This is a genomic window from Pseudomonas sp. URIL14HWK12:I6, from assembly GCF_000514195.1.
Classification (GTDB): domain Bacteria; phylum Pseudomonadota; class Gammaproteobacteria; order Pseudomonadales; family Pseudomonadaceae; genus Aquipseudomonas; species Aquipseudomonas putida_A.
Map to the genome: position 1 here is coordinate 54646 of NZ_AZVL01000013.1, position 57671 is coordinate 112316.

Below are 57671 nucleotides of genomic sequence, written 5' to 3' on the forward strand. Positions count from 1 at the left end.
GTAAGTTTGTTGCTTCAGACCTTAAAAAATATATGCCGCGTGTAATGCGTAGCTCCGGTATGTTCAGGCTTCACTCTGTCCTGGATTTACACAGTTTTGTGGTGAGGGGATTTATCCCCGATGGGCTGCGAAGCGGCCCCTCTTTTGACTTTAGAAACAGGGGCCGCTTCGCGCCCCATCGTGGATAAATCCCCTCACCACAGAGCCTCCTAACTACAGATAAATGTCCTGACAACAGATAAATCTCCTCACCACAAAAGCGTTGTCTCACTTGCAGAGGTTTTTATATGGCCGCCTACAACCTGCGCCAGCTCAAATACTTCGTCACCACCGCCGACTGTGGCAGCGTCGCCGAAGCCTCGCGCAAGCTCTATATCGCCCAGCCGTCGGTCTCCACCGCGATCAAGCATCTGGAAGAAAGCTTCGGCGTGCAGCTGTTCATCCGCCATCACGCCCAGGGCGTGTCGCTGACGCCCAGTGGTTCGCGTTTCTATCGCAAGGCGCTGGAATTGCTGCGAGTGGCGCATGAGTTCGAGCAGAACGCGCTGGCGGACAACGACGTGGTTTCCGGACAGATCGATATCGGCTGTTTCGAAACCGTCGCGCCGTTGTACCTGCCGCGCCTGATCGCCGGGTTCAAGCAGCGCTGGCCGGGGGTGGAAATCCGTATTCGCGATGGCGAACAGCAGGAACTGGTGCAGGCGCTGACCGCCGGCAGCATCGATGTGGCGATGCTCTTTGAACATGACCTCGACACCACCATCGACACCATGCCGCTGATGCCGCCGCAGCAGCCCTATGCGTTGCTGCCGGCCGACCATCGCTTTGCACAACAGGCTAAAGTCTCGCTGCACGATCTGGTGCTGGAGCCGATGATCCTGCTCGACGTGGTGCCCAGCCGCACCTACTTCGTGAGCATTTTCGAGGAGCGCGGACTGACCCCGCACATCGTCTTCAGCTCACCGTCGATCGAGATGGTGCGCGGCATGGTCGGGCGCGGTTTCGGTTTTTCGATTCTGGTGACCCGACCGTTCGGCGAGTACACGTACGACGGGCAGAAAGTGGTGTGCGTGCCGCTGGCGGAAACCGTGACTGGCTCGGGCTTATCGGCAGCCTGGCTGCGCCGGGTGCAACTGACCAAACCGGTGCAGTTGTTCGTTGATCATTGCCGCGAGGAATTGGCCCGACTGCACGCTTGAAGGCAGTCAGGCCGAAAGGATCAGGCGCGAATCGAGGCCAGCATCCGTTGCAGCATCGCATCGCAGGCATCGAGTTGCGCACGACTGACAAACTCATCCGGTTTGTGCCCCTGATCCATGCTGCCGGGGCCGCAGACCACCGTGGGAATACCCGCCGCATCGAACAGCCCGCCCTCGGTGCCGAACGCCACGGTGGTGAATTCCCGTGAACCGCAGAACGCCGCGATCAACTCCGCCGCCTGACTCTGCGCATCGGTAGCCAGGCCGGGATAAGCCGACAGCTCACTGAAACGAATCGCACTGTGCTCACTCACTGCCCGCATGCGCGGCAGCACTTGCTGCTCGGCGTAAGCTTGCAACTGTTGTGCGACCTGGGTTGGATCCTGCGAGGGCAGGGCGCGGATCTCGAAGTCGAAGCGACAATCGGCGGGGACGATGTTCAGCGCCTTGCCGCCGCTGATCACTCCGGTCTGCACCGTGCTGTAGGGCGGCTCGAAACGTGCGTCGTGATGCTCGGGTGCTTTCAGTTGCTGGCCGATGCGCCCAAGCTCACCGATCAGCTCGGCGGCGTACTCGATGGCGTTGACCCCCAGCGGTGCGTAGGCCGAATGACACGGATGGCCGTGCACGTCGCAGCGCATCGCCAGTTTGCCTTTATGGCCGAGCACCGGTTTCAACTCGGTCGGTTCACCGATGATACACAGCAGCGGTTTGACCGGCCGCTGCTCCAGCTCGGCGAGCAACGAGCGCACCCCGAGGCAACCGACTTCTTCGTCGTAAGACAGGGCGATGTGCACCGGCATGCGCAGCTCTGCAGCGACCAACGCCGGCACCAGGGCCAACACGCAGGCGATGTAGCCCTTCATGTCGGCGGTGCCGCGCCCGAACAGCTTGCCGTCGTGTTCGCTGAGTTCGAACGGCACAACAGTCCACGGCTGACCGTCGACCGGCACCACATCGGTGTGACCCGAGAGCACAATGCCCGATTGCCCGGCCGGGCCAATCGTGGCGAACAGATTGGCCTTGCTGCGCTCGGCGTTGTAGATCAGCTCGCACGGCACGCCGAAGCCAGCGAGGTAGTCGCGCACGAACTCGATCAGTTGCAGATTGGATTCGCGGCTGGTGGTGTCGAAGCCCACCAGCGTCCTGAGCAACCCGACGCTGTTCATCGATCATCCCCGGCAACGCCATAACCCGGCGCCTTGGCCGGGTCGAGTGCGCGGTCGATGTAGTCCTGCAACTGCGGCTGATAGGCGTCCCAGAGTTTTTGCAACTGGCCGATCGGGTCTTCGTCGGCCCAATCAACGCGCAAATTGACGATCGGCCAGGTCTGTTCGCCGACCACCACCACGGCCGCCGAATGCACCGGCCCGGCTTCGCCACCGAGGGCTTGTGCGGCGTGCAAGGCCTTGAGCAAGCGGTCGGCCAACTGGCCTTCGCCGTCCTCAAAGGCACTCACCATCGCTTCGATTACCGAGCGCCCGGCGAGCATGTTGCCGGCGGCCACGCATTGTTCGCCGCACACTGCGTTGTGCACGCCAAGGGTTTGGGCACCGCTGAAATGCGCGGTCTGGCCGAGGTGGTTGATCGCGGTGATCTGTCGGTACTGGCTGTAGCCGTTGCGGGTCAGCACCTGGTCCAGCGCCGCGTCGGGCGCCTGACCTTGTTCCATCAATGCGAGGACTTCCGGGCCGAGGGAGGGCAGAGTGATGTTCTGGCTCGACACCGCGCCGACACCCGGCAACAGCCACGGGCAACGCGCGCCGACGGCGATACTGGAGGAACTGATGGCGACACCGAACTGGCCGGTTTCGGGGCAACGGGCTGCGATTGAAAAGGTCATGGTCTAACTCCTTGTGTGTCTGGGCCGGCCTCTTCGCGAGCAGGCTCACTCCTACCTTGAAATGCGTTCCCTTGTAGGAGTGAGCCTGCTCGCGATAGCCGCGACTCGGTCTTCCGACTTACTCGGGAATCACCGCCACCACATCAATCTCCATCAGCCATTGCGGCTGCCCCAGTGCCGACACCACCAGCCCGGTGGAAATCGGGAACACGCCTTTGAGCCACTTGCCGACTTCCTGATACACCGGCTCGCGGTAGCGCGGGTCGATCAGGTAGGTGGTGGTCTTGACGATGTGGCTCATGTCACTGCCGGCTTCTTCCAGCAGTTGCTTGACGTTGCGCATCGCCTGTTCGGCCTGCGCACGCGGATCCCCGAGACCCACCAGATTACCGTCGAAATCGGTGCCGACCTGACCCCGGACATACACGGTGTTGCCGGCGCGCACGGCCTGGCACAGGTCGTTGTCCAGGGTCTGGTTAGGGTAGGTGTCCTTGGTGTTGAACATACGGATGCGGGTGTGGGTTGGCTTGCTCATGTACAGCTCCAGACTGAGTGTTCAGCGGCGCACCGGGCACCGCCGCGGAAGAGGGCAATCAAGCGTCGACGGTATCGGCGGCTTTGGTGCTGGCGGTCGAATGCAGGGCGGCTTCACGCTGCTCGGCATCCTTGTAATCGAGGTATTTACGCTGGGTGGCGATGTGGTCGGCCACGTGTTTGGCGTCATGCCACACGCCCCAGATGAACGACGAACCACGGCGCGACTGCCATGGCAGCCCGAGGAAATACACCCCCGGCTCACTGGACACTCCGCGCTGGTGCTGCGGTTTGCCCTTGTCGTCAAACGCTGCGACCTGCAGCCAGGAATAGTCCACGGCGAACCCGGTGGCCCAGATGATCGAAGTGATCCCGGCCTTGGCCAGATCCAGATCGAGCAGCGGATTTTTCACGCACTCGGGATCCGGATAGGTTTCGCGCGCCTCGGGTTCTTCGGGAAGATCCAGGCCATTGCGTTCGATGTAGGCATCGGCGGCATCCAGCAGGGCGAGGTAGTTGTCATCGCCACGCTTGAGGTTGTCCACCAGGTCCTGCTTGAAGGTCACCACGCCGTTATTGAACGACTCGGTCACGCCGACCAGCGTCATGCCGCGATGGGCCAGACCACGGAAGTCGATGGTGCGCCCGCCATGCGCGCCGCTGACCGCGATGGTCACGTGCTCACGGCCGGGTTTCATCGCCGCCTGATCCCACTCGCCGAGCACCCCCAGCCACCAGCAGAAATCACGGTTGCGATAGGCACGCGGCGGACGGTCATGCGCACCGACCGACAGATAGACCTGCTTGCCGGAACGCTGCAATTCATCGGCAATCTGCACGCCCGACGAACCAGCGCCAACCACCAGCACTGCGCCTGCGGGCAGTTGCTGCGGGTTGCGATAATCAGCGGAGTGGATCTGCAACAGACGTGGGTCTTGCGGCGCGATCGGCGGGATCACCGGGCGCTGGAACGGGCCGGTTGCCGCGACCACGCGGCTGGCCTCGATCACGCCTTCGGAGGTCTCGACGGTGAAGCCCGGACGCCCGACATTGCGCACCACGCTTTTGACCTCGACCCCGGTGCGGATCGGCGCGTTGAATTTCTTCGCATAGGCTTCGAAATAGTCCGCGACGCGCTCCTTGGGGGCGAAACCGTCGGGGTCGACATCATCGAATTCCAGCCCCGGAAAACGGTCGTGCCACGCCGGACCGTTGGCCACCAACGAGTCCCAGCGCCCGCTGCGCCAGCGTTCGGCAATGCGGCTGCGTTCCAGCACCAGATGCGGCACGCCGAGTTTGCTCAGGTGCTCGCTCATCGCCACACCCGCCTGTCCGGCGCCCACGACAAGTGTGTCTGTTTTTATTATTTCAGTGGTCATTTCTACATCCTTCCTGGCAAGGCAAGTGGATTCGGATCGCTTCAGGCTTGTCCGTTTTGCTTGCGGTCAGACTAGGCAGGAGGGGGGTATCGGTAAAATATTATTAAGCTGGGCTGTGAATACAAATTGCTGAAGCAGAGGGGGGGAAGCCAGTAAAAACGCGGCTTGCAGGGCAGGGGCGGGTTGTCCCGGGCGGGAAAACCCGGGACAGACAAGGAAAATTTCTCCTTTAAGGAGGGGGAGTGTCGCGTCAGTTGCCGTCGGCAACCTTGCGTTCGATCGCATCGGTCTTGCGCTTGAGTTCCTCGGCCTCCTGTTCCTTGGTGCGGATCGAGGTTGGCGTCAGCACCTCGTCTACTGCTTTGGTGTCGTCGTCACTGTCCTGCAGATCCCGGCGAACCACATCCACCGGTTTACCCGCCGCATCGAGCGGTGGTGCGTTATGAGGGGTTGCAGGCTTGCGGTCATCGGTGTTTTTCATTTTTCATACCTCCATTGGCTTACAACGTTGGATGCGACGACATGACGCGAGTTCGAGAAATTTCACGGGTAACCGCTGCCGCCCTCGGTTGTGCGCTGCTGATCGCTGCCAATTCGGCACACGCCGCCAGTTTCGATTGCGCCAAGGCCCAAGCGGCAGACGAAAAAGCGGTCTGCGCCAACCGCTCGCTGAACGATCTGGACGTCACTATGGGCGAGCTGTTCAGCCTCGATAAACGCCTGCTGCCGATGGGCGGGCGCGATGCTCTGATCGGTGAGCAGCAGGCCTTCCTCAAAAGCCGCAAGGCCTGTGGTGCGAAGGTCGATTGTTTGACTGATCTGTATCAGAAGCGCGTCGTTGCGTTGCGCAACATCATCGAGACGCGGGTGATGACGCAGGGGCCGTTTTGACCCGCTGCGTTTTTCTGCTGCTGGTCAGGTCATGCCGTCAAAGCAAACTCCACGACACCCCGACATAGACCCCCAACCCTTCACCCGGCGTAGACCGCGCCGCATCCTGGCCTTTGTCGTCATACCCCGGTGTGACCGTCGCGGCGTAGTGCTTATTGGTCAGGTTGCGCAGGTCGAGCCAGGTTTGCCAGTCGTTTTTCGGCGCGTTGTAGCCGACGGTGGCGCCGAACAGTGCGTAGGGATCGGCGTAGTAGCTGTTGGCGTAATCCACCGCGACTTTGGACACCAGCTGCGTGTTGACTGCCGCGAAGAAACCCTGCGGCCAGTCGTGGCGCAGTTCGCCCTGGTAGTAGTGCATCGGCAGGCCGGGCAGGCGGTTGTCGCCGAAGCGCTGGTCGTCGCGGTAGTGGAAATCGCTGAAGGTGTAAGCCTGACGCAGGCTCAATTTACGTCCGTCGGCGGCCGACCACAGCGTGCTTTGCAGACTGGCTTCCACGCCTTGGTGCACGGTGGGGCTGGCGTTGAGTTCGTACGGGGTGACGGCGTTGGCGTCCGGCAGTACCGACAGCAATTCGTGGCGCACTTGGGCGTAGTACCACGCCAGGCTCCACTGGCCGAGCGCGCTGTCGCCGCGACCGCCGAGTTCGAGGGTGGTCGCGGTCTGGTTCTGCAGTTTGATCGGGTCGCTCTGAGTGCCGGTCGCCGCACCGTTGCCGGCCGGGAAGCGGATGTTCGAGCTGTAGATCAGCGACCATGGGTGCGGTGCTTCGACCGAACGGCTGAGGTTGCCGAACACTTGCAGGTCCGGCGTGACCTGATAGCGCAGGCCCAGACGTGGCGCGTAATCCCAGTCGTTCAGGCTGGTCTTGCCGCCGCTTTGCGGGTAGGTGACGGCGCTTTCGCGGCGGGTGTAAATGGCGGCGAGGCCCGTGGTCAGCCACAGGTCGTCGGCGATTTCCAGGTCGTTGCCCACGTGCAGAACGGTGTCCGAACCCTGATAGGTGAAGTTGCGCATGCGGGTGCCCGGCGCATACGCGGCGGTGTTGCCGGACGGGATGCGCACGAACTCACTGGCGCCGTCGTTCGGCAGGTGTTTGGTGGTGCGCAGGCCTACAGTGCTGCGGCTTTCCATGCCGAACAGGGTGTCGCGGCGCTTGTAATCGAAGGTGCCGCTGACATCGGTGTAGGCCACTTTCAGACGGTTCGGGCCTTCGCGCAGGTCCATCGGGTAGTCGTGATAGACCAGCCCGGTCTGGATGCTCGAATCGTCGTCGATGTAGTAGGTGGTCTTGTTGCCGATGAAGGCGCTGCCCGGTTGTTTGCGGCTGTCATCGCGCGCCACGTAGGCAGGGTTGGCCGCCCGTGGAGTGTGCTCGATCGAGTGCTTGGTCACGCGGCCGGCGAGGTCGTTGTCGGTTTCGCGATAGCGGAAGTAGAAGCGGGTTTCCAGGTTCGGATTGAAGCGATAACCGAAGTTGGCGATCACGCCTTTGCTCTCGCTGGCGGTGTGATCCTGATAGCCGTCGGCGTTCGAGTCGGTCAGCGACACGTAGTAATCGAAGTCGCCCAGCACCTGCCCGGAACTCACCTGACGCTGCTGATAACCGTGGCTGCCGGTGGCATAGCGCACCTGCAATTTCGGCGCGTCGTAGCCGGTGTGGCTGACGTAATCGATGGCGCCACCCAGCGCCAGTGCACCGCGATCAAAGCCGTTGGCGCCGCGCAGCACCTCCACATGGTCGAGCCACAGCGGTTCGAGCAATTCGTAAGGCGTGCCGCCGGGGCCGGTCAGCGGCAGGCCGTCGAGCATCGTGTACAGCCCCGAAGCGTGGGCGCCCGGTGCGCGGTTGATCCCCGAACTACGGATCGAGATTTTCACCCCTTCATTACCCGCCGACTGCGCGTAGACCCCGGGCTGATACGCCAGTACATCCTGGTTGCTCGCCACCCGGCCCTGCAACGGCTGGCGCATGTCGACCACATTGCTGCCGCCGGGCACCTGCGCCAGACGCGCTTGGGCCTCGGCGACGGAGGCATCGGCGCCGCTTTGTTCTTCAGCCGAAATCAGCACCTGTCCCAACTCCATGCTCTTGGGTTCCTCGGCCATGACCGGGCAGGCGAGGGCCAGGCCCAGCAGGGCAGAGGGCAGGGATTTGGGTGACGGCATCGAAGAAACTCCAGGCAGACAGGAACGGGCAATGAACAGTGCGACGCAAGAAGGAACGACGGAAACACATGGCAATTTTGCTTTTTGAACGGGGTGCTGCGTGGCAGGCGGGGGCAGGATTGCTCAGGAGGCGGCAGTCAGGGCCATACACGCAGACGACTGGCCGGGCTCTATCGCGGCCAGTCGTCCGGCGTATATCTGGATCAAGCAATCTTCAGCGCCATGAGAATGTCCAGCGGTGTCTGGGCAAATGCCCGGGCCTGTTCGGTCATCTCGGCAAGGTTTTCTTCGGCCGTGAGCAGCGGCTGGTCACCCTTGTGCAGCACTTCGCCCTGATCACCGATCACGGCCCACGCCAACTGCGCCCAGTCTTGCGGGTCGGTCATGCCTTGCTTGATCGAAATCAGGAACAACTGCTGCACGCGGCTGATCGGTACGCCACCGCCGGTGACCGGACTGGCCAGCACCTGAATGTTGTTGTTGAACAGCGCGCGTTTGCACAGTTGCAGGTTGAGAGTGTCGCAACGTTCCTGCACCTGCCTTTCGGCGGCTTCGCTCTGGCACGGGGCGGCGACGCCCATGCCGATCAGCACGGTGACAGCCTGCACCAGGTCGTCATAAGACACGGCGCCGACGGCTATCGACAACTGCTGCAAGGTTTTCGCTTCGTAGGCATTGGCGGCGAGCGCTGCGAGCACCGGGCGGTAAATGTCCGCTTGTAAAGACGCCTCGCCCGCAGGGCCTGTGACCGTGCCGGGAATGCTTTCGATGGCTTGCAGCAGGACAAAACGGCTTCTCAGCAGCCCATCGCGCTGCTCGGCGGCAGACAGCCGATTGGCGCCGCGTACGTACAGATCCCGGCGAAAGTTCTGATTGATGAAGTAGTCGCGCGCCTGTTCGCGCATGATCGGGTGCTCGATACCTTGCAGAAAGTCCATGCCCTCTGCACTCAGATTCAGCGCAGCCACGGTGTCCAGCGGTACGGCCGTAGTGGCGTAGTCGAGTTTGGCTGCGGTCATGGCATCGACCACGTCGATGAAATACTTGCAGTCCCAGTCGCGGTTGAAATACTCGTGGGCCACGTACTGACGGTTCTGGCCCTTGATGCTCTGCAACTGGGCACCGAGGGCCGGCGCCGCTCTGGCGTACTTCGGATTGGCCGCCAGCAGCGTTTCGGAAAACTCCATCGCGGCATCGATGCGTTTGGCCGGGCTGGTCGAGGCCTGGCTGGCAAAGCGGTTGTGCAGGCTGAACAGATTGCGCAGTGGCGCCGAAGGCGACCAGCCCGGGAAGCAGTTGTAGCTCACGTACAACATGCCGCCGGGCTTGAGGTGGCGACGGGCGAACTCGACGATCAGTTGTTGATTGTCGCGGCTGACCCAGGACCAGATGCCATGCAGGCTGATGCTGTCGAACGCCGGCAGATCATTGCGGGCCAGCAGTTGCTCGAAGCTGTCGTCATACAGACGGGCCTGGCTGTTCCAGTCGTTCGCCAATGCGATGGCATGCGCGGCCTGAGATGGCGTGAAGTCGGTGCCAACGTAGTTGCCCGGGTTGGCGGCGGCGTGGATGTTGATTGAAACACCCTGGCCGAAGCCCAGTTCGCAGTGGTAACCGCCGGTGTCTTCGAGGGTGGCAAAGCCGCGCAACAACAAACAAAAACGCTGGAACACCGGGTTGATTTCCCGGCTGTACGAATAGGTGTAACCCTCGTCGGTGAAATACCCTTCGTTCCAGGCATTGCTCATGGGTGCATCCTTCAATTCGCGAGTGAGAGCCGCTCTTATAAGGGTTGGCAATGTGCACCACAAGCGGAAAAACATGTAAGTGAATCTTACGATTGCCGAGGCGTTTAGACGTCTGTCTGCCATCGCTGCTGTGGGCCGCAAATCGGTCATGCAGTCTTTCGGGCCAGCGCCCGGGTTAATTCGAGCACCATGCCCTGTAGGAGTCAGCGCCCGTGCGCCGCGTCCGCCAGTTGCCCGGTATCGACCCGCACGAATACCGAATCGCCCACCGCCGTCAGCACTTCCCCGGCATACACCTCGCAAATCACCCGCGTCTTGCGCCCGACGTCGCCTTCGACCCTGGCGCGCAAGGTCAGGGTGACGCCCATCGGTGTGGGTTTGATGAACTTGAGGCCGAGGTTGCCAGTGACGCAGTCGATGCGCGGCAGGCTGCCCGGCTCGCGATGTTCGTGGCGGTAGTGGTAAGCCATCGCGGTCCAGTTGGAGTGGCAGTCGACCAGCATCGCCAGCAAGCCGCCGTACACCAGGTCCGGCCAGCCGCAGTATTTGTCTTCCGGCAGTTGTTCGGCCATGACGTGCACGCCGTCCTCGTGCCAGTAGCTTTTGACGTGCAGGCCATGGGGGTTGCGGCTGCCGCAGCCGTAGCAGACGCCTTCGGGGGCGGCGAGGTCTTGCAGAGGCGTTTCGGAACGGGTCATGGGTCTGATCATCCTGAAGTGGTGAGTCCGGTCAGGCGCAGGCGGTTGCGCCCACCGCGCTTGGATTCATACAGCGCGGCGTCGCCTTGTTCGATCAATGCCGCGAGGCTGGCCGGTGGCTGGTTGAACAGGGTGGCACCGATGCTCAGTGTCACCGGCTCTGGTGTCGGGAAGGCTTGCGCGGCGCTGCGCTGAAATTGATCGCGCAGGGCGTCGCCCAGTCTGACGATGTGATCACTCGGCGCGTTGCTCAGCAAAATCACGAACTCGTCGCCGCCCAAACGGGCGGCCAGCGCCTCATCGGTGGTCTCGGCGCGGATCATTTCGCTCAACGCCACCAGCAAACGGTCGCCGGCGCTGTGGCCGTACTGATCGTTGACCGATTTGAAGTTGTCGATATCGATCAATAGCAGGGCGCCGGGATGCGCCGCAGACACGCCCCGCAGCAGGCCCGGCGCGCGCATGTCGAGGGCGCGGCGGTTGTAGAGCGCGGTCAGTGGATCGCGGGCGGCCAGTCGGGCGATCTGCTCCTCGCGCCGGTAGCGTTCGGTGCCGGTCATCGACAGTGCGATCAGCATGATCGCCATCGCGCCCTCGACCAGCGAGATCTGGATGATGACGCCACGGAACGCAGCCAGGTCGATCAGCGTGCCGGGGATCACCACGGTCAGGGCCTTGGCCACATAGAAGATGCCGTGACCGAGCAGCACATAGCGCAATTGCACCGCACCGACGCTCAGCGATTTGCCATGCGGGCGCAACAGCAAACTGGCCTTGAGCGTCGAGGCGGCGACCAGCAGCGAGTTGGCGGCCAGCATGACTTTCGACCACAACGGCCCTTCCGGCAGCAACAGCATCACCAGCCAGCAGACGAAGATCAGGTACCAGGCCGGTGACAGGCGGATCTGCGTAAAGCGCGCCACCCCCAGCAGAAACAGGAAGTGCGCGGTCACCAGCAAGCCGTTGGCGAACCAGATGCCGATCAGCAAAAAGCCGTTGCTGCGCAGCAGGGCCAGGGTGGAACCGATGGTGATGGTGGCGAAACCGGCGCTCCAGAACAGCAGCGAAGGCTCACGAATGCTGCGCCACTCGACCGCCAGATACAGCGCGGCGGCGGCTGCGAGAGCGATCGAGATGGTCAGCATCGTTGGTGGGTCGAGCGGCATTTCCGGGGGAGCCTGTCAGAAGGTCGGTAAGGCCGCCGATTGTAAGCGTTCGGGGCCGTTTTGGCAGGCGCCGCATACGATCATCACCGACCGGCGTCCACGCTCATTCGTGAGGCGTGAGCCAGGTGTCGACGACCCGTCGATCCAGTTCTTCCCAGTACGCCATGCCCAGCACCCGGGTGGTGTTCAACCCGCGCAAATAGCCACGCAACTGATTGGCGGTATCGCGCTTGAGCTGCGCATCGGTGATGTCCTTGTCCAGCAACACGTTTTCGTACTGCACCAGGTATTCCGCCACCCGCTCGCGAAAGTCGGGCAGAACCGCGTCGCGGATCAGGTCAAAGGTTCTCAAATCGGCTTCCTCACTGTTGTTTTAGTCATTGGGGATGAGTGTGTACCCGTCTTTATCGTGCGCAACTATCGCTAGAAGTAATAGTGACCATCACGAAACGCAAGTTCAGCTTTGCTGGCAATAGGCGGAAAATTCCCCTCATTGAAAACGCAGCTCAAGGAAATTGCGCGATGAAGACACTGACCCGACTGGCGCTGACCGCTCTGCTGATGAGCGGCATGGTAGCCACGGCACCGTCTTACGCCGACGACGCCTGTGCGTGTCATCTTCAGCCAATCGCCGGCAGCAGCGCGACTTTGCAGCATTCACAAACCGTGGGTGTGTTGTACAGCGAAAACACCCGGGAAAACCTGCAATACCTGACGCGCTACCACGATATGGCGCTGCACGGGGCCAAGGATGCACTGGATCCGCGAATCCGCGCCGCGTTTGTCAGCAGCTCCGACCCGGAACTGGCGATCGACTGGTTGCTCAGCTCGCTGCAACGCCAGTTCATGTCGGTGACCGTTTACGACAACCTCGATGCACTGATTCTGGCGCATCCGGACATCGTGGTGAAACTGGACACCTTCAACCGCTTGCTGACTCAGCAGAACAGCCTGTACGAGGCGCATTTCATCGCGCGTTTCTACGATGCCGACCTGCAGTACATCGGCAAAGCCGAGGGCTCGGTGGAGAAACAGATTTCGTCGGTGTGGGTACACGACAAAGCGGCGCACGAGATTGCCGCGCAGATCGAGCAGCAACGTGACCTGCAACTCAATGCCTTGAAGCAGTTCGATGCCTCGCTCAAGGCGCTGGTGGCTTCCAGCTGAACACTCAAAACCAAAAGGGCAGCGGCGGCGCCGTGACGCTGAACCGCTGCCAGTTGAACCGAACCTTTATTTTCAGGATTACCCCGATGCGTGCTTTGTTTGCCCCGACCCTGGCCGTTGCCTCCTTGCTGCTCGCCGGTTGCGCCTCCGCACCGAACGACCCGACGCTGACCTTGCAGACCCGCAAGACCCCGGCGCAATACGCCGATTGCGTGGTGCCGAAGCTGCAGGGCAGTGCACTGAACCCGACCGTCTCGCAGACCCAGCGCAGCTACCGGATCGTGGTGCCAAGCAAAGTGTCGGCAGACAACGTGCTGGAAGCCTACAAGGCCGGCAACGGCGGCAAGGTGTTCATCTACGAGCGCCACTTGCTGGCTTCGAACTTCCTGCCTTCCAGTTTTGAACGCGCCGCCCAGGACTGCATCTGACCCGGCTGCGCAACCCGTTTTAACCGAGCTCCTTTGGTTGGCCGCAACCAACCAATACTTTGCCCCGCACCTCATTCGGTTGCGGGGCTTTTTTTGTCTGACGTTTGCTGCTGTGACGACGCCGACAATCGACCGCTCGCCCGGAGTCGTCGGCTTCTTGCGCCGTCATATTGAAATATGGTTGTATTGTACAACTAAATTTCAGCGGTGATGTGTCATGAGTATCCCTTCAGCCTTGATCGAAGAAATCCGTACAGCGTCGCGCACGATGGTGCGTGAGTTCGGTTTCCTGCGCGCCACCTTGGCGGCGACCGATTATTCAGCCTCCGGCGTGCACGCATTGCTGGAAATCGAGGCCGGGGACGGCGTCAGCGCTGCGCAACTGGCGCAAAGCCTTGGCCTGGAAAAATCCAGTGTCAGCCGCATGGTCGGCAAACTGATCAAGGCCGGGGAGATCGAGGAGCGTGCCGCCGAGGACGCGCGGGTCAAGCATCTGCACTTGACGCCGCAGGGCCGGCAGACCGTCGCCGACATTAATGCCTATGGCCAGGCCCAGGTCAGCAAGGCACTGGACACGCTCAATCCGTCGCAACAACAGAGCGTGGCGCAGGGCCTGTCAACCTACGCGCATGCGCTCAAGACCATCCGTCTGGGCGCCGACCGGCCACTTACGCCGAACCTGCACATCAGCGCCGGCTATCGCCCCGGGCTGATCGGCCGCGTGGCGCAAATGCATGCGGATTATTATTCGCGGCATTCCGGTTTCGGCGCGATCTTTGAAAGCCGCGTCGCCCGTGAAACGGCGGAGTTTGTCGGGCGCCTCGATCAGCCCTGCAACCAGATCTGGGTAGCCACGCTTGATGAGCGCATCGTCGGCTCGATCGCAATCGACGGCCAGGATCTGGGCAACAATCAGGCGCATTTGCGCTGGTTTATCCTCGACGACGGCTGCCGCGGCAGTGGCGTGGGCCGGCAGCTGCTGAGCGCGGCGGTGGAGTTTTGCGATCAGCAGGGTTTTGATGCGATTCAGCTCTGGACCTTCAAGGGCCTAGACGCCGCGCGCCGACTGTACGAAGCGGCCGGGTTCGAATTGACCATGGAAGAGCAGGGCAGTCAGTGGGGCAGTGTGGTGACGGAACAGCAGTTCACCCGCCACCGGACGTGATCGCTATTGTTCCAGCCAGTCAGGATAGATCTGCACAAAGTGCTGCTGCAGCCATTCGACAAATACCTGAACTTGCGCAGCCAGATGCGTGCGGCTGGGGTACAGCAGTGATACCGGGCGCGGGGTGGGCCGATAGGCGCTGAGGATTTCCACCAGGGTGCCGCTGGCCAGATATTCGGCCACGGTGATGCCTGGCGCCTGAATGATTCCAAAGCCCGCTACGCCGCACTGCACGTAGGCATTCGACTCGGTGACGGTGATGCCGGCGTTGCTGATGAACGCGCGGTCTTTGCCTTTGACCGAGAAGTGCCAGGGCAATGTCCTGTTGTTTTGGCCGGAAAGAAAATTCACCCCGTGATGGGCATTCAGATCGTCGAGTGTCCGCGGTTCGCCGTGTTCCTGCAGATACTCGGGGGCTGCGCACGTGACCATGGTTGCCATGGCGATCGGGCGAGCGATCAAGGTCGAGTCCGGTAACTCGCCAATTCGTAACGCGCAGTCGATGCCTTCACCGATCAGGTCGACCGCCCGATCAGTCACGCCCAGCACCATGTCGATCCCGGGGAAGGCGCTGGTGAAGGTTTTCAGGTTTTTGATGAAGTCCAGTTGCGCGAACGCGGTCGGGATATCGACCCGAAGCCGGCCTTCGAGCGTTGCTCCGCTGCGGTCGAACATCGAAGTGGCGGCCGAGATATCCGCGAGAATCTCCTGCACTCGCTCATAGAACAGTTGGCCTTCGGTGGTGAGCGCGACTTTTCTGGTGGTGCGCTGAAACAGACGCACACCCAGGGATGTTTCCAGCTCCTGGATGTAACGGGTGACCTGGGGGCGCCCGATGTCCAGCGATTCGGCGGCTTTGGTGAAGCTGCCGAGCTCGGCAAGCCGAGCGAACAGTCGCATCGATTGCAGCAATTCCATGATCGGGACCTGAGGGAATTCAATTGTTGCTTGAGGATAGAATAATCATGTGCCTTTTTGCGTATTTATTGCGCGAGCCCAACAGCGAAAGATGTGCCCAGGCAAACCCTTGGTGGTTTGCAGCCATTGACCCGTTTTTGGAGATTCGCAATGAAAGCCTGGTTACTGAAAGATTTCGGCCTCGACAATCTGCACCTGGAAGAGACAGCGACCCCGCAGCCAAAGGCCGGCGAATTGCTGGTAAAGGTCGGCGCCGTGTCCCTCAATTTTCGCGACAAGGCGATTGTTGACGGCATCTACGAGCCGCACATGGTGCCCAAACCGTTGATTCCGGTGAGCGACGCAGCGGGCACCGTGGTCGCGGTGGGTGACGGCGTCAGCCGCTTCAAGGTCGGCGATCGGGTCAACTCGCATCTGTATTCCCGCTGGCTGGATGGCGAGCCGGGGCCGAATGAACCGGACTACTGCTTTGGTTCGCCGTTGCCCGGCGGATTGGCCGAATACATGATCATCCACGAAGACAGCGCCGTTGCCGCACCGGACAACATGAGCGACGAAGAGGCGGCGACGCTGCCGATTGCTGCGCTCACGGCGTGGTACTCACTGGTCGACTTTGGACAGATCCAGCCCGGCCAGACCGTGCTGGTACAAGGCACGGGCGGGGTGTCGATTTTTGCCGTGCAGATCGCCACGGCGCTGGGCGCCAAAGTGATCGCCACATCGAGTAGCGAGCACAATCTGCAAGCCGTGAAGGAACTGGGAGCGGTCGCGGGCGTGAACTACAGAACGACACCGAACTGGGCCGATGAAGTGTTGCGGCTGACTGACGGCAAAGGCGTGGATCTGCTGCTCGACGTGGCCGGTGGCAACGGCATCAATCAGTCGGTTGCAGCGACCAAGGCTTCCGGGCGCATTGCACAAATCGGCTTTTTGACCGGGCAGACCGTTGCACTCAATCTGATGCCGCTGATTTTCCGCCAGACCACCATTCGCGGTATCGCCGTGGCACCGCGCTCATCCTTCGACCGAATGAACGTCTTCCTCAACCAGCACAAGATTCGCCCGGTGATCGATCAGGTGTATCCGTTCGAGAAAGCGCGCGAGGCGTACGAGCATCTGGCGAAGGGCGCGTTTGGCAAAGTGGTGATCAAAGTCGCCTGATATAGGCACAGGGCCAGGCAACGGGGCTCAATGCGATTGCGCCAGACCCTGTTGCGCCTTGGCTCTGGCAATCGAAAACGCCTTCGGCAGGCTGGCGCCATTCTTCGCGGCCAGGATCTCGGCCATCACGCTGACCGCGATCTCCGCCGGTGTCTTGCTGCCAATGTAGATGCCGATTGGCCCGTGCAGCCGCTCGAGTGATGCCTGGGTCTCACCAAAATGCTCGATCAGACGTTCGCGGCGCAGTTGGCTATTGCGCCGCGAGCCGATGGCGCCGATGTAAAACGCCGGGCTGTGGAGGGCCTCGAGCAGTGCCAGATCGTCGAGTCGCGGATCATGGCTCAAGGCGACGATGCAGGTGCGCAGATCAACCGCGAAGTCGCGCACCACGTCATCCGGCATGCCGATGATCCGCTCCACACCGTTCACCGCCCAGGTTTCGATGTATTCGGCACGCGGGTCGCACACCGCGACCTTGAAGCCGTTGAACAGCGCCATGGTCGCCAGATACTCGGCCAGCGCGCCGGCACCGATCATCAGCAGCCGATACCCCGGCCCGAGGGTATTGAGCATCCGGTGGCCGTCGAAACTGAATTGCTCAGGAGTTGCCGTGGTTTCCAGCGTGACGCGACCGCTATCCAGTGCCAGGCAGCGGCGCACCAGTTGCCCGGCATCCAGTTGCACCAGCAGTTCGTCGAGCACCTGCCAGGACGGGTTGAACTCCAGAATCAGCTCAAGCGTGCCGCCACAGGGCAAACCGAAACGATGCGCTTCGTCGGCACTGACGCCGTAGCGCACCACCTCGGGCGCACTGTCCTTGAGGCCGCTGCCGCCATGCGCGGTGGTGTAGCGCTGGATCAGGTCGTCCTCGATGCAGCCGCCGGACACGCTGCCCACCACGCGACCGTCGTTACGCAAGGCCATCATCGACCCTGTCGGGCGCGGCGAAGAGCCCCATGTGCGCGCCACCGTGGCGAGCAACACTTGCTCGCCGGCGGCGAGCCAGTCCCGCGCGGTGCGCAGGACCAGCAAGTCGATGCTTTCCATCAAACGTTCCTCTAACGCATTTGCAGGATGATCGGGCTGCTGCTGGCCGGATCCGTGCGTTCACGCAGTTTGTTGACCGCCTGCGCTTCAACGGCACCACCCTGATTGCCCCAGGTGCTGCGCATGAAGCTCAGCACTTCGGCGATCTCTTGATCCGATAACTGTTCACGGAATGCCGGCATGCGATAGGCGTCCGGTACTCCGGCGGCCACCACCCGCTGCGAACCGTTGAGGGTGATGTTGATCGCGGAGGCACTTTCCTTGGCCAGTGCCGAGGTGGCGCCGGCCAGCGGCGGCATCCATTCCGACTGGCCCTTGCCGTCCAAACCGTGGCACGAAGCACAGCGCGTGACGTAGGTATGAGCACCGGGCGCGTCCAGACGTTCCGTCGCCGAAACCGTTTGGTACTGCCATGGCTGGCCGTCGCGCTGACGGTCCCCGGGCAATGACTTGAGATAACGGGCAATTGCGCTCAGATCGTCATCGCTCATGAACTGCGTGGAGTTGTTGAACGCCTCGGTCATCGAGCCATAAACCACTGCATGTTTGTTACGCCCGGTCTTGAGGAACTGCACGATCTCCGGTTCGCTCCAGCGGCCCAGACCGGTGTTGTGGTCGTCACGCAGACTTGGCGCGTACCAGCCATCGAGCAAGGCGCCGGCGAGGTACGGCGTGGCGGATTCATCCAGAGCCTTCTCGTTGAACGCCAGACCGCGCGGCGTATGGCAACTGCCGCAGTGCCCGGCGCCTTGCACGAGATAAGCGCCGCGATTCCACACGGCATCCTGCGACGGTTTGGCCACGTAAGGTTCGGTATCGGCAAACACACCGTTCCACAGCGCAATCGGCCAGCGCAGGTTCAACGGGAAAGGAATCGCACTCGGGATATTCGCCTGCTTGACCGGTGCCACGCCTTTCATGAAAAACGCGTACAGCGCTCGCACATCGTCGTCACTGAGCTTGGCGTAGGACGGGTAGGGCATCGCCGGGTACAGACGACGGCTTTCAGGTGCCACGCCGTGGCGCACCGCACGGTCAAAGTCCGCCAGGCTGTAGCGACCGATGCCGGTTTCCGGCTCCGGGGTGATGTTGGTCGCGTGGATCGCGCCCAGTGGTGTGGCCATTTCCAGGCCGCCAGCGAACGGCGCACCGCCCGGCACGCTGTGGCATGCCACGCAATCGCTGAGTCGGGCGACGTATTCGCCACGAGCGACCAGCGCCGGGTCGATATCGGCCACGGCGGTGTGGTTGTTTTCAAGGCGCGAGACAGGCTCGCGGGTGACATACCAGGCCAGCAGGCCTGCCGCGACCAGGCACGGCACTGCCAGCCAGCCAGCGGTTCTTGCGAATCGGCTGTTATTCATGGACGCTCCGGCGCTGATCAAGTGAAGGTGTGTCGGCTCATGGGCAGGCTGCGCACCCGTTGCCCGGTCAGCGTTGCCACCGCATTGGCGACGGCGGGCGCGACAGCGGGCAACGGTGGTTCGCCGATGCCGCCCATTTTTTCCCCGCTCTCGACAACACGCACGTGGACCCGGGCCATCCGCGCAGGCGGCAGGATCGGATACAAGTCGTAGTTGCGCGCGCGCGGTTTGCCATCAATCCACACGGCTTCCTCCACCAGGGTCTGCGACAGGCCCAGCGCCACCGCGCCATTGACCTGCGCTTCGACAATCGCCGGATTGACGATGCTGCCGGGGTCGATCGCCTGCCAGATGTCGTGCACCTTGACCTGACCGTTCTCGATGGAGACCTCGGCGATCACGGCGGTCTGGGTACCGAACGGCGACGCCATCGCCACGCCTCGCGCACGTTTGCTGCCGTCCGCCGCGGTGAACGGCCCACGCTTCCAGCCACCCGACAGCTCGCCCACTGCTTGCAGCAGCGTGGTCAGTCGCGGGTTGTCGCGCAGCAGATGCAGGCGCAATTCGAACGGGTCCTTGCCACCCTTGTCGGCCAGTTCGTCAAGGAACGATTCGTAGAAGAAGTCGTTGAGCGAATTGCCCACCGAACGCCAGTAACCAAGCATCGCCGGGCCTTTGGCGTAGATCTGCGCGATGCGCTTGTTGGGGATCGCATAGGACTTGCCCGACAAGCCTTCAAGCGCCGTCGGGTCGAGTTTTTCACCCTGTTTGCCGGCCAGCGCCTCGGTCGGGCCTTCGGTGGCGCTGATTGCTTCGATTGCCAGCGGCCAGCCGTCGTTGTCCAGCGCGGCGCGGAAATTCACGGCGGCCACGGGACGCAGCACATCGCGCAGGAACTCTTCCTCGCGGCTCCAGATCAGTTTGACCGGGCGACCAACCGCTTTCGATAACTCGATTGCCTGCGGGTAGGGACTGGCGGCATCGTAGAGGAAGTGCCGACCGAAGAAGCCCCCGAGCAATGGCGAATGCAAGGTGATGCGCGACGGATCCAGCCCGGTGCGTTTGGCGATGTCGGCACGAAACATGTCCGGCGCCTGATTCGGCAGCCAGACTTCCAGCGAACCGTCGGGATTGAAGCGGGCCAGCGCCGACGGCGGCTCCAACTGACCGTGGTTCAGGTACTGGTTGTGGTAGGTGGCGTCGATCCGCGTTTTGGCGTTCGCCAGAGCTGCAGCCACGTCGCCCTCATTTTCATCATCCTTGGCCGGGCCTTTGTCTTCAGCCAGGCGCTTGAGCCAGGCATCGCTGGAAAAGTCGGCGGGCATCGGCCGTACCTTGCTGTCGGCCGTGGGTTCCTGCCAGTCGACCTGAATCGCTTCCACTGCACGTTTGGCGTGCCACCAGCGTTCGGCGACCACCGCCACGGCACCCGGCAGACGATGCACGGAATGCACGCCTTTCATTGCTTTGACCTGCTCTTCGTTGCGCAGGTTGCCCACGGTCATCCCCAAACGCGGGGCATGCTGAACGGCGGCGTGGAGCATGTCGTCGACCTTCAGGTCGATGCTGTACAGCGCTTTGCCCGTGGACTTGTCGTAGGCATCGACGCGCTTCACCGGTTTGCCGATCCAGCGGAACTGGCTCGGATCACGCAGTTGCACCGAGGCCGGATCGGGAACCGGCAGATCCATGGCATGTTCGGCCAGTTCGCCGTAGGCCAGCGAGCGGCCCGACTTGGCGTGCACGACTTTGCCGGGTTCGGTACTCAGTTCGCTCACCGGCACCCCAAGTTTCTGCGCGCCCGCCTGCAGCAGCATGGCGCGGGCGAGGGCGCCGAGGCGGCGCATCACCGGGTAACTCATGCGCACCGACATGCTGCCGCCGGTGATGCGCATACCGTTTTCCATCACCACATAGGCTTCGCCGGGCGGCGCGGCTTCGACCAGGAATGTCGACGGGTCGGCATCCAGTTCTTCACCGACGATCTGCGCCATCGCGGTGAACGTACCTTGTCCGCCTTCCATGAACGGGCAGAGCAGGCGCACGCGGTTGTCCGGGCGAATTTCCAGAAACGCCGGCACCTGCGTGCCGCGCTCGGCAGTCGCGGCCGCCACGGCAGCTTGCACCCGAGTCGTGCCCAGCGGCAGGCCGAAACCGAGCACCAGTGCGCCGACAGCGGTGCCGGCCAGGAAACGTCTGCGCGACACGTTGATTGGTTCGTGCAGAGCCAGTGCTGATGCTTCCTGAGCAGGATCGATACGCACGTTCATCAGGCGTCTCCCTTGCCGGCCAGCTCATGCACGGCGGCATGAATGGCGTTGTACGTGCCGCAGCGGCACAGGTTGACCATCGCCGCCTCGATCTGCGCGTCACTTGGCTTGGGGTTTTGCTTGAGCAGCGCCGTGGCCGCCATCACCTGCCCGGACTGGCAGTAGCCACACTGGGCGACCTGCAGATCAACCCAGGTCGAGACCACCCGTTTGCCCACGTCATCGGCCTCGATCGCCTCAATGGTGGTGACCTCGCGGCCGACCACACCGGCCACTGGCGTGACGCAAGAGCGCACCACGTTGCCGTCCACCAGCACGGAGCAGGCGCCGCACTGCGCCAATCCACAGCCGTACTTGGTGCCGGTCATGCCCAGATCATCGCGGATCACCCACAGCAGGGGCGTATCGGCGTCGGCATCGACCTGATAGGTTTTCTGGTTGATTCGTAGTTCCATGGTTCACCCGCTCGATCATCGGTTGACGTGCATTTTTATAAGCGGTGAAACGCTGCGTGGCGCCTCACCGGTAAAGCGTGTTCTTTGCTCAACTGGCCGCGTTGCCCAGTGCTTCTGCGGCGAAGGGGTCGCCACGCAGTAGCGCGATGTCACGACTGGGTGCGGTGCCGTACAGGCGTGCGTATTCACGGCTGAACTGCGAGGGACTTTCATAGCCGACCGCAAACGCCGCTCGCGAAACGTCCAGACGCTCCATCAACATCAGCCGACGGGCCTCGTTCAGTCGCAGCCATTTCTGGTACTGCAGCGGGCTCATGCCGGTGAGCTGGCGGAAGTGATGGTGAAAGGTCGGTGCGCTCATCTGCACCCGCGCCGCCAGTTCATCGATGCGCAGCGCCTCGGTGTAGTTGACCTTGAGCCAGTCGATGGCTTTGGCAATGCGATAACCCTGGCCATCGACGGCCGTGATCTGCCGCAGCCGCGCGCCTTGGTCGGTATGGAGCAGCCGATAGTGGATTTCCCGCAGCACCAGCGGCGCCAGCACCGGGATCGCCTCAGGCTCGTCGAGCAATGCCAGCAGGCGCTCAAGCGCGCCTTCCAGCGCGCACGACAGGTTGCCAATGCCAGCGCCGGTGTTCGTCGACGGCTGCCGTTTCGCAGGCAAGCCACCTTTGCTGAGGATCTCGGCGAGCATGCCGACATCCAGCTTCAGCACCAGCCCGACACAGGGCTGTTCGGGGCTGGCTGCAAGCACTTCGGAATTGGCGGGCAGATCCAGCGAGGTGACCAGAAACCGCGAAGGGTCGTAGCTGTAGCCCTCACCGCCGACCCACAAGCGCTTTTCCCCACGGCCCACCAGAATCAGGCTCGGCTCGATCATGCACACGGTCGGTGGCGCCGGCTGATCGCGACGAAACAGCGACAGGCCGGGTATCGACGTGGCGAAGTCGCCCGCTACGCTCACGCGCGAGTCAATGTTCAACGCCAAAGGTGATTGGTGGCGCAGCGGGGTAGGGATCATGTCGGGCAACTCCTGTTGAACGAACTCTAATCCGCTGCACAGGCGATTCCTATACACCACCCTGCATCCTCAGAGGATCAGGCAAGCATTCAAGAGGAATGCACTAGGGCAGAGGTGAATCGACCGGGAGAATGTGTCAAACCATTACAGGAGAGCCGCGATTCGACAACGCGATCCTGACGCCTCTCGCAATACAGGTAATTCCAATGACTTCCCTTTCTACAGAACAACGCGGCTGGAGCGCCGTGCTGGCCATGTCGCTGGCCGCCTTCGCCCTGGTCGCTTCAGAATTCATGCCGGTCAGTCTGCTGACGCCGATTGCCGCCGAACTGCACATCAGCGAAGGTCAGGCCGGGCAGGGGATTTCCGTGTCCGGTGCATTCGCCCTGATGACCAGCCTGGTGATTGCAGCGGTCGCTGCTCGTGTCGAGCGCAAGAAGCTGCTGTTGGGTCTGACCTTGCTGATGATCGTCTCGGGGACGGTGGTCGCATTCGCGCCGGGCTATCCGTCGTTCATGTTCGGGCGGGCCCTGATCGGTATCGCCATTGGCGGTTTCTGGTCGTTGTCGGCGGCAACCGCGATGCGTCTGGTGCAGCCTGACCAAGTGTCCCGGGCACTGGCCATTGTCAACGGCGGCAACGCGCTGGCGACGGTAATCGCCGCTCCGGCAGGGAGTTTTCTCGGCGCGTTGATAGGCTGGCGCGGCGCGTTCTTCTGTGTGGTGCCGGTCGCCGCGCTGGCGGCCGTGTGGCTGCTGATCAGTCTGCCGTCCTTCAAGCTTGAGCGTCAGGCCGGTAGCGGCAACGCCCTGCGGCTGATGAAGCAATGGCCGGTCGCCTTGGGGATGGTCGCTGTCAGCGTCTTTTTCATGGGGCAGTTCATGCTGTTCACCTACCTGCGGCCCTTTCTGGAGGGGGTCACCGGAGTCAGCGTTGCAACCCTGTCGTTGATGCTGCTGGGGCTGGGGCTTGCCGGTTTTATCGGGACCTTTGTGATCGAAAGATTCCTCGGCACCGGCCTGTACCGCACGCTGACAGTTATCCCGCTGATAATGGCGGTCATTGCACTGGCGCTGGTCAACTTCGGTGCTTCGCCGTTGCTGACTGCGGTGCTGCTCGGACTCTGGGGGCTGGTCGCCACGGCGGCCCCCGTGGGCTGGTGGACATGGCTGGCGCAGACGCTGCCGGAGGATGCCGAAGCCGGCGGAGGCTTGCTCGTGGCCATCGTGCAACTGGCAATCGCCGCAGGGGCCATCGTCGGTGGACTGGCGTTTGATCTGAGCGGTTATAAAGCCACCTTCGAACTCAGCGCGGCGGTGTTGGTGATTGCGTCGGTGCTCGCCTGGTGCGCCGGTCGCAGTGCGACTGAAGTTCATCTGGTCGAGTCGAACGCGGCCGGCTGACGAGGGACACGTTGTCATTTGAGCGTAACGACGACCTTGCCCTTGGCGCGCCCCTGCTCGACGTACTTCAACGCCTCTGCCGTCGAGGCAAACGAGAAGCTGCGGTCAATCACCGGTCGGATGATTGCCTCCTCGACCAGCGTGGCAATTTTTTGCAGTTGTGCACCATTGGCCCGCATGAAGACGAACGTGTAGTTGACCGCCTGCTTGCGCGCCTTGCGCCGGATACCGAAGCTCAACAGGCGCATGACCTGTTGCAATGGCCAGGACAAGCCTTGTTCTTGGGCGAACTGTGCAGTGGGCGGGCCCGAGATGGAAATGAGCTGGCCGCCGGGCTTCAGGACCTTGAGTGATTTTTGCAAAACGTCCGGGCCAAGGCTGTTCAACACCACGTCGTAGTCGTGCAGGACGCTTTCGAAGTCTTGCTGTTTGTAGTCGATGACCAGATCGGCCCCCAGTGCCTTGACCCATTCGACATTCGCGGTGCTGGTGGTCGTGGCGACGAAGGCGCCGAGGTGTCTGGCCAGTTGGATAGCAATGCTGCCAACACCACCGGAGCCTGCGTGAATCAGTACTTTCTGACCTTTTTTCAGTTGTGCGGTTTCGACCAGTACTTGCCACGCTGTCAACGCGACCAAAGGCAGGGACGCGGCTTGTGCCATGCTGGTATTGGCGGGTTTTCGGGCGACCGCGTTTTCGTCCACGGCGATCCATTCGGCGAACGTTCCGATCCGCGTTTCCGGCGGGCGAGCGTAAACCTCGTCCCCCGGTTTGAACTGCGTCACCTGTGAGCCAACCTCAACCACCACACCCGCCAGATCATTGCCCAGTATCAGCGGTAATGCATAGGGCAGAATCAGCTTGAACTCGCCACTGCTGATCTTCGAATCCAGCACATTGACGCTGCTGGCGTGTACCTCAATCAAGACATCACGGGCACCCACCACAGGGGCAGACGCTTCGCCAATGCGCCCGGTGTTCTTTCCATAGCGATCAATCAGAAATGCTTTCATCGTAGTGCGGCTCTTGGCGGTTGTAAGGAGGGTAGCTGGCGCGTTGCGGTGTTGCTGCGCCGTGTCGTCAGGCGTCGAGGAATGCCTGCGCCTTGGCGACAAAATCAACGCAGTGCTGGAAAATCCCGCCGTGGCCGGCATCCTCATAAATCACCAGTTGTGCGTTGGGAATACGCTTGGCCAGCGCCATCGAGTTGACGCTGGGCACCATGATGTCGCTGTCGCCGTTAACGATCAGTGTGGGTATGCGCAAGCGTCCGAGGTCTTGCGGCGGTTGTTGGCCCCACGCGGTGATCGCTTTCAACTGGCGCAGAAAAGCGCTCGGTGTCGGGCCTTTGTCGCGATTGTTTTTGCGTGCTTTCAGGCGTTGCAGATACTGCGACGCAGATCGACGGCCATTGGCTGACGAGGTGAAGAACAGGTAGACCTTGGGATCGCGCAAGGTCAGCAAGCCTTTGAGGATCAATGGCCACGTCACCGAACCGACCTTGTCGATACCGCTGCCGCCGGCCGGACCGGTACCGGTCAGAATCAAGCGACGCACCCGATCAGGCGCCTTCAGGGCAATGTCCTGAGCAACGAAGCCGCCGAGCGAGAATCCCAGTACATCAACGGTTTCCAAGCTCAGCGCCCGGATCAACTGAATGGCATCGTCTGCCATTTCACCGACAGTCAGTGGCGCGGTTCCACCAGAGCCGCCAATACCGCGATAGTCAGTGGTAATGACCCGTCGGGTTCGTGCCAGGCCATCAATGATCGCGGGATCGAAGTTGTCCAGCACGGCGCCCCAATGGTTGAACAGCACCAGAGGCACGCCGATAGCAGGGCCGATGTCGCGGTAAGCGAAGCGAACGCCGTTGACCGTGATCGACTGGTTCGCCGCGTTGCTGAATGGCGTCGACGCGCCAGTGTGGTTATTTGCCAGGATTTGATTCATTTCTGCTCCGGATCGCAGGCCGGATTCGATGCAGTGACTTGCGCCTGCATCGAATCCGCCGCGCGTGCTCGCTACCAGACAATCACTGTGGGTCCAGGTAGCGCTGGGCAACCGCAGACTGACGGATTTGCCCGATCAGGCCCTGACGTGCGCCTTGCAGATCATCCCAGCGTTGCGCTTCGTGCAGTGGCGGGATGGTCACCGGTTCGCGGCGATCGAAACCGACCAGAGCGGCGTCCACCAGATCACCTACTTCCATGATGTCGCTCAAGGTGTTGATGTCGATGCCGGAGCGATCCCAGATCTCCGTACGGGTGGCGGCGGGGAGTACGGCTTGCACGTAGACGCCCTGAGGTGACAGTTCCAGGCTCAGTCCCTGGGACAGGAACAGGACGAAGGCCTTGGTCGCGCCGTAGACGGTCATGCCGAACTCCGGTGCCAGGCCCACCACCGAACCGACGTTGATGATCGCGCCGTCACCAGCCTTGACCAGACGTGGAGCGATGGCGCTGGCCAGGCGCACCAGTGCGGTGGTGTTGAGGGCGACCAGTTGCGCAACGCTGTCGGTGCTTTGGTCGATGAAGTTACCGGAGAGGGCGGCGCCGGCGTTATTGACGAGGATGCCGATACGGGCGTCCTCGCGCAGGCGGTTTTCAACGGTGCTCAGATCAGCGAGTTGGGTCAGGTCCGCCGGGATCACATCGACGGTGACATCGTGTTCGCTGCGCAAGCGGGCTGCAAGTGCGTCCAGGCGTGCCTGGTCGCGGGCGACCAGAACCAGGTCATGGCCGCGTTGCGCGAAGCGCTCGGCGTAGACCGCGCCAATGCCGGTGGAGGCGCCAGTGATCAGAACAGTAGGGCGAGTGCTCATGGGGGATCTCTCTTTCAGGATGTGAGAAACAGAACGCGCTCAGTTGGCGCTGACGCTTGATTCAGCCAGCGTCGGGTAGTCGATGTAGCCTGCCGCACCGCCGCCATAGAGGGTGGCGGGATCGAACGCGGACAATGGCGCGCCCTGCTTGAGGCGCTCCACCAGATCCGGGTTGCCAATGAACGGGCGACCGAAGGCGATCAGGTCGGCCTGGTCTTCGGCGAGCTGCGAAGTCGCCAGGTCCAGGTCATAGCCGTTGTTGGCGATGTAGGTGTTTTTGAAGCGCTGGCGCAGTGCGCCGAAGTCGAAGGGCGCCACGTCGCGCGGGCCACCGGTCGCGCCTTCGACCACGTGCAGATAAACCACGCCGAGGGCATCGAGTTGCTCGGCGACGTAATCGAATTGCGCCTGCGGATCGCTGCTGGAGACGCCGTTGGCCGGCGACACCGGAGACAGGCGCACACCGGTGCGATTGGCGCCGATTTCATCAACGACGGCCGCCGTCACTTCAAGCAACAGACGCGCCCGGTTTTCAATCGAGCCGCCATAGGCGTCGGTTCGCAGATTGGCGCTGTCCCTGAGGAATTGATCGAGCAAATAGCCGTTCGCGCCGTGAATTTCCACGCCATCGAACCCGGCGGTAATCGCGTTTGCCGCAGCCTGGCGAAAATCCGAGACGATCCCTGGCAGTTCAATGGTCTCCAGCGCGCGCGGCGCCGAGACATCTTCAAAGCGATTGTTGACGAAGACTTTGGTGGCGGCGCGTAGCGCAGAAGGGGCCACGGGGGCGGCGCCGTTTTCTTGCAGATCAACGTGCGACACGCGGCCGACATGCCACAGTTGCAGGAAGATTTTTCCGCCCTTGGCATGGACTGCATCGGTCACCTGGCGCCAGCCGTCGATCTGTGCCGGCGTGTAGATTCCCGGGGTGTCCTGATAGCCCTGACCTTGTCGGGAAATCTGCGTGGCTTCACTGATCAGCAAGCCTGCGCTGGCGCGTTGGCTGTAATAGGTGGCCGCGAACTCGCTGGGTACAAAGCCTGCGCCTGCACGGTTGCGAGTCAGCGGTGCGAGGACCACGCGGTTCGACAGCGTCAGGTCGCCAAGTGTGTAAGGGGTGAACAGAGTCTGGTTACTCATCTGGTATTTCTTCCGTGCCCGTTGGTAGAGATCGGTGTGCGTGCAATTAGGATGATGATCGAAATCTAAACTGTCAATGGTTTTGATTATGACCAGCATCTATGTATGATTGGCGCAAGCATTCCCAATGAACACGAGGTACTGCACGTGCGAGTGACCAAGGCCCAGGCGCAGGCCAATCGAGAACATATCGTCGAGACCGCTTCCGAACTGTTCCGTGAGCGGGGCTTTGACGGCGTCGGTGTGGCGGATCTCATGGCGGCTGCCGGTTTCACCCATGGTGGTTTTTACAAGCATTTCGGCTCCAAGGCCGATCTGATGGCTGAAGCCGCTTCCTGCAGTCTTGCCAAGTCGCTGGCAGGTGCCGAAGCGCTCGACGTGCCTGGCTTCATCGATGTCTATGTGACGAAAGAACATCGCGACGGACGTGGCAGCGGTTGCACCATGGCCGCATTGTGTGGCGACGCGGCGCGTCAATCGGATGAGGTGAAAACGACGTTTGCCGAAGGGATCGAGCGCACCCTGCAGACCCTGGGAGACAAATATCCGACCGGGCCGGACGCCGTGGCGGGCGAGGGGAGAAAGAAAATGATCGACCTGCTGTCGCGGGCTGTCGGCGCGATTGTGCTGTCGCGTGCCTGTCCGGATGATTCCGCCCTGGCCGACGAGATCCTTGAGGTGTGCCGCGCTGAAATGCTGGCTTCGTTGCCGGTTGACGAAGAGGTGGTCTGAGGCGGCGCTCGCTCAGTAAACCCAGCACAAAAACGCCCGTACAATCAGCGGCCAACCAACGGCCCGCCACTCAAAAAAAGCGCCGTCAAATCGTAGATTGACGGCGCCTCCTGCTCAGATCCAGACGTCGTTGTCAGCCGTGCGCTCGCCACCTTCGTGCCCGGTGTTACGCACACCCCGAGGCTCGATCATCATCAGGCGCGCTTCTCCTTCCGCTGCCGTCCGATGTTCGATCCCGCGCGGCACGACGTACAGCTCACCCGGTTCGACGTATACGCTGCCATGGGGCAGGTCGATCCGCAGCGTGCCCTCGATCACAATAAAGGCCTCATCGGTTTCCGGGTGGGAGTGCCAGATGAATTCACCTTCGATACGAACCACTTTGAACTGGTAGTCATTCATTTCGGCGACCACACGGGGGCTCCACTGCTGATCGATCAGCGCGGATTTCTGCGCCAGATTGATGGCGTGCAGTGCTGGTACTTTGCTGGTATGTGGCATGACAAATCCTCTATCAGACAGAAGTCGTCAGCCTAGCGGAGGGGTTATTGGCGATGCTTGTACGATCCTGCAAGTTGCCTTTGCCCCAGGACGCGTTCCAGCCAACGCGACGGAGATACCCCATAAGTGCGGGTGAAGTGCCGGGTCATATGACTTTGGTCGTGAAAACCCGCAGCCAGGGCGGCATCCACCAGCGAGAATCGGTCAAGCAGCAGCGTGCGCAATATATCCAGGCGACGCAGGGTCACAAAGCGATAGGGGCTGGTGCCAAACAGCACTCTGAAGTCCCGAGAGAGGCTCCATCTTTCACGACCGCTGGCGCGCTCCAGCATTTCCAGCGTAATGCTCTGGTGCAGGTGAGCCATGATGAATTCCCTTGCGCGCTCGGCTGCCGGGTAATCGAGCAGTTTGCGCCCGCGAGGTTTGCCGGCCACGGCGCGCAGGGCCATAGCCAGATCAAACAGGGCGTCCTGTTCTTCCAGCGGATCAAGTGAGTAATCCATCGCCTGCACGAACGCTTCGCTGGCGCGATACAGGCGTGGGTCGCTGGACAGACCTCCGGCGATGAAGGGTAGCGGTTCACCCTTCAACACCTGCTGAATCAAAGCCGGATCGATATAGGCCATTCGATAGCGAAACCCCGCTTCGGTCCCGGCCATGCCATCGTGCAGTTCATCAGGATGCAGGAGCAAGGTGTTTCCCGGTAAGCCGTGGCGCAGGCTGCCCTTGTAGTGAAAGCTTTGCACGCCAGAGAGTGTGCGACCGATCGAGTAAGTATCGTGCCGATGTGTGTGGTAGCCATGGCCGCCAAACCGGGCTTCGATACGTTCTATCCGCCCCGGCTGTGTGCTGCGCACTACCCAATCGGAATCTGGATCTGGTCTGGACTGTTCCATGGTTTCACTGTCCTTGAGAGAAGCCTGCTGCGAGCGATGATAGCCAACCTGATCGAAAGCAGGGTGTCACCGTTGCCCTCGCGTATTTTGCGCCAGACGCTCACGCCAGTTGCCACCGTGCGTGCGTTGGCATCCTTCCTCGGAGTCGAAACGCACGTTGCGCTCTGAAGGGGACAGGTCGATATCGGCTTCCCTCAGCGCAGTGGCCGTCAGTTCGAAGAGGCGTGCCTTGGCGTCAGTCAGGGCGAGGTTTTTGTCGGCTTCGGTGTCGAACACCCAAATGACATTCAGGGTCGCCGCCAATGCGTTCAGGTCAGCGGTGTGAGTCAGCCAGGTGAAGCCCTGGATTTCAGCTTTTGCGGCTTCACATGCGTCGGTGAGCGTGGCAATCAAGCGCCGCTCGATCCGCGCCAGTTCTCGTTTTCCAGCAGGCATTGCAGATCCTTTGACGACAGTGGTGGTGTGGTCTCAATGTAATTGCTGAGGTTCACAAATTCTCATATCCAACCCGAATACCCTGTGGGAGCGAGCTTGCTCGCGAAAGCGGTAGGTCTGTTATGTCAGTGTTGACTGACTTGGCGCCTTCGCGAGCAAGCTCGCCCCCACAAAGGTTGCTGTGAACCGGGATGTCCCTGTCCAGCACAAATGTTTGTGGGAATGTGGCGTCAGTCCAGATCGCTGGCCTGATGTCGCTCCGCAACCTGACTGGCCTCGTCACCCCAGGTGCGATTGACGCGCTGGCCACGAATCACCGCAGGGCGTTGGGCGATGTCCTCTGCCCAGCGCTGCACGTGGGTGTATTCGTGGGCCGCTAGAAATTCGGCGGCCGCATACACGTTGTTGCGCACCAGTTGGCCGTACCACGGCCAGACCGCGATGTCGGCGATGGTGTAGCTGTCGCCGGCCAGATAGCGGCTCTCGCCAAGGCGCCGGTCAAGCACATCGAGCTGACGCTTGGCTTCCATGGTGAAGCGGTTGATCGGGTATTCGAGCTTCTCCGGCGCATACGCGTAGAAGTGCCCGAAGCCACCGCCCAGATAAGGTGCGGCGCCCATCTGCCAGAACAGCCAGTTCAGGGTTTCCGTGCGGCCGGCGGGATCTTTCGGCAGGAAGGCGCCGAATTTCTCTGCCAGATACAGCAGGATCGAACCGGATTCGAATACCCGAATCGGCGGCTGTGCGCTACGGTCGAGCAGCGCCGGAATCTTCGAGTTCGGATTGATCTCGACAAAACCGCTGGAGAACTGATCGCCCTCGTTGATGCGGATCAGCCACGCGTCGTACTCGGCCTCGGTGTGCCCCAGTGCGAGCAATTCTTCCAGCAGGATGGTCACCTTGACGCCGTTGGGCGTCGCCAGTGAATACAGCTGCAGCGGGTGTTTGCCCACGGGCAGGGTTTTTTCATGCGTCGGCCCGGCAATCGGGCGGTTGATGCTGGCGAAATGGCCGCCGGACGGGGCTTCGTGTTTCCAGACTTTGGGCGGTACGTAGGGCGCTTTACTCATGAAATGGGCCTCATGGTGAACTTGCCGAGAATGACCTGACGGGTATCAGACCAGACAGCATAAACGCTCTAGCTCAAGACTGCGCAACCCCCGGAATGATCAAACACGCCGCCAGACCCATCAACGCGATCCCGATGACCTTGTCGAGGAGCCGCTGTTTTTCCAGCAGGCGCCGGCGTAACCGTTCGGTGGAGAAAAACAGCGCGACCAGGCTGAACCACAGCCAATGAATGACCGACATGAACAGGCCATAGGCGAAGTTCAACGTCAGCGAACTGCCTGGCTCCACCACCTGACTGTACGCCGCTACCACGAACAACATGGTTTTCGGATTCAGTGCATTGGTCAGAAAACCTGAGCAGAACACCTTCCAGGCACGGGGTGCCGAAGCGCTCGCCTCGGCAAATGTCAGTACAGATTTATTGGTGAAGGATTTGATGCCCAGATAGACCAGGTAGCCGGCACCCAGCAGTTTCATCATCCAGAACAGCAGCGGCGATTGGGTGATGATCAGCGCCACCCCGAACACCGTGTAGAACACATGAACCTGCACGCCACAGGCGATGCCCAGCGCAGCCAGCAAACCACTGCGCCGCCCGTAGGCATAACTGTTGCGAGTGACCATGGCAAAGTCCGGGCCGGGGCTGATCACCGCCAGAACAGTGATGGCGATTACCAGAAACAATTCATTCATCCCTACGCTCCATCGCGTTATTTGCGCTACTTGAATTCACAGATACAGAGCCTGCAGCATCGCCGCCAACAGCGTGGATGGAATTAACAGGCCCTGAGCGGCGACATGATGGAGAAGTGTCTTTGGCAAAAAAAACGATTTATAGTCGCGAAAATCTGTGAGAAATCATCGTCTATATGAACCTGCCTCCGCTGGCTGCCTTTCGCTTCTTCAACACCGCCGCCCAGACCCAGAGTTTCGTCAAGGCCGCTGAGTTGCTGCACGTCACCCACGGCGCGGTCAGCCGTCAGGTGCGCTTGCTGGAGGAGGCGATCGGGGTCGAATTGTTCGAGCGGCGTAACCGCGCGATTTTTCTCAATCACGCGGGACGCTTGCTGTTCAACGTCACCGCGCCGATGTTCGAGCAATTGCAGAACACGGTTTATCGCCTGCAGCGTGAAGTCCACGACGATGTGCTGGTGGTGTCCTGCGAGCCAACCATCGCCATGAAGTGGTTGATCCCGCGCTTGCCTGACTTCCACAGCGCACACCCACAGTTGCAGGTGCAATTGCTGACGGCCGGCGGACCGATCGACTTCGCTCGTTCAGGCGTGGATCTGGCGATCCGCCGCGACGATTTCCATTGGGACGAGACCGTGCACGCCGTGACTGTTTGTGAAGAGTGGATCGGTCCGGTTTGCGTGCTGTCCAGTCGTCCTGACGGCGATCATTTGCGCGGCGCCTACCTGCTGCACAGCAAGACCCGCCCGCAGGCGTGGGACAACTGGATGCGACAGACCCGGATCAGCGCGGCAGGGGGCAGTCGGGTCGATTACGAGCATTTCTACCTGTGCATTCAGGCCGCGCTGGCCGGGCTGGGCGTCGGTATGGCGTCGTTTCTGATGGTGCAGGACGAACTCAAATCCGGCCATTTGATCGCGCCGTTCGGCTTCGTTCGCGACGGTTCGAGTTATTGCCTGCTGTCACCGCGACCCTTCGAACAGAGCGCCAATGCCATGCTTTTTCGTGAGTGGATTAGCCAGCAGATGAGTGCGTGCAGCCAATGGCTCGGGGGTGATCTGCAGCTTTGAAGACAGAGCGCTGCATTCATCAGCCAGGCATGATCAACGGGCTTGCATCGGCCAGCGCCTGTTCAGGTGCTCCGTCAAATAATCCATGAAGGCTCTGACCTTCGGCGTCATCGCTGCACGTTCCTGCACGCATGCATAGATGTCCATCGGTTCGACATGCCCGTGGGTTTCACCCGGAAGATCTTCGAACAGTTGCACCAGTTGACCGCTCTCGAGATAGGGCGCAGCGACGAATTCGGCCAGGCGCGTGACACCTGCGCCGTTGACTGCCATTTGCGCCAAGGCATCGATGTCGTCGCTGATGGCGGTGGCGTTGATCGGGGCGTCGTAGCGTTGGCCGTCGCGGATGAGGCCCCAGCGCAGAAAGCGTCCATCCAGTGGATAGCGAAACGCGAGGCAGGCGTGGTGTTGCAGCTCTTGCGGTGATTGCGGCACCCCGGCGCGCGCAAGGTAGGCGGGAGCGGCGCAGAAGATGAACGGCAGGGAAACAATCCGGCGCGCGACGATGCCGTCTTCCAGTTGCGGCTTGATCCGCAGGCTCAGGTCGATGCCGTCCTGGATGTGGTTGATTTTGCCGTTGGTGGTCGACAGCTCGACCAGCAGGCGTGGATGCAGCGCGGCGAAACTGGCGAGTAACGGCGCCAGGACGTGGCGGCCGAATGCACTGGTGGAGGCGATGCTCAAACGCCCTTGCAGTTCGCTTTCATCGCCGACGATCGAACTTTGCGCCGACTCCAGATCAGCCGCGATGCGTCGGACCTTTTCGTAATACAGCGCACCATTTTCGGTGAGGGCCATGCTGCGGGTGGTGCGTTGCAGCAGGCGAACGCCGAGGTGCGTTTCGAGGCGACTGAGGGTCTGGCTCACCGCGGCCGCACTGACGCCCAGGGTCTTGGCGGCGCCGACGATGGAGCCTGCTTCGACCACTTTGATAAAACTGGCAATCGCCGCCAACAGATTCATCCGTGTCCCGCCGCGTGGGTTTGATTCGTAAGTTGTGCTTTATAAAGTACCTGTGGCGGGCCGTCTAGTTGAGGGCAGGGGGCTTTGCTAAGGTGCCGGCTCCCTGTCAATGGATGGAAAAGCCATATGAATCAAAGAACCACTACCGATGCCTTGTATCCCAACAGGCGCAAGCTGTCGCCGCGTGCAACGCCGTACGTGTTTGCGTTGTACATGGCGACGATCATGGCGTTCCTGATGTCGCTGGTGATCACCGCTGCCAACTCCGGGATTGATAACGACTACCTGAGTAATGCCTTGCACGCCTACAAGCTGGCGATGCCGGTGGCTTTCCTTTGCATCCTCGTGGTGCGGCCGATCGTGATCAAACTGGTGGCGATGACGGTGCATCCGCATCGCTGAGATACGCCTCAGAAAAACTCGTCGAGCAACTGATAAAAGGCGATTTTTTGCTGATCCGGTTGCACTCCGTAAGCCTCGAAAAATACCGGCAGCCATTGCTCGCCCAGGTTGTAGGCGATGCTGTGGGCTGCCAGTGCCAAGTCCTGAAACCGATCGGCAACCCCCAGTCGCCCGCAGTCGACGAAACCGCTGAAGCGACCGTTGTCGGCGAGCAAGTTGGGCAGGCATGCGTCGCCATGGGTCACCACCAGGTCTTCGCTGTGCGGGCGCGCGGCCAGCATCTGCTCGAACACCGCTTCGGCGCTTTGGCCGAGGCGCGAATCGTCGAAATCTTCTTCATCGATCAAACCAGCCAGCAGGTGCTCGCGGGCCAAGGCGATTTTCGCATCGAGGCGATGATCGAATGGGCAGTTTTTGATGTCGAGCGCATGCAAGGTGCGCAAGGCATTAGCCGCCAGCGAGACAATTTGCTGCGGTGCGAGATGCTCGCTGCTGGCGAGGTCACGCCCCGGTACGGCAGTCATCAGCAACCAGAAGCGCTCGCTTTCTTCGACGCTGTCGAGCACGCGCGCCGCTGGCAGATCCTGCTCCGCCAGCCAGCGCAGGCGCTGCACTTCGCCGGGCAATTCGGCAAAGGAAATCCGCGGTTCCGATTTGACGAACAGCGGGTCTGATCCAGCGGGCGTGAGGCGGAACACGTCGGCACGGGATTCACCGATGGTTTGTTGTTCGTAGCGGATATCAGCGAAGCGTTGGCGCCATGTCTGTGGCAGATCCATTTTCATTCGTCCCTTGTGACAGTGGGCGCCAGTGCGCCTTCAAGAATTCGATAAACACTTTGACCTTGCGCGTACTGCGCCGGTGCGCCAGGTACAGCACGTAGATCCACGGGCCGAACGCGCTTGGCTCACGCCAGTATTCGGGCATCACTTCTACCAGTTCACCGCGCGCCAGATACGCTGCGGCGCTCCATTGCGGCAGAAACTGCAGGCCCTGACCCTTCAGCAGACATGCCAGCAGGAAGTCGTAATTGTCGCTGGCTACTCGCGGGTTCGGCTGGGTCAGGCGAATCCGCCGGTCCCCTTGCTTGACCCACCAGAAATGCCGGTTGAGCAGCGGGTGGCGGAAGATCAGCCACTCGTGCTGCTGATAGTTGTCCAGTGACACCTCTTTGCCCTTGCGCGCCAGGTACGCCGGGCTGGCGCACAACACCACGTGATTCTCGACGATAGGTTGGGCGATCACCCCCGGCAGGTCGATCGGGCCATCACGCAGCGCCAGATCGTAACCGCCATCCACCGGATCGTCATAGCTGTCGCTCAAGTCGACTTCCAGATGCACCTGCGGGTGGGCGTCGAGAAAACGGCAGCAGACTTCGTTGAGAAACGCCGGGGCGAAGGAGGGCGGGGCGGTGATGCGCAAGCCGCCGCTCAATTCGTGCTTGAGCTGTTCGACGCCTTCGCAGGCCAGTTGCAATTGCATCAGCGCCTGCCGCGCACCGTCCAGATAAATCCGTCCGGCCTCGGTCAGCGCCATGCGTCTGGTCGTGCGGTCGAACAGGCGCGTGCCGAGCTCGTCTTCCAGCTGCGCCACGGCTTTGGTCAGGGCTGACGGCGTCTTGCCGAGCACATCGGCGGCGCGGCTGAAATTGCCGTGTTCGGCGGTGGCGACGAACATGGTCAGGGCACTCATCTTGTCCATTGATCTATTCCTGCTGGGCACAGAAGTTGTGCGCGAGGTGGCATTCAGTTATCGCCAGGGCTTGGATAGGCTTGCTCGCAGCCTAACAAAAATAAAGAGAAGCCTCATGAAGCAGCTACTGACGCTGATGGTGTCATCGGCACTGGCCTGTGCCTCACTGGAAAGTCTGGCGTCCGCCGATCTGATCCTGCACAACGCCAGGGTCTACACCGCCGAACCCGGCCAAGCCTTGCAGCAAGCGGTTGCGGTGGAACACGGCAAGATCCTCGCCGTGGGCACGGATGCGCAGGTGATGCGTCTGAAGACGGCGGCCACGCAAGTGATCGACCTGCACGGCAAGGTGCTGATGCCCGGCTTCATCGACTCGCATTCGCACACCATCAAGGGCGGTCTGCAGATGTTGCAGGCCAACCTCGACGGGCAACTGTTGCCGCTTGATCAACTGGAACAGCACCTGCGGAAATGGCGTCAGGACGGCAAGGCGCAGCGTGGAGAATTCCTCAGTGTCGGCGGATTGCCGTCGACTTACTGGAGCGACATTGCCGGCCTTGAACAGCGCTTCAATCAGGGCGAATGGGCGAACCAGCCGATCCTGCTGCTGGGCTGGGATCTGCACACCGGCTGGGCCAATCGGGCCATGCTCGACCGCGCTGGCGTGACGGCTGAAAAGATCAAGGCACTCAAAGGCGAAGAGCAGGCGACCATCGGCCACCACCCCGACGGCAGCCCGGATGGCTTCCTCGTCGATGCCGGTCTGTACCCGGTGCAGGCCTTGCTGCCGCCGCCGACGGCTGATGAGTTGCTGGCGGGCGGGCGCGCGGCTCTGAACTACTACAAGAGCCTGGGGATCACCGGGTGGCTGGACCCGCTCGCCAACGAGGTCCCCGGCAGTGACGTTACCAACACCTCGCTCGGCGTGCTGCCGACCTACAAAAAACTCTCGGAAAACGGCGAACTCACCGCTCACGTTGCGGCGCTGCTGATGGCGGACTCCAAGGCTAGGCCGACCGACCTTGATGAGCTGGACAAGGTGCGCCAACAGTTTCTCGGGGTCAGCAACCTGACTCTGCCGGGGATCAAGATCTTCGCCGATGGTGTGGCCGAAGTGCCGGCGCAAAGCGCGGCGATGCTTGAGCCTTACCGCAACTCGAAAAACACCGGTGAGCTGCTGATCGACCCGGCGCACTTCGGCGAGCTGGTCAGTGCCGCCGATGCCCGTGGCTGGCTGGTGCACATCCACGCCATCGGCGACCGTGCGGTACGTGAATCGCTCAACGGCATCGAGCAGGCGCGCAAGGATCGGCAGAGCGGCATCGCCCATTCGATCACCCACCTGCAAATGGTCAACCCAAAGGAATTCGCCCGATTCAAGGCGTTGAATGTGATCGCCTCGATGCAGATGTTCTGGGCCGCTGCCGACGAGTCGAGCATGGATCTGGTCAAGCCTTACGTCAGCGCGATGGCCTTCATGTACACCTATCCCGCGCGCTCGCTGCTCAAGAATGGCGCGACCATCGCCGGTGCCAGTGACTGGCCGATCACCACCCCCGAACCGTGGAAGGCGATCTATCAGGCCGTCAGCCGCAAAGGCCCGAAAGGCGTGCTCAACGCCGCTGAAGACATCGACCGCCAGACGATGTTCCAGGCCTACACCCTCAACGCAGCCAAAGTGCTGCGCCTGGAAGACCGGATCGGTTCGCTCAAACCCGGCAAGCAGGCCGACATGATCGTCCTCGACCGCGATGTGTTCAGTGTCGAGCCGCAGGCCCTGCGCGACACCCAAGTGCTCAATACCTGGTTTGCCGGGCGCGAAATCTACCGCCGCAAGCCTTGACGGCATCTCTCTGTAAAGTAACCAAGGAAACCTTTTCGTGAATGTTCATTGCTTTGTCACCGACACCCGCAACCCACAGATTCGCGGGCAACAGATTGGCGCCACCTGGGCGGCTCAGATCCGCCAGACCGTCGAGCTCTATCTGGATTTCTTCAATCAGGTCGGTGTGCCTCAGGCACAGGTGCAGACCATCGGCGAAGCCAGTCTGCAAACCCTCCAAAGCTGGTGCCCGAGCCTAGCCGAAGAGATCGTCGCCACTGCTGAGGGCGCTGGCGTGCCGCTGTGGCAGCTCGCCAGCCTGAATGCCCGCACCGAGATACTCGCGGTGATGCCTGCGTCCACCGAAGGCGAGTGCTCGACCGCCGTGTTCGCCCCCAATGGCGCGAGGGCGCCACGCACCATTCAGACCTGGGACTGGCACGATTCGCTGGTGCCCAACGGGTTGATTCTGCAACTGACCACGGCCAAGGGTATGACGGTCAAGCTGTTCACCGAATTCGGCATGCTCGGCAAGATTGGCGTCAACAGTGCGGGGCTGGGATTGCATTTCAACATCCTGCATCACGCCAGCGACAACGGGTCCGCCGGGGTGCCGGTGCACGCGATTGCGCGGCGCATCCTCGAAGAAGCCAGCAGCGTTGAGGAGGCGATTGCGCTGGCGCGTTCGGCACGGGTCAGTGCCTCGACGGTGCTGACCGTGTTCTCCCGCGAGGACTCTACCCCGCGTGCGGTGAGCATCGAAATGTCGCCGGTCTTCACCGCTGTGGTGCGGCCCGACGCCGACGGCTGGATCACCCACACCAACCACTTTCTCGATCCCGAACTGAGCCTCGGCGAGCGTACCCCCGATGCCTCGACGACTTACGCGCGTTTCGATCACGTCAACGCGGCGCTGCAAAACATGGCCAGCGGCAATCTGAGCCGCAGGGCTGAGGCGATGTGCGGCGAGGCGGGCGAAGACGCGCCGATCTGCTTCCACCCGGATCTGAGCATGCCGGCCACCGAGCGTTGGGAAACCTTGCTGACCATCGGCATCGACACTGAAAACAGCGTGCTCGAATACGCAGCCGGCAACCCCGCGCAGCTGGCCCGAAACGGCCATCTGCGCTTCTGAATCGCTGCCTCCAATAAAAACAAAACGAGCATTGCACATGGCTACCGAGATTGATCGCACGAGCGGTTCCCCGTCTGCGCTGAGGACGTTTTTCGTCTCCGGCATGGGCACCGCCCTGGAATTTTACGACTTCGTGATATACGGCACCGCCGCCGCGCTGGTGTTTCCCAAGGTGTTCTTTCCGCAGATGGACCCGCTGACCGCGACGCTGGTGGCGTTCGGCGCCTTTGGTGCCGGGTTCTTTGCCCGGCCCCTTGGCGGCATGGTATTCGGGCATTACGGCGACAAACTCGGCCGGCAGAAAATGCTGGTGATCACGCTGCTGTTGATGGGCCTGAGCACTTTGTTGATCGGGTGTCTGCCGGGCTATGCGACCCTTGGTGCTGGCGCACCGGTGTTGTTGGTGCTGCTCAGGCTGGTGCAAGGCTTTGCCGCCGGTGGCGAGTGGGGCGGTGCGGCGCTGTTCGGCATCGAGTCGGCGCCGCCCGGACGACGTGGTCTGTGGGGCAGTTTCACCAGCATGGGCATCGGAATCGGCGGGATTCTCGGCGCCGGGGTTTTCGCCATTGTCAGTGTCGCGTCGCACGATGACCTGACCGGATTTGCCTGGCGTATTCCATTCTGGCTCGGTGGCGTGCTGGTGCTGATCGGTCTGTATGCGCGCTTGCAAAAACCGCTTGAACAACCCGCCGAACCGCAGACGCACGTGCGCATGCCGTTGCTCGAAGCGCTGCGCGCACGGCCCAGAGCCATGCTGCTGTGCACCGGTATCGCTTTCGGCTACGTGACCATCGCCTACATCGGCAGCACGTTCTTTCTGTCGTACGCCACGCAACTGGGCTATGGCAGCACCGATGCGCTGGTTTTCGACTTGTCGCTGTCGATCGCCATTGTGATCACTGCGCCGTTGTTTGCCTTGCTCTCGGATCGCATCGGACGCCGCAAGGTAATGATCCTCGGCGCGGTGATCATGGCCCTCGGTTTTTTTGCGTTCTTCCCGCTGGTCGGCCTCAAGAGCCTGCTGGTTTCCACCGCCGCCTACGTCGCCATCGGTGCGTTCATGGGTGCGACGCAGGGGCCGATTCCCGCGTTTCTGGCGGAGCAGTTTCCGCGACACATGCGTTATTCGGGAATGTCGGCTGCTTATCAGATCGGTGCGGCGCTGGGCGGCGGGACAGCCTCCAGTGCGGCCACAGCGATTCTGATCGCCAACAATCACAACGCCTTCGGGGTGGCAGTTTACGGTGCGATTGCGCTGGGCATCGTGGCGCTGTGTTCATTGCTGCTCAGAGAAACGGCGCACCTGAGTCTGGCGCAAATCGATGAGGCCGAGTGGCCTTCACCCATGCCCGCTACCAGTTGAACCACTTGAACCTGTAGGAGCTGCCGAAGGCTGCGATCTTTTGATGTTGTTTTTGAAGATCAAAAGATCGCAGCCTTCGTCAGCTCCTACAGGGAGCGGCTCGGCAACGCCGTCGGGTAAAAACAATCGAAACTTCGCGCGCTCCCAAGCTGTCCAGACCCATGTACTGCCCGGCGGATATCTCGCCGGGCAGGCTTCATGCACAGGTGACAGGCGAGGAACGAGATGACGACGACAGTGGGAGATTTTCTGGTTGAGCGGCTCAGCCAATGGGGCGTCACGCGGATTTTTGGTTATCCGGGAGACGGCATCAACGGCGTGTTCGGCGCGCTCGCCCGAGCCAATGGCAAGATCGAATTCGTTCAGGCGCGACACGAAGAAATGGCCGCTTTCATGGCCTCGGCCCACGCCAAGTTCACGGGCGAGTTGGGCGTGTGCATCGCCACTTCGGGACCGGGTGCTTCGCACCTGATCACCGGGTTATACGACGCACGCATGGATCATCAACCGGTGCTGGCGATTGTCGGCCAGCAGGCGCGGACGGCGCTTGGCAGTCATTACCAGCAGGAGCTGGACCTGGTCTCGATGTTCAAGGATGTGGCCGGGGCGTTTGTGCAGCAGGCGTCGGCGCCGTCGCAGGTTCGGCATTTGCTCGACCGCGCCGTGCGTACGGCGGTTGGCGAGCGGCGGGTGACGGCGATCATCCTGCCCAATGATTTGCAGGATCTTGAGTATGAGCCACCGGCGCGGGCGCATGGCACCGCGCATTCCGGCGTCGGTTACACCAAGCCGAAAGTGCTGCCCTACGAGGCCGATCTGCAGCGCGCCGCTGATGTGCTGAACAGCGGTGAAAAAGTCGCGATTCTGGTGGGCGCCGGCGCACTGCAGGCAACGGATGAAGTGATCGCCATTGCGGAAAAACTCGGTGCCGGGGTCGCCAAGGCGTTACTCGGCAAGGCTGCGCTGCCGGACGATTTGCCGTGGGTCACCGGTAGCATCGGCCTGCTGGGCACCGAACCGAGCTACAAGATGATGCACGAGTGCGACACCTTGCTGATGATCGGCTCGGGTTTCCCCTATGCCGAGTTCCTGCCCAAGGAAGGTCAGGCGCGTGGCGTGCAGATCGATCTGCAGCCAGACATGCTCAGCCTGCGTTATCCGATGGAGGTCAATCTGGTCGGCGACTCCGCCGAAACCCTTGCTGCACTGCTGCCGTTGCTCGAACAGAAAACTTCGCACAAATGGCGCAAGAAAATCGAAGGCTGGCGCAGTACCTGGGAGAAGACCCTGGAAAAACGCGCGATGTCCAAAGCCGATCCGATCAATCCGCAGCGGGTGGTGTATGAGCTGTCACCGCGCCTGCCGGATCAGGCGATCATCACCAGCGACTCGGGCTCCTGCGCCAACTGGTACGCCCGTGACCTGAAAATCCGCCGGGGCATGCAGTGTTCGTTGTCCGGTGGCCTGGCCTCGATGGGCGCTGCCGTGCCGTACGCGATTGCCGCCAAGTTTGCGCATCCCGAGCACGCGGTGATTGCGCTGGTGGGTGACGGCGCGATGCAGATGAACAACATGGCCGAGCTGATCACCGTCGCAAAATACTGGCGCCAGTGGGACAGCCCGAAGTGGATCTGTGCGGTGTTCAACAACGAGGACCTGAATCAGGTCACCTGGGAGCAGCGGGTGATGGAGGGCGATCCGAAGTTTGAAGCCTCGCAAAGCATTCCCGACGTGCCGTATCACCTGTTTGCCATTTCCATCGGCCTGAAAGGGATTTTCGTCGACCGCGAAGAAGACGTCGCCGCGGCCTGGGAGCAGGCGCTGGCCTCGGACGTACCGGTGCTGATCGAGTTCAAGACCGACCCCAACGTGCCGCCATTGCCGCCGCACATCAAGCTCGAACAGGCGAAGAAATTTGCCACCACTTTGCTCAAGGGCGACCCCGACGAAGCGGGCGTGATCGTGCAAGCCGCCAAGCAGGTGCTGGCCAGCGTCCTGCCCGGCAAAAAGTAACCCCCATGTGCTCATATCTGTTGGGCGCCGTCGACATCTGTGGGAGCGGGCTTGCTCGCGAAAGCGGTGTGTCAGGCACAGCGATTGTGGATGTGTCGACGCCTTCGCTGGCAGGCCAGCTCCCACAGATCCTTTGTCGTGCTCCAGGTCTGTGGGCATCGCCGAAACTGTGGGAGCGGGCTTGCTCGCGAAAGCGCTGCGTCAGGCGCAGTGGATTGTGGATGTGACGACGCCTTCGCTGGCAAGCCAGCTCCCACAGGTATTTCGCCATCCCTGAAATCTGTGAACGAAGACTGTGGAGATTTTCATGCGTGAAGCGGCGAGGGTGCTTTTTTGATGTTCATCGGTTGCGCAGGCTGGAGTCTGGGGCGTGAGTATTGGCCGCAGTTTCCGGCCGAGGGCACGCATCTTCAACGTTATGCCGCGCAGTTCAACTGTGTGGAAATCAACAGCTCGTTCTATCGCCCGCATCGGCGTCAGACTTATGCGCGCTGGGCGGATTCGGTGCCGCCGGGCTTTCGCTTTTCAGTGAAGGTGCCGAAGCAGATTACTCATGAGTTGCGTCTGCAAAACTGTGAGCAAGCGCTGGATGAGTTTCTCGGGCAGTGCGAAGGCCTGGCCGATCGGCTGGGGTGTTTGCTGGTGCAACTGCCGCCGTCGCTGGCCTTTGAGCCGGCACGCACAGAGGCGTTTTTCGTGGCGTTGCGCCAACGCTTCGCCGGTGCCGTGGTGCTTGAGCCACGGCATGAGTCGTGGGTGGCGGCGCCGATGCTGCAGGCGTATCGGATTTCCCAGGTCGTGGTCGATCCGTCGCGGATCAGCACCGATGGTTCGGCGCAGGGCTGGGCGGATGTGCGTTATTGGCGGCTGCACGGTTCGCCACGCATTTACCACAGCGCCTACGATGAGCGCTATCTGCAAGCGCTGGCAGAGCAAATGAAAGTCGCGGCAGCAGAGGGTGCCGCGGCCTGGTGCATCTTCGACAACACTGCCAGTGGTGCCGCGCTGGGTAACGCGTTGGCACTGGCAGCGTTGATGGCAGATTGAAGCAGGCGGACAACTACTCTAAGAAGGTTGTCGCGCCGACGAACATCAGCGGTTCAGGAAACCCAGCAGGTCTTCGTTGAGCGCCTCGGTGTGCGTCACGGCAAAACCGTGAGGTGCCCCGGCGTAGACTTTCAGCTCAGCGCCCTTGATCAGCGCGGCGGCTTGCTTGCCGGTGGTTTCGAACGGCACGATCTGATCGCCGTCGCCGTGGATCACCAGGGTCGGCACGTCGATCTTCGCCATGTCCGGACGGAAGTCGGTTTCGGAGAACGCGGTAACGCAATCCACGGTGCCTTTCAGCGAGGCGAGCAGGGCGACGTTCAGGGTTTGCGTGAGCACGCCATCGGAGACTTTCTGGCCCTGATTGGTGCCGTAGAACGGCGCGGCGAAATCAGCGATGAATTGCGCGCGATCCTTGAGCAGGCCGGCCTTGATCCCGTCGAACACCGAGGTGTCGACACCTTGCGGGTAGTCGGCTTTCTTGCCGAACAGTGGCGTCACCGCACCGAGCAGTACCAGCCCGGCAACGCGCTCGCTGCCGTGGCGGGCGATGTAGCGACTGACGTCGCCACCGCCCATGGAGAAGCCCACCAGCGTGACGTCGCGCAGGTCGAGGTGGTTGATCAGTTGCGCGATGTCATCGGCGAAGGTGTCGTAGTCGTAGCCGGTCCATGGTTGATCGGAGCGCCCGAAACCACGGCGATCGAAGGCAATCGTGCGATAGCCGCGACTGCTCAGGTATTCCATCTGGTATTCCCACATGTCGGCATCCAGCGGCCAGCCATGGCTGAACAGCACAGGTTTGCCGCTGCCCCAATCCTTGAAATAGATCTGTGTGCCGTCATCGGTAGTGAATGTGCTCATGGAAACTCCTTGCTGTGGGCGATCGTTCAGGAAGGCCGGATGCCGCAATGGCCGCCCATCACTATCGGCGCAAACCGCTGAAGTCACTTGTACGCAAGTGCTCAATTGCCAAGGCGGGGGTGTGGTTCTTTTCCAGCGTCACAGTTGTAAGATGCAACCACGCCCCGGTCTTGATGGAGAAACACCCTGTGAAGCGCAAAAGCCTGCACGGCAACGCCTGCCCGGTCGCCCGTACGCTGGATTTGATCGGTGACTGGTGGTCGCTGCTGATCATTCGCGATGCGCTGGAGGGCATCCGCCGCTTCAGCGATTTTCAGAAGAATCTGGACATCGCCAAGAACATGCTCAGCGCCCGGCTCAAGGCCTTGGTCGAGCAGGGGATCTTGCAAACGGTGCCGGCCGCCGATGGCGGTGCCTATAAGGAATACGTGCTGACCGAACGCGGCAAGGCCTTGCAGACGGTGATCGTTGCGCTCTCGCAGTGGGGCGGGGAGCACCTGTATGCGCCGGGTGAGCCGGGTTCGGTGATGGTTGATGCGCAGCAGCGGCAGCCGATCAGGAAACTGGAATTGCGTTCAGCGGATGGCCGCTTACTGGCACCTCAGGACGTGGCGACGAAGTTGGGCGTTGCGCACTGAACCAAGGATTCCCCTCGGAAAACCGCAGCCGCGTCGATTGTTCAATCCCTGTTACAAACCCGACAAAAGGATGAAACGATTGTTTGACGTCAAAATGATGGCCATCTAATATCGCGCCACTATTTTGATGTCATTCCGTATCGAGGGATCGAACATGTACCCACCCGCCCTCGCGGCGAGGTTGTGCGCAGCTTTGCTGTGCCTGTCTCCACTCCAGATTGCCTTCGCTGCACCCACTCCCGGTGAAACCGACCTGATCCGCGATCGCCAGAATCGCTTGCTCGAAGAGCAGCAGCGGCGTCTTGAAGACCTGAAAAATCTGCCCGGCAAAGAGGCAGGTCCGGCGCAACCAGCGGCGCCCACCGACACCCGTTGTTTCCCGATCAAGGACATCGAACTCAAGGGCGCCGACAGTCTGTCCGACAGCGACAAAACCCGCCTGCTCAAGCCCTACATCGACCAGTGCCTCGGTGTACCGCAACTCAACGAGCTGCTGAAAGTCATCACCGACCATTACATCGAGAAAGGTCTGGTCACCAGCCGTGCCTACCTGCCGCAGCAGGATCTGTCAGGCGGGCACCTGAAAGTGCTGGTGGTCGAAGGCAAACTCGAAGGCATGAAAGGCGCCGAGAACAGCAAGCTTTCGGAGCGTGAACTGGCGATGGCCTTTCCCGGCAAGTCCGGCGATCTGGTCAACCTGCGCGAGATCGAGCAGATGGTCGATCAGCTCAATCGCCTGCCGTCCAATCAGGCCAAGATGGAGCTGGCGCCGGGCAAAAACGTCGGCGGCAGTGAAGTGTTGGTCACCAACACGCCGCAGAAGCCATGGCGTGCCGGACTGTCGCGCAGCAACGATGGCCAGCGCAGCACCGGCGAACAGCAGTGGGGCACCACCTTCGATTGGGACAGCCCGCTGGGCCTGGCCGATCAGTTGAGCCTGCGCGGTGGTCACGATGCAATGACCGATCACCAGCACACCTCCAGCAACGCCATGCTCAATTACAACTTGCCGTGGGGCTGGTGGAACTTCAGCTACACCTACAGCCAGAGCGACTACCGCTCGCAGATCGCCGCCAACGGCTACAACTTCAAGCAGACCGGCGACAGCGAAAACCATCAGCTGCGCGTCGAGCGGGTGATCCATCGCGACTCGGTGAGCAAGACCTCGCTCAGCGCCGGTCTGTCCTACCTGCGCACCAACAACTTCATCGAAGACAGCAAGCTCAAGCTGAGCAGCAACCGCATCAGCGAAGCGCAGTTCGGCTTCAACCACGGTCGCCGCATCGGCAGCGCCTTCGTCAACTTCGACGCCGGCATGCAGGAAGGCATCGGCGCGTTCGACGCGCAGGGCAGCCACGATCCAGGCCCGGGCGAACCGGACGCACGCTACCGCAAATACACCGCGACCCTGAGCTATCTGCAACCGTTCAAAGTGTGGGGCGAATCCTTCAGCTTCAGCAGCCTGATGACCGGCCAGCGCAGCGAAGACGTGCTGTTCAGTCCGCAGCGCACCAGCCTTGGCGGGTCAGCATCGATCCGTGGCTACAAGGATCAATCGCTGTCCGGCGACAGCGGCGGCTACTGGCGCAACGACCTGCGCTGGAGCCGACCGGTGACGGCCGAATGGCTGCGCCCGGTGTTCGCTGAATACGGCACCAGCCTCGGTTACGACCAAGGCGTGATTCGCGGCGACCGTTACAACGGTGATCAGCACGGACGCATGTCGAGCAACTCGCTGGAACTGTTCGCCCGCGGTGAGCATGTGGCCGCCAGCGTGACCTTTGCGCATTCCCTCGAACGCCCGGACGTGCTGACCGAGCGTGAAGCGCCGATCTATTTCCGCCTCGACTTTTTCATCTAATTCAAATTCTTCGAGACCATCGACATGGATGTTCGTCAGTTCGCCTTCCTTGCAGGCCAGCCTTCTGCGGCCGTAAAAAACCGTGAGTCGTTCCTGGGCATGCCCAAACGCGGGCTGGCGTTCCTGCTGGCGAACGTCATGTTCTGGCAGCCGATGTGGGCGCAGGCCGACGGCATAGTCGTGGCCAACCCGAACACCTCGCTGGATCGGGCCGGCAATGGCGTGCCGATCATCAACATCGCCACGCCCAACGGCAGCGGGCTGTCGCATAACCAGTTCCACGATTACAACGTCGGCGCGCAGGGCGTCATCCTCAACAACGGCTCGACGCAAACCTCGAACACCCAGTTGGCCGGGCACATCATTGGCAACCCGAACCTGAAAAACAGCGGTTCGGCGCAAGCCATTCTCAACGAAGTCATCAGCGGCAACCCGAGCCAGTTGCGCGGTTACACCGAAGTGGCGGGGCAGTCGGCGCGCGTGATAGTCGCCAACCCGTATGGCATCACCTGTAATGGCTGCGGCTTCATCAACGCACCGCGCGTGACGCTGACTACCGGTAAGCCGGTGCTGGATGGCGCGGGCCGGCTGGATCGTTTTCAGGTTGATCAGGGTTCTGTGGCGATCGAAGGCGCAGGCCTCAACGCCAATAACGTCGACCGCTTCGAAATCATCACCCGTAGCGCGAAGATCAACGCCGAAATTCAGGCGCAGAATCTGACGATTGTTGCCGGGCGCAACGACGTCAACGCACAAACCCTGAATGCCACGGCCCGTGCCGATGACGGCAGCACCAAACCGCAACTGGCGATTGACTCCTCGGCGCTGGGCGGGATGTATGCCGGGGCGATCAAACTGGTTGGCACCGAGGCCGGGGTCGGCGTGAAGCTCGACGGTAAACTGATCGCCAGCGGTGGCGATATTCAGCTTGATGCCAATGGTCAATTGAGCCTGGTTGATACCTCGGCGGCCGGTGCGGTCAACGTCAAGGCGGCCAGTCTCGATGCGCGCGGGCCGGTGTATGCCGGCACGACATTGAACGTGCAAACCCAAGGCAATCTGACCAACCGCCAGACCCTGGCTGCCCGCGACAGTATCAACCTCAGTGCCGGTGGTCAGCTGACCAACGCCGGAGTCATCGAGGCCGGGGTCAACGCCGACGGCGGGCGCAACGCCAACGGTGATCTGAGCCTGAGTGCGCAAAACCTCGACAACACTGGCAAAAGCCTCATCGCCGGCCGCAATCTGACAGTCAGCACTGCGCAAACCCTGAGCAACCAGGGCGGTACGCTCAGCGGACAAACCACGGCGATCATGGCGGGCACACTGGACAACCGCAATGCGGGACGCGTGCTCGGCAACGCGACGCTGAACGTCACCGCCAATCAGCTATTCAACACTCAAGGGGTGATCCATAGCTCGGGCAATCTGACCGGTAGTTTCGGTCAGATGGACAACAGCAACGGCGAGTTTTCCAGCAACGGCGTCACCCGGCTCAACGCGGCAACGGTGAACAACCGCAGCGGTCAGATCCTCGGCGATCTGGGGCTGAATATCGACCTCAGCGGCGCGCTGGACAACCGTGATGGCGTGCTCGGCTCCGGCCAGTTGGTGAGTCTGCAGGCGGCCAGCCTGGATAACCGCGATGGCGGTGTGCTGGTCAGCGACGGCAGCCTGACCGTGCGTCTGCGCGGCGCACTCGACAACCGCAACAAAGGCGAGATCACTGCCAAGGGCGCCATCGACGCGCAAACCGGCAACCTCGACAACCGCGACGGCAAACTCATCGGTAAAACCACCCTGGCACTGCGCAGCGATACCGCGGACAACCGTGCCGGCGTGATCCAGGCCGATCAGCAATTGACACTCAACGTCGACCGCCTGGACAACCGCGACAAGGGTCAGATCACCGGCAAGTCCGGTATCGCTTACGCCGGTACACGTCTGGACAACAGCGGCGGACTCATCAGTGCGGTCGGTCCGGTCAGCCTCAACGCGGGCGAAGTGCAAAACGCCGCAGGTCGGATCTCCAGCCAAGGTGATCTGACTGCGGCCATCGGGTTGCTGCAACAACAGGGCGGTGCGCTGGTCGCTCAGGGCAATCTGAGCCTGACCGGCAAGACCCTCGACAACCGCAATGGCGGTCTGGTCGGCACCACAAAAGCGCTGACCCTGACTGTCGACGATGTCGACAACCGCAACGGCGAAATCTCCAGCAGTCTGCTGCTCAACATCAAGGGTCAGCGCCTGGACAACAGCGATAGCGGCAAGCTGCTGGCCGGCACCGATCTGGGCCTCGCCGTGGCGGAACTGATCAACCTGAATAAAGGCCTGATCAGCGCCAAGGGCGCAACCACGCTGACCGGCAGCAGCCTGGATAACAGCGGTGGTCGCTTCAACAGCCTCAACGGCCTGGTGATTACCCTCGACGATGCCCTGATCAACGCGCAGGGCACAATCGGCAGCGAGGGCACGCTGACGGCCAATGTCGGCCGATTCGACAACAGTGCCGGTAGCCTGAGCACAGCCGGCGTCTTGTCGGTAACCAGCCGTGGCCTGGTACTCAATCGGGCGGGTTCGATCGGCACCGACAACACGTTGACCCTGACCAGCGCCAGCCTCGATAACAGCCAGAAAGGTTTGATCAGCGCCAAAGGCGCCAGTCATGTCGATACCGGCGACTTCGACAACAGCCTGGGCGGCAAACTCACCAGTGAAGCGTCTCTGACGCTCAAGGCCGCTCAGGTCAACAACGCCACTGGCCGGATTGCCAGCCAGCAAGCGTTGAACGTATCGGTCACCGGGCTGGATCAGCAGGGTGGCGAGCTGTTCAGCAAGGCAGACCTGACGCTTGATCTGAACAACGGTCAGTTGAACAACCAGAACGGTTTGATCAACGCGCCCGGCACCCTGCTGCTGAAAAACCTCAATGGCGTGAACAACCAGAGCGGCGAGATCTCCAGCCAGCAAGCATTCACCCTCGCCGCCAATGACCTGGATAACAGCAACGGCAAGCTGATCAGCCAGCAAGGGCTGACGCTGCGTATTGCTCAAGCGCTGAATAACCTCAAAGGCGTAATTTCTGCGGCGGCACTCGACAGCCATTCCGTGAGCCTCGACAACCAGGATGGCTTGATCAGTAGTCGCGGCCCATTGCTGCTGACCACCGACAAGACCTTGAACAACCAGTCAGGCACTCTCATCGCCGACGGTGAACTGAGGCTGACCGCCGATACGCTGGTCAACCAGCAGGGCAGTATTGCCGGCAAGTCCGATGCCAGTGTTCAGGTCAAAAACCTGAACAACCAGAACGGTAAACTGATCGCCACCGGTATGCTCAAACTGAGCGCCGAGACCCTCGACAACCGCCAGGGTGGCTTGCTCGGTTCGACCAAAGCCATGACCCTGACGGTCGATGCGCTGGACAACCGTGGCGGCGAAATCACCACCAACAGCGATCTGCTGCTGACCGGTAAAAAACTCGATAACAGCGATGGCGGCAAGGTCTTCACCAGCAACGCACTGACGCTCACGGTCGATCAGTTGCTCAACCGCAACAAGGGCCTGATCGACACGGGCACGCTGCTGAAGCTGCAAGGTCGTACGCTGGACAACAGCGGCGGTGAATTGCTCAGCCAGCAGGACATGCTGCTGAACCTCAGCGGAGACTTCATCAACCACCTCGGCAAAGTCAGCAGCGAAGGCGCGCTGACCGTCAATACTGCGCAACTGAGCAACACTGGCGGCAGCCTGTCCAGCGCTGCAGACCTCACTCTTGACAGCACTGGCAAGGTCGATAACCAGGGCGGACGGATCGTCACCGATGGCCTCCTCGTGCTGAAAAGTACCGGCCTGGATAACGGGCAGAAGGGCACCCTCAGCGGCAAAGGTGCGGTCACCGTCACGACCGGTGATTTCGATAACAGCAGCGGTTCGCTGAGCAGCGCCGACACGCTCAATCTCGTCGCCGGCCAGGTAACCAACAGCGATGCCGGCAGTATCGGCAGCCAGGGCGCACTGACCGCATCGGTGACAGGCTTCGATCAACAGGGCGGCAAGCTACTCAGCAACACGCGCCTTAGCCTGGACCTGAACCAAGGCCAGTTGAACAACATCAACGGCGTGATCAGCGCGCCCGGCACTCTGCTGCTCAAGCAACTCAACGGCGTCAACAACCAGGGCGGCACGATCTCCAGCACTGAAGCGTTCACCTTGACCGCGCAAAGCCTGGACAACAGCAACGGCAAACTCCTGAGCAATCAGGGCCTGACCCTGCGCATTGCCAACGCGCTGGACAACGTCAAGGGGCTGATCGGCGCGGCGTCGATTGATGTCCGGGCAGGCAGCCTGAACAACAGCGGTGGCAGCCTGGTCAGCCGTGGCGATCTTGAACTCACGGTCGATGGCCTGCTGCGCAACGATGCCAGCGGCCTGATCAGTGCCGCGCAGGCGCTGAACATCGGCAGTGCCGATCTGAACAACCAGAGCGGCACGCTACTGGGTGTCAGCGCGGTCACGCTCAATGCGATGGCGCTGAACAACCGTGACAGTGGTTTGATCAACAGCAAGGGCGATCTGAAGCTGACCGCGACCAGTCTCGACTCCAGCAATGGCGGTGAAGTCTCCGCCGCGCGTGACATCGATCTGACCCTGACTTCGTTGACCCAGAACGGCGGCCGCCTGTTGGGCGACCAAGCCGTCACGCTGGACCTGGCCAACGGTGACCTCGATAACCAGAACGGCCTGCTCACCGCCAAAGGCCCGCTGACCCTCAAGCGTCTGCGCGACCTGAACAACCAGCGCGGTGAGATCTCCAGCAACCTGGGTTTCGACGTCATCGCTCGTGCCGTGAATAACAACGCCGGCAAGTTGATCAGCGGCGAAAAACTCTTGCTGCGTGGCACCTCGATCACCAACCAGAAAGGCTTGCTGTCCGGCTGGCAAGGGTTGAGCGTCAGCGGAGACAGCCTCGACAACCGCGACAGCGGCACACTCTCGAGCAAGCTCGGCGATGTCGCGGTCGAGCTCAAAGACGCATTGCTCAACAGCGGTGCCGGTGCGCTGGTCGCCGAGGGCAGCCTGACGGTCAAGGCCGGCAGCCTCGATAACAGCAACAAAGGCATTCTGAGCAGCGGAGCAGGGCAGACGTTCACGCTAAGCGGCGCGCTCAATAACAGTCAGGGCGGCTTGATCGCCAGCGACGGTGCGCTGGATCTGCTGAGCATGGCGCTGACCAACGTCGGCGGCGCGATCAATGCGCAGCAGGCGATCATCACCACGGTTTCGCGACTGGACAACAGTGGCGGCCAGATCGCCAGCAACGACGCGATCACCCTCAACCTCAGCGGCGACCTCAACAACAACGGTGGCCGACTGGCTGGCGCGGGCCCCGTGCTGATCAAGGGCGTGACTGATCTGAGCAACCAAAACGGCCAACTCGCCAGCCAGAAGAATCTGAACCTGTCGACCGGCACGCTGGACAACAGCAACAAGGGCACCATCGCCGCCAATGATCTGCTGCAAATCACCGCCAGCGGCGCAGTGCGCAACAACGCTGACGGCTTGATCTACAGCCAGAACTCCGCGCTGCAACTGAAGGCGGCGAGCCTGAGTAACGGCAAAGGCGCGCTGCAAAGTGAAAACGGTATGACCCTCGATGTCAGCGGCAATCTCGACAACCAGAGCGGCAAGGTCATCGCACAAAACGGTGATATGAGCATCAACGCCGCCAATATCGATAACCGTGGCGGGACTCTGTCCAGCATCAAGGGCGCGCTCGAAGCGCGCACGGTAGGTGTGCTGCGCAATGGCTACGACCTCAACAACAACCGTCAGGGCGGCATCATTCAGGCACAGGGTCTGAAGCTGTCGGCACTGGCCGGGCTGGACAACAACGGCGGACGCATCTCCGCGCAAGCGACAGACGCGAACATCACCACGGCCGGATTCGATAACCGCAACGGTGTGCTTTATGCCAAAGGTCTGGTGAGCGTCAGCGGCACCAATCTGGACAACGGCGCCGGGCAGATTGCCGGTGAGCGCATCGACTTCGGCCTCAGCGGCGCACTGAGCAACGTTGCGGGTGTCATTGAAAGCAACACGCAACTCGCCGTCAGGGCGGCCAGCATCAACAACCAGAATGGTCGTCTGCGTTCGCTGGGCAACTGGGGCAAGACCGACTTCCAGATCGGCGGCCAACTCGACAACCGTAACGGCGTGCTGGAAACCGCCAACACCGACATGACCGTCAACGTCGGCAGCTTCCTCAATGAAGGCGGGCAACTCAACCACGTCGGCCGCGGCAAGTTCGAGATCTCCACGGCCAATGTGATCGGTGCGGGGGGCAGCATCACCACCGGTGGGCTGCTGGAACTCAATGCTGATACCTGGAACAACTCCAGCGTGATTCAGGCCGGAACCTTGAACGTCAATGTCCGGCAATTCAGCCAAAGTGCCAACGGCAAGTTGCTCGCCTCGGATGTATTACAGCTGCGGGGCGGCAACTGGACCAACGATGGCTTGATCGCCAGTGATGGCTTGATCGATATGCAGTTGAGCGGCGGCTACAGCGGCAATGGCCGGCTGTCGAGCCAGCGCGGCACTTACCTCTCTGCAGCACAGATGAACATCGGCGCGAACGGCAGCTTCGCCGCGGGTACGACCTCGACCATCAGTGTGGGCGGGGCCCTCGTCAACGCCGGGCGCATCACTTCCGGCGAAGACCTGACCGTCAATGCCGGTAGTGTGACCAACTACGGCACCCTCGGTGCGGCGCAGAACCTGAACATCAACACACCTTCGTTGCTCAATGATCGCGGGCTGATTTTCAGCGGCAACGACATGACGCTCAGTGTGGGTAATCTGACCAACCAGCACGGTGATTTCTACGGGTTGGGGAATGTGACCATCAAGGGTTACGGCGGCGCCGCGCGGGCTGCTGGGGTCTACAACATCTCCGGGTCAATGGAGAGCGGTGGCGGGTTCGCGATCAATGCCGATGTTTTCGAGAACCGTACCGAAGGCCCGGTGATGTCCGGCGATCGCAAATTGATCTCGGGTTATATCGCCAATATTTGCAATGACTGCCAGGGTGACAATTACGTCTTCACACTGATGGCCAAAGAGTTTTATCAAAGTACGGACACTGATAGCAGCGCCTCGGCAGTGCTCAATGTCGGTAAGGATTTTGTTTTCCAGGGCGGTACGTTTCTCAATAGCAAAAGCACCGTCGCTGCTGTCGGCAATATCAATATCACCGCTGACAGTCTCAAAAACATCGGGGCGAAAAGCGGCACCATCGAACGCACAAGTACTTACGTACTCAGCATGACCGACGGTGGTACCAAGCGGTTCTTTGACAGTGTCGTGACGCCTTACAACCAGCGCAATAACCCTGATTTTCCGTTTGTTTATTACATCGGAGCGGGAGGCAGCATACGTAAGGCCGTTCCCAAGTCCACGCGTATCAGAGAAGGGGGGCGCGACGGCGAGTGGTTTGACGTTGTAACACTCAAGGACAGCGAAACCGGCGCGGTCGTCAGTAAGCTGCGTGGATGGGGCAACGCGATACCAGGCCTGAATTACGGGTTTGAAACCACAACTCCCTCCCTGTATGACCCGAACAATCTGGTTGAACTGCCCGGCCAGTTGACCCAGTACAAAGCGGAGTCTGTCAATGAGGTCGCTGTGGACAGCACCGGTGCCGCGAGCACCAACACTGGCCGCAATGCAGTCATCCAGGCAGGCGGCAACGTATCGATCACCGCCGCCAAGGAACTGGAAAACAGCGTTATCCACCAAGACTACGGCTCGACCGGAGGCACCAACAAGGTCGGCAGCACCAACGTCGGCAACACCGGCACTACCGTTATTCGTATCAACAGCCAACTGCCGCCGGACCTCGCCCAGCAGCAGGTCAACCCGCTGTCCCTGCCAGGCTTCTCCTTGCCAACCGGGGAGAACGGTCTGTTCCGCCTGAGCGGGCAGGGCGCCGCTGATACTGCGCCAGTCGCCGCGACCGGCCCGGCGCCGACCTGGACCGTGGGCGGGCAAACCGTCGCCACGAAAGCTCACGTCGTGGCTGGCAGCAGCGGCGGCCCGCGTAACCTTTTCATTGACGCGCCGCCCGCGGTCTCCGACAGCACGCGCGCAGTGGATACGTTCCACCGCACCCCAAGCATCGTGCAGGCCGTGGCCAGCACGGTTGACGTCAACGTGCCGGTGAACGCCGCCGGCCCGGGCATGAAAGACCGCGGCAACGACGCCAAGGAGTCGATCGACACCCGTCCGGTGACCCGCGTCACCGGTCTGCCGGACACCAAGGCGCCGTCCAACGCGCACAAATACCTGATCGAAACCAACCCGGTGCTGACCGACCTCAAGTCGTTCATGAGCTCCGACTACCTGCTGGAAAAACTCGGCTACGACCCCGACCAGAGCGCCAAGCGTCTCGGCGACGGCCTCTACGAGCAACGCCTGATCCAGCAAGCCGTCACTGCACGCACCGGTCAGGCTTTCATCGACGGCCAGACCTCCAACGAGGGCATGTTCAAGTACCTGATGAACAACGCCATCGCCAGCAAGGACGCCCTCAACCTGTCGGTAGGCGTCGGCCTCACCTCGCAACAAGTCGCCGCGCTGACCCACGACATCGTCTGGCTCGAAGAGCACGAAGTGAACGGCGAAAAAGTGTTGGTGCCAGTGGTGTATCTGGCGCAGGCCAATGGCCGCCTGGGTCCTACCGGGGCGCTGATTGCCGGTAATGATGTGACGCTGATTGCCGGTGAAAACCTGGATAACGTCGGGACGTTGAAGGCGACGAATAATCTGTCGGCGACGGCGGGTAACAATCTGATAAATAGTGGACTTATTCAGGCTGGGAATCGTCTGGATCTGTTGGCGACCAACGACATTATCAATAAATCCGGGGGCGTCATCACCGGGCGTGAAGTGTCGCTGAACACACTCAGTGGAGATGTAATCAACGAGCGCACTGTTACTTCATCCGACAGCAGTACACGTTTCGGTACTCAGCATCACGATTTCGCCGATACAGCTGCACGTATCGAAGCCACCAATGACCTGAGCATCATGTCCGGCCGCGACATTAATATCTCCGGTGGTGTGCTGCAAAGCGGTCGAGACATGGATCTTGATGCCGAGCGCGATCTCAATATCGCAGCGACACAAGTCACTAACAGCGTATTTCACGACAGCAAACACAACAGCAGTGACGTCACTCAACTGGGTGCGAACGTCAATGCGGGACGCGATTTCACAGCGCAGGCCGGTCGCGACTTGGCAGTGATCGCCAGCCAGATTGATGCTAAGCGCGATGTCTCGATGAGCGCTGCCGAAAACTTGATCATCAGTTCTGCGGCGGACGAACAGCACTCTTTGTCCAAGGGCAAGAAACTTACCGTTCAGGAAGATCATGTCAGCCAGGTCATGTCGGGGGTGACGGCAGGCGGCAGTGTGGCGCTTAGTTCTGGCGAAGATCTGACCGTCGTCTCCAGCCGGGTCACGGCGGGCGACGAGGCGTATCTGGTAGCGGGTAGCAACCTGAATATTCTCGCGGCCCAGGACACTGATTACTCGCTGTACGACAAGAAGAAAAAGGGCTCTTTCGGCTCCAGTAAGACCAAGCGTGATGAGGTGACCAAGGTCGACAACATTGGCAGTGTGATCACCTCGGGTGGTGACATGGTACTGGTGAGTAATGGCGATCAACATTACCAGGCCGCCAAACTGGAAAGTGGCAATGATCTGACCATCTCCAGTGGCGGCTCCGTTACTTTCGAAGGCGTCAAAGACCTGCATCAGGAGAGCCACGAGAAGAGCAAATCCAGCTCAGTCTGGAGTTCATCGAAAGGCCGCGGCAATACCGACGAAACCTTGCGTCAGACCGAACTGGTTGCAAACGGGAATCTCGTGATCAATGCGGTTGAAGGCTTGAATATCGACCTCAGGGATATAAACAAGAGTTCGATCAGCCAGACCATCGATGCCATGGTCAAGGCCGACCCTGGGCTGGCATGGCTCAAGGACGCCGAGAAGCGCGGTGATGTGGATTGGCGCCTTGTGAAGGAAACTCACGAGTCGTTCAAGTACAGCAACTCCGGCATGGGTCCGGCAGCCATGCTGGCGGTGATCATTATTGTCACTGTGCTGACGGCCGGAGCTGCGAGTGCGGCTGTGGGGACCGCAGCCAGCGCGACGGCGGGTTCAGGGACTGCCATGGCAGCAGCGGGGACGGCATCCGCCTCGGCAGTGGCCGGCGGCGCTGCAGTCGGTTCAACTGTGGGGGCGGGTTTGGGGAACATGATGGCCTCCGCCGTGTTGACCTCCATGGCCAGCACTGCGGCCGTCAGCACGATCAACAATAAAGGCAATGTGGGAGCAGCCTTTAAAGACGTCCTCTCTTCTGAAAACCTCAAAGGTTATGTGCTCGCCGGTGTCACCGCAGGCATAGCTGCACAGTTCGGCTTT

47 protein-coding genes (1 of these 47 running past the window's edge) are annotated in these 57671 nt (G+C 61.3%); 18 read left to right on the forward strand and 29 right to left on the reverse strand.

What is annotated here, in order from left to right:
- Window positions 1-287: 287 nt before the first annotated feature.
- Entirely contained in the window at window positions 288-1199 is a 912-nt protein-coding gene (locus H043_RS0117970) for a LysR family transcriptional regulator (RefSeq protein WP_027613001.1), read from the forward strand.
- 20 nt (window positions 1200-1219) lie between these two features.
- Here H043_RS0117970 and argE read toward each other — a convergent pair whose 3' ends face one another.
- The 5 genes from argE to H043_RS0117995 form a co-directional block, all read right to left on the reverse strand.
- A complete protein-coding gene (argE, locus tag H043_RS0117975) occupies window positions 1220-2368 on the reverse strand; it encodes an acetylornithine deacetylase (protein WP_027613002.1) in 1149 nt (382 codons plus the stop codon).
- The gene (locus H043_RS0117980) at window positions 2365-3042 is read right to left on the reverse strand and encodes a DUF1028 domain-containing protein (protein ID WP_027613003.1); all 678 of its coding nucleotides are present in this window, start codon (window positions 3040-3042) and stop codon (window positions 2365-2367) included. The genes argE and H043_RS0117980 overlap by 4 nt, the downstream gene beginning before the upstream one ends.
- 118 nt (window positions 3043-3160) lie before the next feature.
- Complete coding sequence (locus tag H043_RS0117985; RefSeq protein ID WP_003225869.1) at window positions 3161-3577, reverse strand: RidA family protein; 417 nt, start codon at window positions 3575-3577, stop codon at window positions 3161-3163.
- 58 nt (window positions 3578-3635) lie between these two features.
- Entirely contained in the window at window positions 3636-4955 is a 1320-nt protein-coding gene (locus tag H043_RS0117990) for an NAD(P)/FAD-dependent oxidoreductase (protein ID WP_027613004.1), read from the reverse strand.
- Window positions 4956-5205: 250 nt separating this feature from the next.
- The gene (locus H043_RS0117995) at window positions 5206-5436 is read right to left on the reverse strand and encodes a hypothetical protein (RefSeq protein ID WP_027613005.1); all 231 of its coding nucleotides are present in this window, start codon (window positions 5434-5436) and stop codon (window positions 5206-5208) included.
- A gap of 41 nt (window positions 5437-5477) precedes the next feature.
- Here H043_RS0117995 and H043_RS0118000 point away from each other — a divergent pair, with 41 nt between their 5' ends.
- On the forward strand, window positions 5478-5846 hold the full coding sequence (locus tag H043_RS0118000) for a lysozyme inhibitor LprI family protein (RefSeq protein ID WP_049827905.1): 369 nt from the start codon (window positions 5478-5480) through the stop codon (window positions 5844-5846).
- 37 nt (window positions 5847-5883) lie between these two features.
- Here H043_RS0118000 and H043_RS0118005 read toward each other — a convergent pair whose 3' ends face one another.
- From H043_RS0118005 to H043_RS0118025, 5 genes are all read right to left on the reverse strand, one after another.
- On the reverse strand, window positions 5884-8013 hold the full coding sequence (locus H043_RS0118005) for a TonB-dependent receptor (RefSeq protein ID WP_027613007.1): 2130 nt from the start codon (window positions 8011-8013) through the stop codon (window positions 5884-5886).
- 203 nt (window positions 8014-8216) lie between these two features.
- On the reverse strand, window positions 8217-9761 hold the full coding sequence (locus tag H043_RS0118010) for a class I SAM-dependent methyltransferase (RefSeq protein WP_027613008.1): 1545 nt from the start codon (window positions 9759-9761) through the stop codon (window positions 8217-8219).
- A gap of 203 nt (window positions 9762-9964) precedes the next feature.
- Entirely contained in the window at window positions 9965-10459 is a 495-nt protein-coding gene (locus H043_RS0118015) for a PaaI family thioesterase (protein ID WP_027613009.1), read from the reverse strand.
- Window positions 10460-10467: 8 nt separating this feature from the next.
- The gene (locus tag H043_RS0118020; RefSeq protein WP_027613010.1) at window positions 10468-11625 is read right to left on the reverse strand and encodes a GGDEF domain-containing protein; all 1158 of its coding nucleotides are present in this window, start codon (window positions 11623-11625) and stop codon (window positions 10468-10470) included.
- A 103-nt stretch (window positions 11626-11728) separates the two neighbouring features.
- The gene (locus tag H043_RS0118025; RefSeq protein WP_027613011.1) at window positions 11729-11977 is read right to left on the reverse strand and encodes a hypothetical protein; all 249 of its coding nucleotides are present in this window, start codon (window positions 11975-11977) and stop codon (window positions 11729-11731) included.
- Window positions 11978-12147: 170 nt separating this feature from the next.
- Between H043_RS0118025 and H043_RS0118030 the strand changes: the two genes are divergently transcribed.
- The 3 genes from H043_RS0118030 to H043_RS0118040 all read left to right on the forward strand — a co-directional run bounded on the left by H043_RS0118030 (window position 12148) and on the right by H043_RS0118040 (window position 14385).
- Window positions 12148-12792: a hypothetical protein gene (locus H043_RS0118030; RefSeq protein ID WP_027613012.1), complete on the forward strand. Its 645-nt coding sequence runs from the start codon at window positions 12148-12150 to the stop codon at window positions 12790-12792.
- Between the two features lie 86 nt (window positions 12793-12878).
- Window positions 12879-13220 (forward strand): hypothetical protein, encoded by a 342-nt coding sequence (locus H043_RS0118035; protein ID WP_027613013.1) that lies wholly within the window; start codon window positions 12879-12881, stop codon window positions 13218-13220.
- 217 nt (window positions 13221-13437) lie between these two features.
- Window positions 13438-14385, forward strand: a complete 948-nt coding sequence (locus H043_RS0118040; RefSeq protein ID WP_027613014.1) for a helix-turn-helix domain-containing GNAT family N-acetyltransferase — start codon at window positions 13438-13440, stop codon at window positions 14383-14385.
- A gap of 3 nt (window positions 14386-14388) precedes the next feature.
- On the opposite strand, the gene H043_RS0118045 is transcribed toward H043_RS0118040, so the two are convergent.
- On the reverse strand, window positions 14389-15285 hold the full coding sequence (locus tag H043_RS0118045) for a LysR family transcriptional regulator (protein ID WP_027613015.1): 897 nt from the start codon (window positions 15283-15285) through the stop codon (window positions 14389-14391).
- Window positions 15286-15453: 168 nt separating this feature from the next.
- Here H043_RS0118045 and H043_RS0118050 point away from each other — a divergent pair, with 168 nt between their 5' ends.
- Entirely contained in the window at window positions 15454-16464 is a 1011-nt protein-coding gene (locus H043_RS0118050) for an NAD(P)-dependent alcohol dehydrogenase (RefSeq protein WP_027613016.1), read from the forward strand.
- A gap of 27 nt (window positions 16465-16491) precedes the next feature.
- Here the strand turns inward: H043_RS0118050 and H043_RS0118055 are convergent, their stop codons facing one another.
- The 5 genes from H043_RS0118055 to H043_RS0118075 all read right to left on the reverse strand — a co-directional run bounded on the left by H043_RS0118055 (window position 16492) and on the right by H043_RS0118075 (window position 22621).
- A complete protein-coding gene (locus tag H043_RS0118055; RefSeq protein ID WP_027613017.1) occupies window positions 16492-17511 on the reverse strand; it encodes an XdhC family protein in 1020 nt (339 codons plus the stop codon).
- Window positions 17512-17522: 11 nt separating this feature from the next.
- Entirely contained in the window at window positions 17523-18875 is a 1353-nt protein-coding gene (locus tag H043_RS0118060) for a cytochrome c (protein WP_027613018.1), read from the reverse strand.
- 17 nt (window positions 18876-18892) lie between these two features.
- Complete coding sequence (locus H043_RS0118065; RefSeq protein ID WP_027613019.1) at window positions 18893-21145, reverse strand: molybdopterin cofactor-binding domain-containing protein; 2253 nt, start codon at window positions 21143-21145, stop codon at window positions 18893-18895.
- Window positions 21145-21600 (reverse strand): (2Fe-2S)-binding protein, encoded by a 456-nt coding sequence (locus H043_RS0118070; protein ID WP_027613020.1) that lies wholly within the window; start codon window positions 21598-21600, stop codon window positions 21145-21147. Before H043_RS0118070 ends, H043_RS0118065 begins: the two co-directional genes overlap by 1 nt.
- An 88-nt stretch (window positions 21601-21688) precedes the next feature.
- Entirely contained in the window at window positions 21689-22621 is a 933-nt protein-coding gene (locus tag H043_RS0118075) for an AraC family transcriptional regulator (RefSeq protein ID WP_027613021.1), read from the reverse strand.
- Window positions 22622-22827: 206 nt separating this feature from the next.
- Here H043_RS0118075 and H043_RS0118080 point away from each other — a divergent pair, with 206 nt between their 5' ends.
- On the forward strand, window positions 22828-24024 hold the full coding sequence (locus tag H043_RS0118080; protein ID WP_027613022.1) for an MFS transporter: 1197 nt from the start codon (window positions 22828-22830) through the stop codon (window positions 24022-24024).
- 14 nt (window positions 24025-24038) lie between these two features.
- Here the strand turns inward: H043_RS0118080 and H043_RS0118085 are convergent, their stop codons facing one another.
- The 4 genes from H043_RS0118085 to H043_RS0118100 form a co-directional block, all read right to left on the reverse strand.
- Window positions 24039-25037, reverse strand: a complete 999-nt coding sequence (locus tag H043_RS0118085; RefSeq protein WP_027613023.1) for an NADP-dependent oxidoreductase — start codon at window positions 25035-25037, stop codon at window positions 24039-24041.
- Window positions 25038-25104: 67 nt separating this feature from the next.
- Window positions 25105-25974 carry an alpha/beta fold hydrolase gene (locus H043_RS0118090; protein ID WP_027613024.1) on the reverse strand — a complete coding sequence of 290 codons (870 nt, stop codon included), beginning with the start codon at window positions 25972-25974 and terminating at the stop codon, window positions 25105-25107.
- Between the two features lie 82 nt (window positions 25975-26056).
- Window positions 26057-26845 (reverse strand): SDR family oxidoreductase, encoded by a 789-nt coding sequence (locus tag H043_RS0118095; RefSeq protein ID WP_027613025.1) that lies wholly within the window; start codon window positions 26843-26845, stop codon window positions 26057-26059.
- A gap of 39 nt (window positions 26846-26884) precedes the next feature.
- A complete protein-coding gene (locus H043_RS0118100) occupies window positions 26885-27985 on the reverse strand; it encodes an alkene reductase (protein ID WP_027613026.1) in 1101 nt (366 codons plus the stop codon).
- 105 nt (window positions 27986-28090) lie between these two features.
- Between H043_RS0118100 and H043_RS0118105 the strand changes: the two genes are divergently transcribed.
- Entirely contained in the window at window positions 28091-28717 is a 627-nt protein-coding gene (locus H043_RS0118105; protein ID WP_049827906.1) for a TetR/AcrR family transcriptional regulator, read from the forward strand.
- A 114-nt stretch (window positions 28718-28831) separates the two neighbouring features.
- Here H043_RS0118105 and H043_RS0118110 read toward each other — a convergent pair whose 3' ends face one another.
- The 5 genes from H043_RS0118110 to H043_RS0118130 all read right to left on the reverse strand — a co-directional run bounded on the left by H043_RS0118110 (window position 28832) and on the right by H043_RS0118130 (window position 32313).
- Window positions 28832-29218: a cupin domain-containing protein gene (locus H043_RS0118110; RefSeq protein WP_047294860.1), complete on the reverse strand. Its 387-nt coding sequence runs from the start codon at window positions 29216-29218 to the stop codon at window positions 28832-28834.
- Between the two features lie 44 nt (window positions 29219-29262).
- Window positions 29263-30114 (reverse strand): AraC family transcriptional regulator, encoded by an 852-nt coding sequence (locus tag H043_RS0118115; RefSeq protein WP_027613029.1) that lies wholly within the window; start codon window positions 30112-30114, stop codon window positions 29263-29265.
- A gap of 66 nt (window positions 30115-30180) precedes the next feature.
- Window positions 30181-30549, reverse strand: coding sequence for a hypothetical protein (locus tag H043_RS0118120; protein WP_027613030.1), 369 nt, complete (start codon window positions 30547-30549; stop codon window positions 30181-30183).
- A gap of 230 nt (window positions 30550-30779) precedes the next feature.
- On the reverse strand, window positions 30780-31619 hold the full coding sequence (gene yghU / locus H043_RS0118125) for a glutathione-dependent disulfide-bond oxidoreductase (RefSeq protein WP_027613031.1): 840 nt from the start codon (window positions 31617-31619) through the stop codon (window positions 30780-30782).
- Between the two features lie 73 nt (window positions 31620-31692).
- Window positions 31693-32313, reverse strand: coding sequence for a LysE family translocator (locus tag H043_RS0118130; protein WP_027613032.1), 621 nt, complete (start codon window positions 32311-32313; stop codon window positions 31693-31695).
- A gap of 176 nt (window positions 32314-32489) precedes the next feature.
- On the opposite strand from H043_RS0118130, the gene H043_RS0118135 reads away from it, so the two are divergent.
- On the forward strand, window positions 32490-33383 hold the full coding sequence (locus tag H043_RS0118135) for a LysR substrate-binding domain-containing protein (RefSeq protein WP_027613033.1): 894 nt from the start codon (window positions 32490-32492) through the stop codon (window positions 33381-33383).
- A 33-nt stretch (window positions 33384-33416) separates the two neighbouring features.
- Here the strand turns inward: H043_RS0118135 and H043_RS0118140 are convergent, their stop codons facing one another.
- Window positions 33417-34346: a LysR family transcriptional regulator gene (locus H043_RS0118140; protein WP_027613034.1), complete on the reverse strand. Its 930-nt coding sequence runs from the start codon at window positions 34344-34346 to the stop codon at window positions 33417-33419.
- Between the two features lie 126 nt (window positions 34347-34472).
- On the opposite strand from H043_RS0118140, the gene H043_RS0118145 reads away from it, so the two are divergent.
- A complete protein-coding gene (locus H043_RS0118145) occupies window positions 34473-34748 on the forward strand; it encodes a DUF2798 domain-containing protein (protein ID WP_027613035.1) in 276 nt (91 codons plus the stop codon).
- Between the two features lie 8 nt (window positions 34749-34756).
- Here the strand turns inward: H043_RS0118145 and H043_RS0118150 are convergent, their stop codons facing one another.
- A complete protein-coding gene (locus tag H043_RS0118150) occupies window positions 34757-35527 on the reverse strand; it encodes an APH(3')-II family aminoglycoside O-phosphotransferase (RefSeq protein WP_027613036.1) in 771 nt (256 codons plus the stop codon).
- Complete coding sequence (locus H043_RS0118155; RefSeq protein WP_027613037.1) at window positions 35490-36449, reverse strand: LysR family transcriptional regulator; 960 nt, start codon at window positions 36447-36449, stop codon at window positions 35490-35492. Before H043_RS0118155 ends, H043_RS0118150 begins: the two co-directional genes overlap by 38 nt.
- A 106-nt stretch (window positions 36450-36555) precedes the next feature.
- On the opposite strand from H043_RS0118155, the gene H043_RS0118160 reads away from it, so the two are divergent.
- From H043_RS0118160 to H043_RS0118180, 5 genes are all read left to right on the forward strand, one after another.
- A complete protein-coding gene (locus tag H043_RS0118160; RefSeq protein ID WP_027613038.1) occupies window positions 36556-38283 on the forward strand; it encodes an amidohydrolase in 1728 nt (575 codons plus the stop codon).
- A 37-nt stretch (window positions 38284-38320) separates the two neighbouring features.
- A complete protein-coding gene (locus H043_RS0118165) occupies window positions 38321-39397 on the forward strand; it encodes a C45 family peptidase (protein WP_027613039.1) in 1077 nt (358 codons plus the stop codon).
- A gap of 37 nt (window positions 39398-39434) precedes the next feature.
- Complete coding sequence (locus H043_RS0118170) at window positions 39435-40760, forward strand: MFS transporter (RefSeq protein WP_027613040.1); 1326 nt, start codon at window positions 39435-39437, stop codon at window positions 40758-40760.
- 225 nt (window positions 40761-40985) lie between these two features.
- Window positions 40986-42773: a thiamine pyrophosphate-requiring protein gene (locus tag H043_RS0118175; protein ID WP_027613041.1), complete on the forward strand. Its 1788-nt coding sequence runs from the start codon at window positions 40986-40988 to the stop codon at window positions 42771-42773.
- 336 nt (window positions 42774-43109) lie between these two features.
- The gene (locus H043_RS0118180) at window positions 43110-43820 is read left to right on the forward strand and encodes a DUF72 domain-containing protein (RefSeq protein ID WP_081730251.1); all 711 of its coding nucleotides are present in this window, start codon (window positions 43110-43112) and stop codon (window positions 43818-43820) included.
- 45 nt (window positions 43821-43865) lie between these two features.
- On the opposite strand, the gene H043_RS0118185 is transcribed toward H043_RS0118180, so the two are convergent.
- Complete coding sequence (locus H043_RS0118185) at window positions 43866-44684, reverse strand: alpha/beta fold hydrolase (protein WP_027613043.1); 819 nt, start codon at window positions 44682-44684, stop codon at window positions 43866-43868.
- A gap of 188 nt (window positions 44685-44872) precedes the next feature.
- Here H043_RS0118185 and H043_RS0118190 point away from each other — a divergent pair, with 188 nt between their 5' ends.
- The 3 genes from H043_RS0118190 to H043_RS29190 form a co-directional block, all read left to right on the forward strand.
- Complete coding sequence (locus tag H043_RS0118190) at window positions 44873-45322, forward strand: helix-turn-helix domain-containing protein (protein WP_027613044.1); 450 nt, start codon at window positions 44873-44875, stop codon at window positions 45320-45322.
- Window positions 45323-45476: 154 nt separating this feature from the next.
- The gene (locus H043_RS0118195) at window positions 45477-47183 is read left to right on the forward strand and encodes a ShlB/FhaC/HecB family hemolysin secretion/activation protein (RefSeq protein WP_027613045.1); all 1707 of its coding nucleotides are present in this window, start codon (window positions 45477-45479) and stop codon (window positions 47181-47183) included.
- A 24-nt stretch (window positions 47184-47207) separates the two neighbouring features.
- Window positions 47208-57671 carry the 5' portion of a toxin C-terminal domain-containing protein gene (locus H043_RS29190; RefSeq protein WP_049827907.1) on the forward strand. Its footprint extends 1308 nt past the window's final position, so only the first 10464 of its 11772 coding nucleotides appear in the window; its start codon is at window positions 47208-47210; its stop codon lies off the right edge, out of view.

Excerpts from the sequence above, each read along its gene's own strand:
- H043_RS0118120 (WP_027613030.1), bottom strand. The coding sequence starts at position 30,549 with ATGCCTGCTGGAAAACGAGAACTGGCGCGGATCGAGCGGCGCTTGATT.
- H043_RS0118065 (WP_027613019.1), bottom strand. The coding sequence starts at position 21,145 with ATGAACGTGCGTATCGATCCTGCTCAGGAAGCATCAGCACTGGCTCTG.
- H043_RS0118045 (WP_027613015.1), bottom strand. The coding sequence starts at position 15,285 with ATGCGACTGTTCGCTCGGCTTGCCGAGCTCGGCAGCTTCACCAAAGCC.
- H043_RS0118130 (WP_027613032.1), bottom strand. The coding sequence starts at position 32,313 with ATGAATGAATTGTTTCTGGTAATCGCCATCACTGTTCTGGCGGTGATC.
- H043_RS0118105 (WP_049827906.1), top strand. The coding sequence starts at position 28,091 with ATGATTGGCGCAAGCATTCCCAATGAACACGAGGTACTGCACGTGCGA.
- H043_RS0118050 (WP_027613016.1), top strand. The coding sequence starts at position 15,454 with ATGAAAGCCTGGTTACTGAAAGATTTCGGCCTCGACAATCTGCACCTG.
- H043_RS0118180 (WP_081730251.1), top strand. The coding sequence starts at position 43,110 with ATGTTCATCGGTTGCGCAGGCTGGAGTCTGGGGCGTGAGTATTGGCCG.
- H043_RS0117980 (WP_027613003.1), bottom strand. The coding sequence starts at position 3,042 with ATGACCTTTTCAATCGCAGCCCGTTGCCCCGAAACCGGCCAGTTCGGT.
- H043_RS0118175 (WP_027613041.1), top strand. The coding sequence starts at position 40,986 with ATGACGACGACAGTGGGAGATTTTCTGGTTGAGCGGCTCAGCCAATGG.
- H043_RS0118040 (WP_027613014.1), top strand. The coding sequence starts at position 13,438 with ATGAGTATCCCTTCAGCCTTGATCGAAGAAATCCGTACAGCGTCGCGC.
- H043_RS0117970 (WP_027613001.1), top strand. The coding sequence starts at position 288 with ATGGCCGCCTACAACCTGCGCCAGCTCAAATACTTCGTCACCACCGCC.
- H043_RS0118140 (WP_027613034.1), bottom strand. The coding sequence starts at position 34,346 with ATGAATCTGTTGGCGGCGATTGCCAGTTTTATCAAAGTGGTCGAAGCA.
- H043_RS0118060 (WP_027613018.1), bottom strand. The coding sequence starts at position 18,875 with ATGAATAACAGCCGATTCGCAAGAACCGCTGGCTGGCTGGCAGTGCCG.
- H043_RS0118135 (WP_027613033.1), top strand. The coding sequence starts at position 32,490 with ATGAACCTGCCTCCGCTGGCTGCCTTTCGCTTCTTCAACACCGCCGCC.
- yghU (WP_027613031.1), bottom strand. The coding sequence starts at position 31,619 with ATGAGTAAAGCGCCCTACGTACCGCCCAAAGTCTGGAAACACGAAGCC.
- H043_RS0117995 (WP_027613005.1), bottom strand. The coding sequence starts at position 5,436 with ATGAAAAACACCGATGACCGCAAGCCTGCAACCCCTCATAACGCACCA.
- H043_RS0118075 (WP_027613021.1), bottom strand. The coding sequence starts at position 22,621 with ATGATCCCTACCCCGCTGCGCCACCAATCACCTTTGGCGTTGAACATT.
- H043_RS0118030 (WP_027613012.1), top strand. The coding sequence starts at position 12,148 with ATGAAGACACTGACCCGACTGGCGCTGACCGCTCTGCTGATGAGCGGC.
- H043_RS0118145 (WP_027613035.1), top strand. The coding sequence starts at position 34,473 with ATGAATCAAAGAACCACTACCGATGCCTTGTATCCCAACAGGCGCAAG.
- H043_RS0118005 (WP_027613007.1), bottom strand. The coding sequence starts at position 8,013 with ATGCCGTCACCCAAATCCCTGCCCTCTGCCCTGCTGGGCCTGGCCCTC.
- H043_RS0118155 (WP_027613037.1), bottom strand. The coding sequence starts at position 36,449 with ATGGACAAGATGAGTGCCCTGACCATGTTCGTCGCCACCGCCGAACAC.
- H043_RS0118085 (WP_027613023.1), bottom strand. The coding sequence starts at position 25,037 with ATGAAAGCATTTCTGATTGATCGCTATGGAAAGAACACCGGGCGCATT.
- H043_RS0118160 (WP_027613038.1), top strand. The coding sequence starts at position 36,556 with ATGAAGCAGCTACTGACGCTGATGGTGTCATCGGCACTGGCCTGTGCC.
- H043_RS0118010 (WP_027613008.1), bottom strand. The coding sequence starts at position 9,761 with ATGAGCAATGCCTGGAACGAAGGGTATTTCACCGACGAGGGTTACACC.
- H043_RS0118000 (WP_049827905.1), top strand. The coding sequence starts at position 5,478 with ATGACGCGAGTTCGAGAAATTTCACGGGTAACCGCTGCCGCCCTCGGT.
- H043_RS0117990 (WP_027613004.1), bottom strand. The coding sequence starts at position 4,955 with ATGACCACTGAAATAATAAAAACAGACACACTTGTCGTGGGCGCCGGA.
- H043_RS0118100 (WP_027613026.1), bottom strand. The coding sequence starts at position 27,985 with ATGAGTAACCAGACTCTGTTCACCCCTTACACACTTGGCGACCTGACG.
- H043_RS0118080 (WP_027613022.1), top strand. The coding sequence starts at position 22,828 with ATGACTTCCCTTTCTACAGAACAACGCGGCTGGAGCGCCGTGCTGGCC.
- H043_RS0118115 (WP_027613029.1), bottom strand. The coding sequence starts at position 30,114 with ATGGAACAGTCCAGACCAGATCCAGATTCCGATTGGGTAGTGCGCAGC.
- H043_RS0117985 (WP_003225869.1), bottom strand. The coding sequence starts at position 3,577 with ATGAGCAAGCCAACCCACACCCGCATCCGTATGTTCAACACCAAGGAC.
- H043_RS0118195 (WP_027613045.1), top strand. The coding sequence starts at position 45,477 with ATGTACCCACCCGCCCTCGCGGCGAGGTTGTGCGCAGCTTTGCTGTGC.
- H043_RS0118035 (WP_027613013.1), top strand. The coding sequence starts at position 12,879 with ATGCGTGCTTTGTTTGCCCCGACCCTGGCCGTTGCCTCCTTGCTGCTC.
- H043_RS0118185 (WP_027613043.1), bottom strand. The coding sequence starts at position 44,684 with ATGAGCACATTCACTACCGATGACGGCACACAGATCTATTTCAAGGAT.
- H043_RS0118110 (WP_047294860.1), bottom strand. The coding sequence starts at position 29,218 with ATGCCACATACCAGCAAAGTACCAGCACTGCACGCCATCAATCTGGCG.
- H043_RS0118090 (WP_027613024.1), bottom strand. The coding sequence starts at position 25,974 with ATGAATCAAATCCTGGCAAATAACCACACTGGCGCGTCGACGCCATTC.
- H043_RS0118020 (WP_027613010.1), bottom strand. The coding sequence starts at position 11,625 with ATGCCGCTCGACCCACCAACGATGCTGACCATCTCGATCGCTCTCGCA.
- H043_RS0118055 (WP_027613017.1), bottom strand. The coding sequence starts at position 17,511 with ATGGAAAGCATCGACTTGCTGGTCCTGCGCACCGCGCGGGACTGGCTC.
- H043_RS0118170 (WP_027613040.1), top strand. The coding sequence starts at position 39,435 with ATGGCTACCGAGATTGATCGCACGAGCGGTTCCCCGTCTGCGCTGAGG.
- H043_RS0118015 (WP_027613009.1), bottom strand. The coding sequence starts at position 10,459 with ATGACCCGTTCCGAAACGCCTCTGCAAGACCTCGCCGCCCCCGAAGGC.
- argE (WP_027613002.1), bottom strand. The coding sequence starts at position 2,368 with ATGAACAGCGTCGGGTTGCTCAGGACGCTGGTGGGCTTCGACACCACC.
- H043_RS0118150 (WP_027613036.1), bottom strand. The coding sequence starts at position 35,527 with ATGGATCTGCCACAGACATGGCGCCAACGCTTCGCTGATATCCGCTAC.
- H043_RS0118070 (WP_027613020.1), bottom strand. The coding sequence starts at position 21,600 with ATGGAACTACGAATCAACCAGAAAACCTATCAGGTCGATGCCGACGCC.
- H043_RS0118095 (WP_027613025.1), bottom strand. The coding sequence starts at position 26,845 with ATGAGCACTCGCCCTACTGTTCTGATCACTGGCGCCTCCACCGGCATT.